51 protein-coding genes and 1 riboswitch (1 of these 52 cut by a window edge) are annotated in these 55,657 nt (G+C 72.4%); of the genes, 30 read left to right on the forward strand and 21 right to left on the reverse strand.

Annotated features, from left to right (window positions below; genetic code table 11):
* The first annotated feature begins 167 nt into the window (after positions 1-167).
* From ACFV18_RS26115 to ACFV18_RS26165, 11 genes are all read left to right on the forward strand, one after another.
* The gene (locus ACFV18_RS26115; protein WP_380487152.1) at positions 168-779 is read left to right on the forward strand and encodes a CDP-alcohol phosphatidyltransferase family protein; all 612 of its coding nucleotides are present in this window, start codon (positions 168-170) and stop codon (positions 777-779) included.
* 124 nt (positions 780-903) lie between these two features.
* Entirely contained in the window at positions 904-3,399 is a 2,496-nt protein-coding gene (locus ACFV18_RS26120) for a sugar phosphate nucleotidyltransferase (protein WP_380487154.1), read from the forward strand.
* Between the two features lie 195 nt (positions 3,400-3,594).
* Complete coding sequence (locus tag ACFV18_RS26125; RefSeq protein WP_380487156.1) at positions 3,595-4,581, forward strand: DUF881 domain-containing protein; 987 nt, start codon at positions 3,595-3,597, stop codon at positions 4,579-4,581.
* On the forward strand, positions 4,578-4,910 hold the full coding sequence (locus ACFV18_RS26130) for a small basic family protein (RefSeq protein ID WP_043908904.1): 333 nt from the start codon (positions 4,578-4,580) through the stop codon (positions 4,908-4,910). The genes ACFV18_RS26125 and ACFV18_RS26130 overlap by 4 nt, the downstream gene beginning before the upstream one ends.
* A gap of 9 nt (positions 4,911-4,919) precedes the next feature.
* Positions 4,920-5,909, forward strand: a complete 990-nt coding sequence (locus ACFV18_RS26135) for a DUF881 domain-containing protein (RefSeq protein WP_380487158.1) — start codon at positions 4,920-4,922, stop codon at positions 5,907-5,909.
* A gap of 505 nt (positions 5,910-6,414) precedes the next feature.
* Complete coding sequence (locus ACFV18_RS26140) at positions 6,415-6,957, forward strand: FHA domain-containing protein (protein ID WP_380487159.1); 543 nt, start codon at positions 6,415-6,417, stop codon at positions 6,955-6,957.
* Positions 6,958-7,022: 65 nt separating this feature from the next.
* The gene (locus ACFV18_RS26145) at positions 7,023-7,763 is read left to right on the forward strand and encodes a MerR family transcriptional regulator (RefSeq protein WP_380487296.1); all 741 of its coding nucleotides are present in this window, start codon (positions 7,023-7,025) and stop codon (positions 7,761-7,763) included.
* Between the two features lie 88 nt (positions 7,764-7,851).
* Positions 7,852-8,325 (forward strand): bifunctional nuclease family protein, encoded by a 474-nt coding sequence (locus tag ACFV18_RS26150; RefSeq protein ID WP_043908895.1) that lies wholly within the window; start codon positions 7,852-7,854, stop codon positions 8,323-8,325.
* 337 nt (positions 8,326-8,662) lie between these two features.
* Positions 8,663-9,340 (forward strand): MerR family transcriptional regulator, encoded by a 678-nt coding sequence (locus ACFV18_RS26155; protein ID WP_380487161.1) that lies wholly within the window; start codon positions 8,663-8,665, stop codon positions 9,338-9,340.
* A gap of 72 nt (positions 9,341-9,412) precedes the next feature.
* A complete protein-coding gene (locus ACFV18_RS26160; RefSeq protein ID WP_380487298.1) occupies positions 9,413-10,126 on the forward strand; it encodes a vancomycin high temperature exclusion protein in 714 nt (237 codons plus the stop codon).
* A gap of 54 nt (positions 10,127-10,180) precedes the next feature.
* Complete coding sequence (locus tag ACFV18_RS26165) at positions 10,181-11,569, forward strand: DNA polymerase IV (protein WP_380487163.1); 1,389 nt, start codon at positions 10,181-10,183, stop codon at positions 11,567-11,569.
* A gap of 312 nt (positions 11,570-11,881) precedes the next feature.
* Here the strand turns inward: ACFV18_RS26165 and ACFV18_RS26170 are convergent, their stop codons facing one another.
* Together ACFV18_RS26170 and ACFV18_RS26175 are read right to left on the reverse strand one after the other, a co-directional pair.
* A complete protein-coding gene (locus ACFV18_RS26170; protein ID WP_380487165.1) occupies positions 11,882-13,348 on the reverse strand; it encodes an MFS transporter in 1,467 nt (488 codons plus the stop codon).
* 157 nt (positions 13,349-13,505) lie between these two features.
* Entirely contained in the window at positions 13,506-14,564 is a 1,059-nt protein-coding gene (locus ACFV18_RS26175; RefSeq protein WP_380487166.1) for a PRC and DUF2382 domain-containing protein, read from the reverse strand.
* A 185-nt stretch (positions 14,565-14,749) separates the two neighbouring features.
* Positions 14,750-14,857: riboswitch (glycine riboswitch) on the forward strand.
* Positions 14,858-15,076: 219 nt separating this feature from the next.
* Here ACFV18_RS26175 and gcvP point away from each other — a divergent pair.
* Positions 15,077-17,947 carry an aminomethyl-transferring glycine dehydrogenase gene (gcvP, locus tag ACFV18_RS26180; RefSeq protein ID WP_380487167.1) on the forward strand — a complete coding sequence of 957 codons (2,871 nt, stop codon included), beginning with the start codon at positions 15,077-15,079 and terminating at the stop codon, positions 17,945-17,947.
* 450 nt (positions 17,948-18,397) lie between these two features.
* On the opposite strand, the gene ACFV18_RS26185 is transcribed toward gcvP, so the two are convergent.
* On the reverse strand, positions 18,398-18,772 hold the full coding sequence (locus tag ACFV18_RS26185; RefSeq protein ID WP_380487169.1) for a DUF1844 domain-containing protein: 375 nt from the start codon (positions 18,770-18,772) through the stop codon (positions 18,398-18,400).
* A 462-nt stretch (positions 18,773-19,234) separates the two neighbouring features.
* Here ACFV18_RS26185 and infC point away from each other — a divergent pair, with 462 nt between their 5' ends.
* The 7 genes from infC to pheT all read left to right on the forward strand — a co-directional run bounded on the left by infC (position 19,235) and on the right by pheT (position 26,628).
* Complete coding sequence (gene infC / locus ACFV18_RS26190; RefSeq protein ID WP_380487301.1) at positions 19,235-19,924, forward strand: translation initiation factor IF-3; 690 nt, start codon at positions 19,235-19,237, stop codon at positions 19,922-19,924.
* A gap of 133 nt (positions 19,925-20,057) precedes the next feature.
* Complete coding sequence (gene rpmI, locus ACFV18_RS26195) at positions 20,058-20,252, forward strand: 50S ribosomal protein L35 (protein WP_030268653.1); 195 nt, start codon at positions 20,058-20,060, stop codon at positions 20,250-20,252.
* Between the two features lie 104 nt (positions 20,253-20,356).
* Entirely contained in the window at positions 20,357-20,743 is a 387-nt protein-coding gene (gene rplT, locus ACFV18_RS26200) for a 50S ribosomal protein L20 (RefSeq protein WP_035860415.1), read from the forward strand.
* Positions 20,744-20,861: 118 nt separating this feature from the next.
* Positions 20,862-21,722, forward strand: a complete 861-nt coding sequence (locus ACFV18_RS26205; protein ID WP_380487171.1) for a TrmH family RNA methyltransferase — start codon at positions 20,862-20,864, stop codon at positions 21,720-21,722.
* A 50-nt stretch (positions 21,723-21,772) separates the two neighbouring features.
* Positions 21,773-22,867, forward strand: coding sequence for an ATP-binding protein (locus tag ACFV18_RS26210; protein WP_380487173.1), 1,095 nt, complete (start codon positions 21,773-21,775; stop codon positions 22,865-22,867).
* A 129-nt stretch (positions 22,868-22,996) separates the two neighbouring features.
* On the forward strand, positions 22,997-24,118 hold the full coding sequence (gene pheS, locus ACFV18_RS26215) for a phenylalanine--tRNA ligase subunit alpha (protein ID WP_100589939.1): 1,122 nt from the start codon (positions 22,997-22,999) through the stop codon (positions 24,116-24,118).
* On the forward strand, positions 24,118-26,628 hold the full coding sequence (gene pheT, locus ACFV18_RS26220) for a phenylalanine--tRNA ligase subunit beta (RefSeq protein ID WP_380487175.1): 2,511 nt from the start codon (positions 24,118-24,120) through the stop codon (positions 26,626-26,628). The genes pheS and pheT overlap by 1 nt, the downstream gene beginning before the upstream one ends.
* 80 nt (positions 26,629-26,708) lie before the next feature.
* Here pheT and ACFV18_RS26225 read toward each other — a convergent pair whose 3' ends face one another.
* Complete coding sequence (locus tag ACFV18_RS26225; RefSeq protein WP_380487177.1) at positions 26,709-27,098, reverse strand: hypothetical protein; 390 nt, start codon at positions 27,096-27,098, stop codon at positions 26,709-26,711.
* A gap of 151 nt (positions 27,099-27,249) precedes the next feature.
* Here ACFV18_RS26225 and ACFV18_RS26230 point away from each other — a divergent pair, with 151 nt between their 5' ends.
* Positions 27,250-28,491: an MFS transporter gene (locus tag ACFV18_RS26230; protein ID WP_380487179.1), complete on the forward strand. Its 1,242-nt coding sequence runs from the start codon at positions 27,250-27,252 to the stop codon at positions 28,489-28,491.
* On the opposite strand, the gene ACFV18_RS26235 is transcribed toward ACFV18_RS26230, so the two are convergent.
* Positions 28,472-28,960, reverse strand: coding sequence for a GNAT family N-acetyltransferase (locus tag ACFV18_RS26235; protein WP_380487181.1), 489 nt, complete (start codon positions 28,958-28,960; stop codon positions 28,472-28,474). The two genes, ACFV18_RS26230 and ACFV18_RS26235, sit on opposite strands and share 20 nt — an antisense overlap.
* Before the next feature lie 199 nt (positions 28,961-29,159).
* On the opposite strand from ACFV18_RS26235, the gene ACFV18_RS26240 reads away from it, so the two are divergent.
* A complete protein-coding gene (locus tag ACFV18_RS26240; protein WP_380487183.1) occupies positions 29,160-29,984 on the forward strand; it encodes a chitosanase in 825 nt (274 codons plus the stop codon).
* Between the two features lie 232 nt (positions 29,985-30,216).
* Positions 30,217-30,603, forward strand: coding sequence for a hypothetical protein (locus ACFV18_RS26245; protein ID WP_380487184.1), 387 nt, complete (start codon positions 30,217-30,219; stop codon positions 30,601-30,603).
* 59 nt (positions 30,604-30,662) lie between these two features.
* On the opposite strand, the gene ACFV18_RS26250 is transcribed toward ACFV18_RS26245, so the two are convergent.
* The gene (locus ACFV18_RS26250) at positions 30,663-31,526 is read right to left on the reverse strand and encodes a 3-hydroxybutyryl-CoA dehydrogenase (protein WP_380487186.1); all 864 of its coding nucleotides are present in this window, start codon (positions 31,524-31,526) and stop codon (positions 30,663-30,665) included.
* 239 nt (positions 31,527-31,765) lie between these two features.
* On the opposite strand from ACFV18_RS26250, the gene ACFV18_RS26255 reads away from it, so the two are divergent.
* On the forward strand, positions 31,766-32,584 hold the full coding sequence (locus ACFV18_RS26255) for an SDR family NAD(P)-dependent oxidoreductase (RefSeq protein ID WP_380487187.1): 819 nt from the start codon (positions 31,766-31,768) through the stop codon (positions 32,582-32,584).
* Between the two features lie 49 nt (positions 32,585-32,633).
* Here the strand turns inward: ACFV18_RS26255 and ACFV18_RS26260 are convergent, their stop codons facing one another.
* The 3 genes from ACFV18_RS26260 to ACFV18_RS26270 all read right to left on the reverse strand — a co-directional run bounded on the left by ACFV18_RS26260 (position 32,634) and on the right by ACFV18_RS26270 (position 35,630).
* A complete protein-coding gene (locus tag ACFV18_RS26260) occupies positions 32,634-33,629 on the reverse strand; it encodes a ketopantoate reductase family protein (RefSeq protein ID WP_380487189.1) in 996 nt (331 codons plus the stop codon).
* Between the two features lie 67 nt (positions 33,630-33,696).
* Positions 33,697-34,527 (reverse strand): polysaccharide deacetylase family protein, encoded by an 831-nt coding sequence (locus ACFV18_RS26265; protein WP_380487191.1) that lies wholly within the window; start codon positions 34,525-34,527, stop codon positions 33,697-33,699.
* A 149-nt stretch (positions 34,528-34,676) separates the two neighbouring features.
* Positions 34,677-35,630: a DMT family transporter gene (locus ACFV18_RS26270; protein ID WP_380487193.1), complete on the reverse strand. Its 954-nt coding sequence runs from the start codon at positions 35,628-35,630 to the stop codon at positions 34,677-34,679.
* Positions 35,631-36,299: 669 nt separating this feature from the next.
* On the opposite strand from ACFV18_RS26270, the gene ACFV18_RS26275 reads away from it, so the two are divergent.
* Positions 36,300-37,709 carry a PLP-dependent aminotransferase family protein gene (locus ACFV18_RS26275; protein ID WP_380487195.1) on the forward strand — a complete coding sequence of 470 codons (1,410 nt, stop codon included), beginning with the start codon at positions 36,300-36,302 and terminating at the stop codon, positions 37,707-37,709.
* Between the two features lie 116 nt (positions 37,710-37,825).
* Here the strand turns inward: ACFV18_RS26275 and ACFV18_RS26280 are convergent, their stop codons facing one another.
* Positions 37,826-38,770: a rhomboid family intramembrane serine protease gene (locus ACFV18_RS26280; protein WP_380487197.1), complete on the reverse strand. Its 945-nt coding sequence runs from the start codon at positions 38,768-38,770 to the stop codon at positions 37,826-37,828.
* Positions 38,771-38,907: 137 nt separating this feature from the next.
* Here ACFV18_RS26280 and ACFV18_RS26285 point away from each other — a divergent pair, with 137 nt between their 5' ends.
* Positions 38,908-39,141 (forward strand): hypothetical protein, encoded by a 234-nt coding sequence (locus ACFV18_RS26285; protein ID WP_380487199.1) that lies wholly within the window; start codon positions 38,908-38,910, stop codon positions 39,139-39,141.
* Here ACFV18_RS26285 and ACFV18_RS26290 read toward each other — a convergent pair.
* On the reverse strand, positions 39,122-40,291 hold the full coding sequence (locus tag ACFV18_RS26290) for a methyltransferase (protein ID WP_380487201.1): 1,170 nt from the start codon (positions 40,289-40,291) through the stop codon (positions 39,122-39,124). The two genes, ACFV18_RS26285 and ACFV18_RS26290, sit on opposite strands and share 20 nt — an antisense overlap.
* A gap of 64 nt (positions 40,292-40,355) precedes the next feature.
* Here ACFV18_RS26290 and ACFV18_RS26295 point away from each other — a divergent pair, with 64 nt between their 5' ends.
* Positions 40,356-41,330 (forward strand): ADP-ribosylglycohydrolase family protein, encoded by a 975-nt coding sequence (locus ACFV18_RS26295; protein ID WP_380487203.1) that lies wholly within the window; start codon positions 40,356-40,358, stop codon positions 41,328-41,330.
* Positions 41,331-41,337: 7 nt separating this feature from the next.
* Here the strand turns inward: ACFV18_RS26295 and ACFV18_RS26300 are convergent, their stop codons facing one another.
* Positions 41,338-42,561, reverse strand: a complete 1,224-nt coding sequence (locus ACFV18_RS26300; protein WP_380487303.1) for a beta-ketoacyl-[acyl-carrier-protein] synthase family protein — start codon at positions 42,559-42,561, stop codon at positions 41,338-41,340.
* Positions 42,562-43,344: 783 nt separating this feature from the next.
* Positions 43,345-44,052, reverse strand: a complete 708-nt coding sequence (locus ACFV18_RS26305) for a MerR family transcriptional regulator (protein WP_380487205.1) — start codon at positions 44,050-44,052, stop codon at positions 43,345-43,347.
* Positions 44,053-44,130: 78 nt separating this feature from the next.
* Between ACFV18_RS26305 and ACFV18_RS26310 the strand changes: the two genes are divergently transcribed.
* The 3 genes from ACFV18_RS26310 to ACFV18_RS26320 all read left to right on the forward strand — a co-directional run bounded on the left by ACFV18_RS26310 (position 44,131) and on the right by ACFV18_RS26320 (position 48,140).
* On the forward strand, positions 44,131-45,366 hold the full coding sequence (locus ACFV18_RS26310) for an erythromycin esterase family protein (protein ID WP_380487206.1): 1,236 nt from the start codon (positions 44,131-44,133) through the stop codon (positions 45,364-45,366).
* Between the two features lie 463 nt (positions 45,367-45,829).
* On the forward strand, positions 45,830-47,341 hold the full coding sequence (locus ACFV18_RS26315) for a hypothetical protein (protein ID WP_380487208.1): 1,512 nt from the start codon (positions 45,830-45,832) through the stop codon (positions 47,339-47,341).
* Between the two features lie 268 nt (positions 47,342-47,609).
* Positions 47,610-48,140 carry an SMI1/KNR4 family protein gene (locus tag ACFV18_RS26320; protein WP_380487210.1) on the forward strand — a complete coding sequence of 177 codons (531 nt, stop codon included), beginning with the start codon at positions 47,610-47,612 and terminating at the stop codon, positions 48,138-48,140.
* Positions 48,141-48,161: 21 nt separating this feature from the next.
* On the opposite strand, the gene ACFV18_RS26325 is transcribed toward ACFV18_RS26320, so the two are convergent.
* The 4 genes from ACFV18_RS26325 to ACFV18_RS26340 all read right to left on the reverse strand — a co-directional run bounded on the left by ACFV18_RS26325 (position 48,162) and on the right by ACFV18_RS26340 (position 52,184).
* Complete coding sequence (locus ACFV18_RS26325) at positions 48,162-48,758, reverse strand: hypothetical protein (RefSeq protein ID WP_380487212.1); 597 nt, start codon at positions 48,756-48,758, stop codon at positions 48,162-48,164.
* Positions 48,759-48,785: 27 nt separating this feature from the next.
* Positions 48,786-50,051, reverse strand: coding sequence for a hypothetical protein (locus ACFV18_RS26330; RefSeq protein ID WP_380487213.1), 1,266 nt, complete (start codon positions 50,049-50,051; stop codon positions 48,786-48,788).
* 132 nt (positions 50,052-50,183) lie between these two features.
* Complete coding sequence (locus tag ACFV18_RS26335; RefSeq protein ID WP_380487215.1) at positions 50,184-50,684, reverse strand: GNAT family N-acetyltransferase; 501 nt, start codon at positions 50,682-50,684, stop codon at positions 50,184-50,186.
* 42 nt (positions 50,685-50,726) lie between these two features.
* Positions 50,727-52,184 (reverse strand): hypothetical protein, encoded by a 1,458-nt coding sequence (locus ACFV18_RS26340; protein WP_380487217.1) that lies wholly within the window; start codon positions 52,182-52,184, stop codon positions 50,727-50,729.
* Between the two features lie 110 nt (positions 52,185-52,294).
* Between ACFV18_RS26340 and ACFV18_RS26345 the strand changes: the two genes are divergently transcribed.
* The gene (locus ACFV18_RS26345; RefSeq protein ID WP_380487219.1) at positions 52,295-53,458 is read left to right on the forward strand and encodes a serine hydrolase domain-containing protein; all 1,164 of its coding nucleotides are present in this window, start codon (positions 52,295-52,297) and stop codon (positions 53,456-53,458) included.
* A 61-nt stretch (positions 53,459-53,519) separates the two neighbouring features.
* On the opposite strand, the gene ACFV18_RS26350 is transcribed toward ACFV18_RS26345, so the two are convergent.
* The 4 genes from ACFV18_RS26350 to ACFV18_RS26365 form a co-directional block, all read right to left on the reverse strand.
* Positions 53,520-54,200, reverse strand: a complete 681-nt coding sequence (locus ACFV18_RS26350; RefSeq protein ID WP_380487221.1) for a nicotinamide riboside transporter PnuC — start codon at positions 54,198-54,200, stop codon at positions 53,520-53,522.
* Positions 54,201-54,431: 231 nt separating this feature from the next.
* Complete coding sequence (locus ACFV18_RS26355) at positions 54,432-54,860, reverse strand: riboflavin kinase (protein ID WP_380487223.1); 429 nt, start codon at positions 54,858-54,860, stop codon at positions 54,432-54,434.
* On the reverse strand, positions 54,853-55,404 hold the full coding sequence (locus tag ACFV18_RS26360) for a flavin reductase family protein (protein ID WP_380487225.1): 552 nt from the start codon (positions 55,402-55,404) through the stop codon (positions 54,853-54,855). Before ACFV18_RS26360 ends, ACFV18_RS26355 begins: the two co-directional genes overlap by 8 nt.
* Positions 55,405-55,499: 95 nt before the next feature.
* Positions 55,500-55,657, reverse strand: partial view of an NtaA/DmoA family FMN-dependent monooxygenase gene (locus tag ACFV18_RS26365; protein WP_380487227.1) — the end only. It continues 1,189 nt past the right edge of the window; only the last 158 of its 1,347 coding nucleotides appear in the window; its start codon lies beyond the right edge, outside the window; its stop codon occupies positions 55,500-55,502.

Genomic DNA, 55,657 nt, shown 5'->3' on the forward strand with positions numbered 1-55,657 from the left:
GCTAAGCCTCACAGCGCCGATGGTACTGCAGGGGGGACCCTGTGGGAGAGTAGGACGCCGCCGAACAATTCTTCTGGAGAAGCCCCCTGACGGGATGTCAGGGGGCTTTTCTGTTGTAAGGTCGATTCCGCACACTTTGTCGTTGGTACCACAGGAGGCTCCGCACAGTGGAGGTCCAGGAGACGCGCGTCCAGACCGACCGGGTCCTTACGATCCCCAATCTGCTGAGCATGGCTCGGCTGGTGGGCGTGCCGATCTTTTTGTGGTTGGTGTTGTGGCCGGTCTTCGGGGGGCCGAAGAATGACGGGTGGGCGATTGTCGTTCTGATGCTGAGTGGGGTCAGCGACTACCTGGACGGGAAGCTGGCTCGGCGGTGGGGGCAGATCAGCCGGCTGGGGCAGTTGCTGGATCCGGCGGCGGACCGGTTGTACATCCTGTCGACGCTGGTGGGGCTGACGTGGCGGGAGATCCTGCCGTGGTGGCTGACGGCTCTGCTGGTGGCCCGGGAGGCGTTTGTCGGGGTGGTGCTGTTGCGGCTCAACCGGGCGGGTTACGGGCCGTTGAACGTGAGTTTTCTGGGGAAGGCCGCCACGTTCAATCTGATGTACGCGTTTCCGCTTCTGCTGCTGGGGGTCGGTGACGGGTGGGTGCACCAGGTTGCGGAAGTGGTGAGTTGGGCGTTCATCTGGTGGGGGACGACGCTGTACTGGTTGGCCGGCGCGTTGTATGCCGTGCAGGCTCGGCAGATCTTGCAGGCGGAGCGTACGGCTGCTGTTTGAGATCAGCCTGAGACGATTCACACGGCCTCCACGGTGAGTCGGATCATTTCTTCCGGGTAGACATGCGTCGGACCGGTTTGATGGACCCGCAGGGGTTCACCACCGCGAAGGAGGACGCACCCGTATGAAAGCCGTTGTGATGGCGGGCGGGGAGGGCACTCGACTCCGCCCCATGACCTCCAGCATGCCCAAGCCGCTGCTGCCGGTCGCCAATCGGCCGATCATGGAGCATGTGCTGCGGTTGCTGAAGCGGCACGGCCTCCCTGACACCGTGGTGACTGTGCAGTTCCTGGCGTCGCTGGTGAAGAACTACTTCGGTGACGGTGAGGAACTGGGGATGCACCTCACCTATGCCAACGAAGAAACGCCGCTGGGGACGGCCGGCAGTGTCAAGAACGCCGAGGACGCGCTGCGGGACGATTCGTTTTTGGTGATCTCCGGTGATGCGCTGACGGATTTTGATCTTTCCGAGCTGATTGCCTTTCACCGGGAGAAGGGCGCGCTGGTGACGGTGTGCCTGACCCGGGTGCCGAACCCGTTGGAATTCGGTATCACCATCACGGACGACGAGGGCAAGGTCGAGCGGTTCCTGGAGAAGCCGACCTGGGGGCAAGTGTTCTCGGACACCGTGAACACCGGCATCTACGTGATGGAGCCGGAGGTCTTCGACTATGTGGCGGCGGGGGAGCCGGTCGACTGGTCGAGCGATGTGTTTCCGCGGTTGCTCAAGGAGGGCAAGCCGGTGTTCGGCTATGTCGCCGAGGGCTACTGGGAGGACGTGGGCACCCACGAGAGCTACCTGAAGGCCCAGGCGGACGTGCTGGAGGGGAAGGTCCACGTCGAGCTGGACGGGTTCGAGATCTCGCCGGGCGTGTGGGTGGCCGAGGGGGCGGAGGTGGACCCGGAGGCGGTGCTGCGCGGGCCGCTGTACATCGGTGACTACGCCAAGGTCGAGGCCGGCGTGGAGCTGCGTGAGCACACCGTGCTGGGTTCCAACGTGGTGGTGAAGCGCGGGGCGTTCCTGCACAAGGCGGTGGTGCACGACAACGTGTACGTGGGGCCGCAGTCGAATCTGCGCGGGTGTGTGGTCGGGAAGAACACCGACGTGATGCAGGCGGCGCGGATCGACGAGGGGGCGGTGATCGGTGACGAGTGTCTGATCGGCGAGGAGTCGATCATCGCGGGCAACGTCCGGGTGTACCCGTTCAAGACGATCGAGGCCGGCGCGTTCGTCAACACCTCGGTGATCTGGGAGTCCCGCGGCCAGGAGCACCTGTTCGGGGTGCGCGGGGTGTCGGGGATCCTGAACGTGGAGATCACGCCGGAGCTGGCGGTGCGGCTGGCGGGGGCGTATGCGACGACGCTGAAGAAGGGCGCCACCGTCACCATCGCGCGTGACCACTCGCGGGGTGCGCGGGCGTTGAAGCGGGCGATGATCTCGGCGCTGCAGACCAGTGCGATCGACGTCCGGGACTTGGAGAACGTGCCGATGCCGGTGGCCCGGCAGGCGACGGCGCGGGGGAGTGCGGGCGGGATCTTCCTGCGGACCACGCCGGGGGTGCCGGACTCGCTGGACATCCTGTTCTTCGACGAGCGCGGCGCGGATCTGTCGCAGGCCGGGCAGCGGAAGCTGGACCGGGTGTACGCGCGGCAGGAGTTCCGGCGGGCGTTCCCGGGCGAGATCGGCGACCTGTTGCACCCGGCGAGCGTGTTCGACTCGTATGCGACGAACCTGCTGCGGTCGGTGGACACCACCGGGGTGCGGGAGGCCGGGCTGAAGGTGGTGGTGGATGCCGCGCACGGCAGTGCGGGGCTGGTGCTGCCGAGCATCCTGGGCCGGCTCGGGGTGGAGACGCTGACGGTGGCCGGCGGCCTGGACGAGGCGCGGCCGACCGAGGGCGCGGACGAGCGGCGGGCGGCGCTGGCCAGACTGGGTGAGCTGGTGGCGTCCTCGCGGGCCGCGTTCGGGGTGCGGTTCGACCCGGTCGGTGAGCGGGTGTCCTTCGTGGACGAGCAGGGCCGGGTGATCGAGGACGACCGGGCGCTGCTGGTGCTGCTGGACCTGGTCGCGGCGGAGCGCCGCGCCGGGCAGGTGGCGCTGCCGGTGACGACGACCCGGATCGCCGAGCAGGTGGCGGCGTACCACGGCACCCAGGTGATCTGGACCACGACCTCGCCGGACGACCTGGCGAAGGCCGCGGCGGCGGACGGCACGATTTTCGGTGGCGACGGGCGCGGCGGTTTCGTGGTGCCGGAGTTCTCCGGGGTGCTGGACGGCGCGGCGGCGTTCGTGCGGCTGGTGGGCCTGGTGGCACGGACGCAGCTGACGCTGAGCCAGATCGACGCGCGGATCCCGCAGGCGCACATCCAGAAGCGGGACATCGCGACGCCGTGGGCCGCGAAGGGCATGGTGATGCGCTCGGTGGTGGAGGCGGCGGGCAATCGCAAGCTGGACACCACGGACGGGGTGCGGGTGGTCGAGGCGGACGGCCGGTGGACGCTGGTGCTGCCGGACCCGGCGGAGGCCGTGACGCACCTGTGGGCGGAGGGCCCGGACGACGAGGCGACGGCGCGGCTGCTGGACGAGTGGGCGACGGTCGTGGACGGCGCCGGGAGGTAGTGCGGAGATGTTCTGGTGGGGACGGGCCTGCGGGTCCGTCCCCACCGGGCGTTTGTCACGATCGTGTGCCGATACCGTCCTGCGGGCCCGGGGGCTGGTCGTGGGCCGCGTCAGGGTCGTGAAACGATGTGGCGCATGCCAGCAACGTCGACGCCGAATGACCCGGACGGGCGATTCCGCCGTCCGGACGCATCGATGTCCCTGCTGACCACGGTGATGGACCACTCGCTGGACGACGGGTACGCGGAGGCGGCCCGGGCGCGCGGGGCGGAGGGCCGGTCGCGGCTGCCGGCGACGGCGAAGGGGCGGCTGGTGCTGGCCCTGGGGCTGGCGCTGGCGGCGACGGTGGTGACGGTCGGGGCGGTGAACACGCAGGAGGCGGCGCCGGTCCTGGCGAAGGAGCGGGACGCCCTGGTGAGCCGGGTGAACGACGCCAACAAGGCGGCGGACGCGTTGCAGCGGCAGGTCGAGGAGGACCGCGACAAGGTCGAGGACGCGCAGGCGCAGGCCTTGCAGTCCGGGGACGACGGCGGGTTGGCGCGGCTGGCGGCGCAGGCCGGGACCGGGGAGATCACCGGTCCGGGTGTGAAGCTGGTGATCGAGGAAGCGCCCGGCGTCGGTGGTGGCGGCAATGTGAGCGATCCGCGGAACGCGGAGGGTTTCGGCAACAAGGGCCGGGTGCAGGACCACGACCTGCAGTACGCGGTGAACGGACTGTGGCTGGCGGGCGCGGAGGCGGTGTCCGTGAACGGGCAGCGGCTGACCGCGCTGTCGGCGATTCGGGCGGCCGGTGACGCGATTCTGGTGGACAACAGGCCGCTGGTGCCGCCGTACACGCTGCTGGCGATCGGGGACGGGCCGCGGCTGGCGCAGGCGTTCCAGGACAACGAGGGCGGCCACTACCTGAAGGTCATTCAGGACAGTTACGGGATCCGCTCGACGGTGTCCGCGCAGAAGTCGTTGACGCTGCCGGCCGCGTTGGGCGTGACCTTGCGGGTGGCCGGGAAGCAGTCGCCGTCGCCGTCGTCCGCGCCGTCCCAGTCGTCCGTACCGCAGTCGTCGTCGCAGGCGCCGTCGTCGCCGACCGCGAAGCCGAAGTCGCCGACCTCGTCGGGGCCGTCGAAGTCCCCGGGTTCGACCGTGAAGTCCACTCCCTCCGGAACAGGAGCAGCTACACCGTGATTGCCGTACTGGGTCTCGTGATCGGCGTGGTCGTCGGCGTGTTCGTGCAGCCGGAGGTGCCGAACGCGGTGGTGCCGTATCTGCCGATCGCGGTGGTGGCGGCGCTGGACGCGGTGTTCGGCGGCGTGCGGGCGATGCTGGACGGGATCTTCGACGACAAGGTTTTCGTGGTGTCGTTCCTGTCGAACGTGGTGGTGGCGGCGCTGATCGTGTTCCTGGGCGACCAGTTGGGCGTGGGCTCGCAGCTGTCCACCGGCGTGGTGGTGGTGCTGGGCATCCGGATCTTCTCGAACGCGGCGGCGATCCGTCGGCACGTGTTCAGGGCCTAGGGAGCGGTTGTGAGCGAGGAGAAGGAGCCGAAGGGCCCGGAGCAGCCGGAGCAGCCGGTTGCGGTGGAGGAACCGAAGGAGCCGGTCGAGAAGCCGGAGCCCGTTTCGGAACCCGAGGCTGAGCCGGAGCCGGAGCCGGAGCCGGTCGTGGAGCCGGAGCCGGTCGTGGAGCTGGAGCCGGTGGTGGAGCTGGAGCCGGTGGTGGAGAAGCCGGTGGTGGAGAAGCCGGTGGTGGCGCGTGAGGCGGCCGCTCCGGTGCCGGTGGCGTTGCCCTCGGACGGGCGGACGCGGTTGAAGGCGGCGCTGTGGCCGCCCCGGGTGTCGCGCGGTCAGTTCGTGGTGGCGCTGTTGCTGTTCGCGCTGGGTCTGGCGCTGGCGATCCAGGTGCGGTCGACGAACGACCACAGCCAGCTGCGCGGGGCGCGGCAGGAGGACCTGGTGCGGATCCTGGACGAACTGGACGGCCGTCAGCAGCGTCTCCAGTTCGAGAAGACGCAGCTGGAGCAGTCCTTGGCGCAGTTGGAGAACTCGTCCAACCAGGCCAAGGAGGCGCAGGAGCAGACCAGGAAGAAGGCGGCCGAGCTCGGGGTGCTGGCGGGGACGGAGAAGGCGACCGGTCCGGGGATCGTGCTGACGATCGATGATCCCCAAGGGCAGGTGAAGGCGGATATGCTGCTGGACACCCTGCAGGAACTCCGAGCGGCGGGGGCGGAGGCGATTCAGATCAACGACGTGCGCGTGGTGGCCGGGACGCATTTCACCGACAACGCGTCGGGTGGCGGTGTGCGGATCGACGGGAAGAACGTGTCGCAGCCGTTCCGCTTCACCGTCGTGGGCAACCCGCAGGATCTGACTCCGGCGCTGAACATTCCCGGTGGTGTGGTGCGCAGCTTGGAGAAGCAGCAGGCGCGGGCGACCATCGTCCAGCAGCAGAAGGTGGTGGTGGACATGTTGGCCACCCCGCGGCCGTTGCAGTACGGCAAGCCGGCGGCGAAGTGACGGGGCGCGCTCCGTACGGTTCGTCAGCTGCGGGTCGCCCCCGGTGGTGGGTGCCCGCAGGGGGTCGGCGACACTGGGTCTTGTCGATCGTCAGTTTCCGGCCGGATGCCGGGCTTACCGCCACACCGAGCCCTGAACCCTGCCCCGCGGGCGGTTCTGTCACACGCAAGGGGATTCGCCCGTGAGTTTTTTCTCGAAGCTTTTCGGCCGTAACAAGCAGGCGGCGGCGGAGGCGCCGACCGCCCGGTACCGGCAGGAGGACGGCGGGGTGCCGCCGGCCCGTCCGGCGCCGGACGGGCAGCGTCCGCTGTACCGGGAGGACGTGACCCAGGGGGCCGGCGTGCCGACCGGGCAGTTCGATGCGGGTTACGGCGCGTCGGTTGATTCGTCGGGCGGGCCGCGCATAGGTTTCCCGACAGGACCCTCAACCTCCGGTGGAGGGTTTGCCCCGGACACCTACGCCGGGCACCCCACGTCGGGTGTGCCGCGCCAGGAGGCTGTGAACATGGCTGGCACCAGCCCGTGCCCGCGGTGCGGGAACCAGAACCCGGCGCAGGCCCGGTTCTGCTCGAACTGCGGTACTCAGCTGCGTGGCGGCGGTTTCCCGGAGGGCGCGGTGGAGACCACGTCGACCATTTCGATCTCCGGTCTCGAGTCGTACGACCCGACCGCGACGTCGACGGGTGCCACTCCGGCGCTGTCGGCCGAGGTGATGGCGGCGATTGACGCGCTGCCGCCGGGTTCGGCGCTGCTGATCGTGCAGCGCGGCCCGAACTCGGGGAGCCGGTTCCTGCTGGACTCGGACGTGACCACGGCGGGTCGCCACCCGCAGGGGGACATCTTCCTGGACGACGTGACGGTGTCGCGTCGGCACGTGGAGTTCCGCCGGCAGCCCGACGGTGGCTTCTCGGTCGCGGACGTGGGCAGCCTGAACGGCACCTACGTGAACCGGGAGCGGATCGACGAGGTGCTGCTGAGCAACGGCGACGAGGTGCAGATCGGTAAGTACCGGCTGGTGTTCTTCGCCAGTCACCACCGGGGGTACTGACCACTTCTCCGTTTGGAGCCCGAGTGACCCCACAGATTCCGACCCCGTCCCTCGGGGCCTCGCCCGTGCCGGCTTCGCGCCGCGCGGGCGAGGCGCGCCGGCGGGGTGACGAACTGCTGTCCATCGGCGCGGTGCTGGCCTTCCTGCGGGACGACTTCCCGGAGGTGACGATCTCGAAGATCCGCTTTCTGGAGGCGGAGGGCCTGGTCGAGCCGCAGCGCACCCCGTCCGGCTACCGGAAGTTCTCGGCGGCGGACGTGGAGCGGCTGGCGTACGTGCTGCGGATGCAGCGCGACCACTATCTGCCGTTGCGGGTGATCCGCGAGCACCTGGACGCGATCGAGCGCGGTGAGCAGCCGCCGGCGCTGCCGGCGGCGGAGGCGCGTCCGGGGCCGCTGGAGGAGGCGGACCGGGAGCTGGCGGGGTCGTCCTCGGCGGGCGGGGTGCGGCTGGGCCGGGCCGAGCTGATCGCGGCGGCGGAGGCGCAGGAGCGGGAGCTCGTGGAGTGGGAGTCGTACGGGCTGGTGCAGCCGGGGCCGGACGGCGGGTACGACGGGGAGGCCCTGCAGATCGCGCGGCTGGTGGCGGAGCTGGGCCGGTTCGGTCTGGAGCCGCGGCACCTGCGGGCGATGAAGGCGGCGGCGGACCGTGAGGTTTCGCTGGTGGAGCAGGTGGTGGCGCCGTTGCGGCGGCACCGCAATCCGCAGACCCGCGCGCACGCGGAGGCGACGGCCCGGGAGTTGGCGACCTTGTCGGTGCGGTTGCACGCGGCGATGGTTCAGGCCGGGCTGCGGGCCCGGTCCTGAGCGGGCGGCCGGTGGGCGGCGTCCGGATCATGGTGGCCGCTGCCTGCTGCGCTTTCCTATCGGGGGCGCGCGCCATAGGGTTGCTGGTGTGAATGAGCTCGACGTCGTGGGTGTCCGGGTGGAGATGCCCTCCAACCAGCCGATCGTGCTGCTGCGGGAGGTCGGCGGGGACCGCTACCTGCCGATCTGGATCGGGCCGGGGGAAGCCACCGCGATCGCTTTTGCCCAGCAGGGCATGACTCCGGTGCGGCCGTTGACGCACGACCTGTTCAAGGACGTGCTGGAAGCGCTCGGTCAGCAGCTGACCGAGGTGCGGATCAACGACCTGCGGGACGGGGTGTTCTACGCGGACCTGGTGTTCTCCGGGGGCGCCGAGGTGAGTGCGCGCCCCTCCGACGCGATAGCGCTGGCGCTGCGCACCGGCACGCCGATCTTCGGGAGCGAGGAGGTGCTGGCGGAGGCCGGTATCTCGATTCCGGACGAGCAGGAGGACGAGGTCGAGAAGTTCCGGGAGTTCCTGGACCAGGTCTCGCCGGAGGATTTCGGCGGTGGGCCGCAGTAGGTCCGCGCCGCAGTGGGCCGTAGTGGTCGGCGGTCGGTGGCGGGCGATGGCATCCGGTGGCGTTCGGTCACCCGGGGTGGACGCTCTGCTAGCGGGGCGGGCCGTCGGTCGCAACTCGGCTGTGGTAGAAATCCATTTCGCTACCCGCGCTTGGGGCACGAATAACCACTCGATGGGGTGAAGTTTGTGCGAGGCCCCGGCGTGGCGATCGTTGACGGTGCTTGGGCGACTGCCTACCGTCAGGTGACGGCCCGCCGGACGGGCCGCCCGCAGCCTGGGCCCGTCGGGTCCGTGCGGGGCCACAGGGGCCTTGAAGCGGAATGGACGGAGGTTGGCGATGAGCGGCACCGGCGACGAGACGCGTTCCGGAGCCCTGTGCGCGGTGCACGTGCCGCGCGCCGGCCGCGGTCCGATCGGGCGGCCCCGGTGGCCCGAACCGGACGGTGACGAGCTGCCCCGAGTCGGCCGCTTCCCGGCCGTCCAGCCCGGGCAGCCGGCGATCGAACGGCTCACCCCGACCTCCGCACTGGTCGGCTACCGCGGCCCCACGGCCTGCGCGGCCGCCGGCATCACCTACCGCCAGCTCGACTACTGGGCGCGCACCGGGCTGCTGGAGCCCTCGGTGCGCTCCACCTACCCGGCCGGCGCGCAGCGGCTGTACAGCTTCCGGGACATCCTCCTGCTGAAGATCGTCAAGCGGCTGCTGGACGCCGGTGTCTCGCTGCAGAACATCCGGGTCGCCGTCACGCACCTGCAGTCCGCCGACCAGGCCGGCCTGACCGGGCTGACGCTGATGTGCGACGGCGCGACGGTCTACGAATGCACCTCGCCGCAGCAGGTCGTCGATCTGCTGAACGGCGGCCAGGGCGTGTTCGGCATCGCGGTCGGCGCGGTCTGGCAGGAGCTGGAGGCCACGCTCGGGCGGCTGCACGGCGAGCGCACCGACACCGGTGAGACGCTGCTCGGCCACGACCCGGCGGACGAGTTGGCGCAGCGGCGCAACCGCGCGGTCTGACGGCGCGGCGGCGAGTCCCTCCTGGGGAACCGGTCGGGCCGGTGGTTCGTCCACTCCCGTGTGCGAATGATCATGCGGGGGCTCGGGCGGCGCTGGCGGTGGCTGCTGACGCGGCGGCCGCCCGGCTGGGGCAGCAGGCGTGGGCAGCGGCGCTGGTTCCAGGCGCTGGTGGCGTGCTCGGTGCTGATGCTGACCCCGAACGCATGGCTGTTCGTGACGCAGTCCCACAAGATCGGCACCGTGCAGAGCGTGCCGGCCGCGCCGGTGGCGATGGTGTTCGGCGCAGGTCTGATGAACGGCAAGCCCTCTCCGTACCTGGCGCACCGGCTGGACGCCGCGCTCGAGCTGTACCGGGCGCACAAGGTGCAGGCGATTCTGGTGACCGGCGACAACGGCACCGTCGAGTACGACGAGACCGACGCGATGCGGGCCTACTTGATCGAACGCGGCGTGCCGGAGATTCGGGTGGTCGGCGATTACGCGGGCTTCGACACCTGGGACTCCTGCACCCGCGCGCACCGGATCTTCGGCGTCGACAAGGCGGTGCTGATCAGCCAGACCTTCCACGTACGGCGGGCATTGGCGCTGTGCCGGGCCGCCGGGATCGAGTCGTCCGGGGTCGGCGTGGAGGAGTGGCACGACACCACCTGGCACTACGGCGAGGTACGGGAGATCGGCAGCGCGGCGAAGGCGTTCCTGAACGTGCTGGTGCGGCCCGACCCCGCGCTGCTCGGGAAGCACGAGGACGGGGTGGCCCGGGCGCTGGCCGACGCGGCGCGAGGCTGAGCGGCGCGGCCGCCCCCGCAGGGGATTGTCGGTGGGGCGCGGGATGATCGAGCCGTGCGGTCCGTCCCGAGCATCATTCATCTCGACATGGACGCCTTCTTCGCGGCCGTGGAGCAGGCGTCCAAACCGAGCCTGCGCGGGAAGCCCGTCATCGTCGGCGGTCTCGGCGGGCGCGGGGTGGTCTCCACCGCTTCCTACGAGGCCCGGAAGTTCGGCGTGCACTCGGCGATGCCGATGGCGCAGGCGCGCCGGCTGTGCCCGAACGCGGCGTTCCTGACCGGCCGGTTCGAGGCGTACCGGGCCAACAGCGAGATCGTCATGGGCCTGCTGCGGGAGCGCTCCCCGCTGGTCGAACCGCTCAGCCTGGACGAGGCGTTCGTCGACCTGGAGGCCGGGCCGTACGGGCCGGCACTGGCCGCCGCGACGCCCGCCGAGGGAGCACAGCTGGTGCTGGCGCTGGCCGAGGACCTGCGGGCGGACATCGTGGAGCGCACCGGGCTGACCGCTTCGGTGGGCGCAGCAGCGTCCAAGCTGATGGCGAAGATCGGCTCCGAGCAGGCCAAGCCGGACGGGCTGGTGCTGATCGAACCCGGTTCGGAGCAGGCCGTGCTGGCACCGATGCCGGTGCGGGCGCTGCCTGGCATCGGGCCCGCGACGGAGCAGGCACTGCGGCGGGCCGGGCTGACCAGCGTGGCGGATCTCGCGGAGGCCGGGTTCGAGGAGTTGGTCGGGCTGCTCGGGAAGGCGCACGGCGCGGGCGTGTTCCAGATGGCGCTGGGCTGGGACGAGCGGCCGGTGGTGCCGGACCGGGACGCCAAGTCGGTCTCGGTGGAGGACACGTTCGAGGTCGATCTGGCCGATCGGGAGCGCATTCTGCGCGAGATCGACCAGCTGGCCGCGCGGTGCGTGCGGCGGTTGCGGGCGGCCGGGCGCTCCGGGCGGACGGTGGTGTTGAAGGTGCGGCGGTTCGATTTCTCGACGCTGACCCGCTCGGAGACCTTGGGTGGGCCGACGGACGATCCGGCGGTGATCGCGGCGACGGCGCGGCGCCTGGCCGGGCAGGTGGACACCACGGGGGGCGTGCGGCTGCTGGGGGTGGGCGTTGCTCAGCTCGCGGACTATACGCAGGAAGACTTGTTCGCGCAGGCGGAGCGGGAGGAGAAGGCGGAGCGGGAGGAAGAGGAGTTGGGGGAGGAGGGGGAGGAGGCCGATGAGGCCGAGGTGTCCGTCGAGCCTGCGGTTCGCCGGTGGTGGCCGGGGCAGGACGTGACGCACCGGGAGTTCGGGCCCGGGTGGGTGCAGGGGAGCGGGGTCGGGCGGGTCACGGTGCGGTTCGAGACGCCGTATTCGGAGCCGGGGCGGGTGCGGACGTTTGCGGTGGACGACGAGGGGTTGTCGGCTTCGGGGGCGCTCCCGCTCAGGCCTCCGGCGGTTCAGGGGTAGGCCGCTCAGGCCTCCGGCGGTTCAGGGGTAGGCCGCCTGCTGGGGGCGCGGACGAGGGTTCGGGGGTGGGGTGGGGAGGCGAGTGGGGGTTTGGGGTGGCTGGGCGCGCAGTTCCTCGCGCCCCTGGCTGGGTGCCCGGTTCGGGTTGGGCGCGATCGTGCGGTGGGTGTCTTCCGTCTCGCGCAGTTCCTCGCGCCCCTGGCCTCTTGGCCTCGCGCTCTGTGGCTGAATGGCGGACACCCCCCGCCGATGCCCGTGGCGGGGGGTGTCCGAGGTGACTCGCGTGTGTCCAGTACGCGAGGGGGGACGCCGTCAGGCGTCGGTCTTGGTGAGGGCCGGCTGGGGGGCGGGCTGCTCGGTGGGGGGCTTGGTGGCGCGGATGGCGAAGGGGACGACGGCGGCGACCAGGCACATGGCTCCGGCGACCCAGAAGGCGTGCTGGTAGGCGTTCAGGGTGGGGAGGTGGACCGGGATCGGGAGCTTGAGGGTGTCGCCGGTGAGGATCGCGCCCATCACGGCGGTGCCGACGGCGCCGCCGACGGTGCGCAGGACGGCGTTCATGCCGTTGGCGATGCCCGACTGCTCGGCGGGGACGGCGCCGTTGATGTAGGCGGGCATAGCCGCGTAGGCCAGGCCGACGCCGAGGCCGAAGACGGCGGAGGCGAAGTAGATGTCGAACTCGGCGTCGTGGCGCAGCGCCAGGTAGACCATGGCGACGGCGCCGAGCAGGCCGCCGAGGACCAACGGGAGGCGCGGGCCGCGGCGGGCGATCAGGAGGGCGCCGAGCGGGGCGGCGACCATGGAGCCGATGGCGGAGGGCAGCAGCATGATGCCGGCGTGCAGCACGGTGGCGGTGAAGCCGTAGTGGGTGAGCTTCTCCGGGGTCTGCGCGAAGTTGCTGATCACCAGGAACGAGCCGTACATGCCGAAGCCGATCAGCAGGCCGGAGATGTTGGTGAAGGCGACGGCCGGGCGGGCCATCATCTTCAGATCGACCAGCGGGTGGGAGACCTTGGACTCGACCAGCAGCCAGAGCAGGGCGACGACCGCGGCGACGGCGAACAGGCCGAGCGTGCGGGTGGAGGTCCAGCCCCACTCGTTGCCGCGGCTGACGGCGATCAGCAGGGCGGACAGCCAGCCGGCCAGGGTGAGCGCGCCGAGCGGGTCGGCGCCGCCGTTCTTGTCGACGACCGGGTCGGTGGGCACCCGCAGGATCACCAGCAGGACGGCGAGCAGGCCGAAGATCAGGCCCATCCAGAAGATCGACTTGTAGTTCCAGTGCTCCAGCAGCAGACCGGTGGCGACCAGGCCGAGGCCGGAGCCGACGCCCATCGAGGCGGAGATGGCGGCGACGCCGGCGGTGACCTTTCGCCGGGGCAGTTCGTCGCGCACGATGCTGATCGCCAGCGGCAGCACGCCACCGCCCGCGCCCTGGAGCACCCGGGCGACGACCAGCAGGCCGAAGGAGTGGGTGCAGACCGCGAGGCCGGAGCCGAGCACCAGGCCGGCCAGCGAGACCAGCAGCATGGGCTTGCGTCCGCGCAGGTCGCCGAAGCGGCCGAGCAGCGGGGTGAGGACCGCGGCGGAGAGCAGGTTGGCGGTCATCAGCCAGGTGATGTCGGAGCCCGAAACCTTCAGTTCCACGGCCAGCCCCGGAAGGATCGGGACGACCGCGGTCTGCACCACGCTGAACGCCAGCATGGCGAGGATCAGCGCGGGCAGGACCCTGGCGCTGGTGGGCTTGGCGGCCGCGGCAGTGGGCTGTGGTGCCTCACTCACGGGAATCCTCCGGGTTGCTTCAAACGGGCGATAGTGCAGGAACTGAAGCAACGATGTCGAAAGATGCTTCACTCTGTCAAATATCTAATGGTGAAACTTTGGCAAAGCCGAGGCCCCGGCCCGCCGAGGCGGACCGGGGCCGGGAGTTGGTGAACCGTCAGACCGCAGAGGCCTCCGGGGCCTGCGGATGAGAGTTCCACGGCTGCCGCTGCGAGGCCTCGCCGTCCGCGTCGGTGGTCGCGCCGTGCACCTCCACCTGCTCGCGGCGCAGCTCCTCGCGGATCACCTGCTCCTCGGTGTACTGCTCCACCACCAGCCGCACCCGCTCCACCGGTACCAGGTACTTGCGGATCACCGGGCGCTCCTCGCGCAGCGTGACCTCCTCCACCGCCTCGGCGATCTCCTGGTCGCTCAGCGCCGCCCGCTCCGCCTCCGACACCGGGATCCGCTCCACCCGCACGCGCTCGCGCACCACTGGCACCCGCCGCACGACCGCCTCGGTGGTCACGTACTTGCGCAGCCGGGTGGTGCCGGTGTTGTGCCACTGGGTGGTGATGTCCAGGCGCTCCTCGCGGCAGGTGATCTCCACCGGCTTCTGCCGCTCCGCCCGCTCCGCCCGGTCCGCCCGGTCCGCCCGGTCCGCCCGGTCCGCCCGGTCCGCCCGGTCCGCCCGGGCGGTCGGTGGCTCGGCGGGGCGGGCCGGTGTCTCGGGGGTGGCCTGCGGGGCGGTGAAGCCGGGGGGCGCGGGGGCCGGGCCGTGGACGGGGCCCGGGGAGGGAGCGGCGGTGCCGAACTCGCGGTCGGCGGCCGGCTCGGGCGCAGGCGCAGGTGCAGGCGCGGGCGCGGACTCGGGTGGGCGCGTGGGCGTGGGTGCGGCGGTGAATCGGACGGGTTCCTCGGGGCCCGCGGTGTCGAGGCCGTAGTAGCGGTACAGCTCGAGTTCTTGTTCCGGGGAGAGGTGCTGGCCCACGCCGAAGTCCGGGGACTCCTTGATCAGCGACTTGTCGTACGGGACGTGCAGCTCGTCGCCGGAGAATTCGCTGGTGGTCAGCGGGACGAAGGCGTCCCGGCCGAAAATTCCGGTCCGGACGGCCGCCCACTCGGGTACGCCGGTGGTGTCGTCCAGGTACACCTCGTCGACCGTGCCGATCTTGTCACCGTTCCGGTCGACCGCCTTGTGTCCGATCAGGTCGCGCGGATCGATATCGGTCTGCACGCTGTCCTCCAGCTGCTGCTCCTGAGGGGCCGTCGGGGAGCGACCGGAGGAGCGTGCCGGGCCGCTATTTCACACCAAAAGGCACGTACCGGACGGTGTCACTCCGGAAGCCGCCTTCCGGGGCGGATCGGAGGGCCGCACCGGTGATCGTCCTGGCCTGCGCTGGTACCCTGGGCGGCGACCGCCGAGCCCGCTCGGGAGAGTCCCGGACCCGTGAAAGAAGCGGGGTTGCGGGACGCCGAAGGAGCAACCCCTCCCCGGAATCTCTCAGGCATCCGTACCGAGTGGGATCAGGTCACTCTGGAAAGCAGGGCAGGACCGTCGGCACCGAAGCCGCCGGCCGCTGCACTCGCCGACGGTGCAAGCCGACCGGGGCACCACCCCGGGCGCGCGAAGCTCTCAGGTACCGATGACAGAGGGGGAGGCTGACGGGTTCGTACGCCCGGACGCTCCCACAGCGGCCGGCCGGCGTGCGTACCACCGCCGGTCCGCGACCAGGAGGCCCGACCCCCATGAACGCCCAGCCGACGCTCAGCGACCTTGAGCAGGCCAGCCCCTTCGAGCACCGCCACATCGGCCCCGACAGCGAAGCCCAGCAGAAGATGCTGGCCCAGGTCGGCTACACCTCGCTGGACGAACTGTCCGACGCGGCTGTGCCCGACGCCATCCGCAGCCTCACCGCGCTCGGCCTGCCCGCCGGCCGCAGCGAGGCCCAGGTGCTCGCCGAACTGCGCGAGCTCGCCGGCCGCAACCAGGTCCTCACCTCGATGATCGGCCTCGGCTACTACGGCACCTTCACCCCGCCGGTCATCCTGCGCAACGTCCTCGAGAACCCCGCCTGGTACACCGCGTACACCCCGTACCAGCCGGAGATCTCCCAGGGCCGCCTGGAGGCCCTGCTCAACTTCCAGACCATGGTCGCCGACCTGACCGGCCTGGCCACCTCCGGCTCCTCGCTGCTCGACGAGGGCACCGCCGCCGCCGAGGCGATGGCCCTGGCCCGGCGCGTCACCAAGGTCAAGGGCGGCGTCTTCCTGGTCGATGCCGACACCCTGCCGCAGACCCTCGCCGTGATCCAGACCCGCGCCGAACCGACCGGCGTCGAGGTCGTCACCGCGGACCTGTCGAACGGCATCCCCGCGGAGATCGCCGAGCGCGGCGTCTTCGGCGTGCTGATCCAGTACCCCGGCGCGTCCGGCGCGGTGCGGGAGATCAAGCCCGTCATCGAGCAGGCCCACCAGCTCGGCGCGATCGTCGCCGTCGCCGCCGACCTGCTCGCCCTCACCCTGCTGCGCTCGCCCGGCGAGCTCGGCGCCGACATCGCCTGCGGCACCTCGCAGCGCTTCGGCGTCCCGATGGGCTTCGGCGGCCCGCACGCCGGCTACCTGGCCGTCCGCGCCGAGTACGCCCGCAACCTGCCCGGCCGCCTGGTCGGCGTCTCCGTCGATGCCGACGGCAACCGCGCCTACCGGCTCGCCCTGCAGACCCGCGAGCAGCACATCCGCCGCGAGAAGGCCACCTCCAACATCTGCACCGCGCAGGTGCTGCTGGCCGTGATGGCCTCCATGTACGCCGTCTACCACGGCCCCGACGGCCTCGCCGACATCGCCCGCCGCACCCACCGCTACGCCGCCGCGCTCGCCGCCGGCCTGCGCGCGGGCGGCGTCGAGCTCGCCCACGAGGCGTTCTTCGACACCGTGACGGCCGTTGTGCCGGGCAAGGCCGACGAGGTTGTCGCCGCGGCGCTGGCCGGTGGCGTGAACGTGTACAAGGTCGATGGCGACCGGGTCTCGGTCTCGTGCGACGAGACGACGACCCGTGAGCACCTGGCGGCCGTGTTCGCCGCGTTCGGTGTCGAGAACGTGGTCGCCGAGGACGCGGAGGCGCTCCCCGCCGCGCTGCTGCGCGAGGACGACTACCTCACCCACCCGGTGTTCCACAGCCACCGCTCCGAGACGGCGATGCTGCGCTACCTGCGCCGCCTCTCGGACCGCGACTACGCGCTCGACCGCGGCATGATCCCGCTGGGCTCCTGCACCATGAAGCTCAACGCGACCACCGAGATGGAGCCGATCACCTGGCCCGAGTTCGGCCAGCTGCACCCGTTCGCGCCGGTCGACCAGGCCGAGGGCTTCCTGACGCTGATCCGCGGGCTGGAGCAGCAGCTGGTGGAGGTCACCGGCTACGACGCCGTGTCGATCCAGCCGAACGCGGGCTCGCAGGGCGAGCTGTCCGGTCTGCTGGCCGTCCGGGCGTACCACCGGGCGAACGGCGACACCCAGCGCGACGTCTGCCTCATCCCGTCGTCCGCGCACGGCACCAACGCGGCCTCGGCGGCGATGGCCGGGATGCGGGTCGTGGTCGTCAAGACGCTGGCCGACGGTGACGTGGACGTCGAGGACCTCAAGGCCAAGATCGAGCAGCACCGCGAGCAGCTGGCCGTGCTGATGGTCACCTACCCGTCCACCCACGGCGTGTTCGAGACCCAGATCACCGACATCTGCGCGCTCGTCCACGAGGCCGGCGGCCAGGTGTACGTGGACGGCGCCAACCTGAACGCGCTGGTCGGCCTCGCCAAGCCCGGCAAGTTCGGCGCGGACGTCTCGCACCTGAACCTGCACAAGACCTTCTGCATCCCGCACGGCGGCGGCGGCCCCGGCGTCGGCCCGGTCGCGGTGCGCGCGCACCTCGCGCCGTACCTGCCCAACCACCCGCTGCAGGCCGAGGCCGGCCCCGCGACCGGCGTCGGACCGATCTCGGCCGCGCCGTGGGGCTCCGCGGCGATCCTGCCGATCTCCTGGTCGTACGTCCGCCTGATGGGCGGCGAGGGCCTCAAGCGCGCCACCCAGGTGGCCGTGCTGAACGCCAACTACATCGCCAAGCGGCTCGCCCCGCACTTCCCAGTGCTCTACACCGGGCCCGGCGGGCTGGTCGCGCACGAGTGCATCATCGACCTGCGGCCGCTCAGCAAGGAGACGGGCGTCAGCGTAGACGACATCGCCAAGCGACTGATCGACTACGGCTTCCACGCCCCGACCATGTCGTTCCCGGTCGCCGGCACGCTGATGATCGAGCCGACGGAGTCCGAGGACCTGCACGAGATCGACCGCTTCTGCGAGGCGATGATCGCTATCCGCCGGGAGATCGAGAAGGTCGGCTCGGGCGAATGGGCGGCGGACGACAACCCGCTGCGCAACGCGCCGCACACGGCGGCGATGCTGGCCGGGGAGTGGGCGCACGCCTACACCCGCGAAGAGGCGGTCTTTCCGGCGGGCGTCAACCCGGCGGACAAGTACTGGCCGGCGGTGCGACGCATCGACGGGGCGTACGGGGACCGGAACCTGGTCTGCTCGTGCCCGCCGCTCGATGAGTACGACGCCTGATCGGTGACCGCGTAGAGCTGGAGCCGCCCGCCGAGGGATCTTTCTTCGGCGGGCGGCTTCGGCTTTGGGGTCTTCCGCTGCGCGCAGTTCCTCGCGCCCCTGGCGGGGCGGGGAGGGGCGCCTGCGGTGGGCTTCGGCGGAGCTGAGCGGGAAGCCGCCCGGTGGGAGGGGTGCTCCCGGCGGGCGGTTTTGGCTTTGGGGTCTTCCGCTGCGCGCAGTTCCTCGCGCCCGTGGCGGGGTGCGGGGAGGGGCGCCTGCGGTGGGCTTCGGCGGAGCTGAGCGGGAAGCCGCCCGGTGGGAGGGGTGCTCCCGGCGGGCGGTTTTGGCTTTGGGGTCTTCCGCTGCGCGCAGTTCCTCGCGCCCCTGGCGGGGTGCGGGGCGGGGCGGGGGCGGGGAAAGGCGAAGGCGCCTCCGGCAGGGGGGTGCGGGAGGCGCCTTGGGTGGGGTGGGTCAGGAGTAGACCGGGCCCGTGAACTTTTCGCCGGGGCCGGAGCCGGGGGCGTCCGGGATGAGGGAGGCTTCGCGGAAGGCGAGCTGGAGGGAGCGGAGGCCGTCGCGGAGGGGGGCGGCGTGGAAGTTGGAGATTTCGGGGGCTCCGGCGGTGACCAGGCCGGCCAGGGCGGTGATCAGCTTGCGGGCCTCGTCGAGGTCCTTGTCGGCCTCGCCGCCCTCGGCCAGGCCGCACTTGACGGCGGCGGCGCTCATCAGGTGGACGGCGACGGTGGTGATCACCTCGACGGCGGGGACCTCGGCGATGTCGCGGGTCAGGTCGTCGAAGCCGAGGGCCTGGTCGGACTCGGGCGAGTGGTCGGGCTGGCTGGTCACGGTGTCACTCCGGGGTGCTGGTGCGAAAGCGCAGTACAAAGGGAGGGTACAAGGCGGGCGGAGGCGGACCGGAATACCGGTCGGCCCCGGAACGCTGGTATGCTTCGAGACTGACCGGCCAGGAACCCGATTGGGGTGCCAGGCCAGCAAGTGGAGGCTCCACTTCAGGAGGCCCGAGAGGGCAACCGCGACAGTCTCCCACCCGAGCGGCCGAAGGGCCGACGGGTCCGGTCCGTGGCGAGCGCCGCAAGGATTGCTTGCTGCCAGTGGTGTCCGTCAGGACATCCCGGAACGTGTGGAGCCCCGCCTGTACCGTGCGGGGCTTTTTTCGTGCGTTCGGTGCTTCTGCCAGGCGGCAGAGGGGCAGCGGAGCATGAATGAAGCCCCGCCCAGTGGTCGAAACCACTACGTGCGACCGCCGTCCGACGGCCGCATCGAAGAAGGTGCAACCGAGGAGGCCCCATCAGCACCGAGCCCCGCATCAACGACCGGATTCGCGTCCCCGAGGTGCGACTCGTCGGTCCCAGCGGCGAGCAGGTCGGCATCGTCCCGCTCGCGAAGGCGCTGGAGCTTGCCCAGGAGTACGACCTGGACCTGGTCGAGGTCGCCGCCACGGCGCGCCCGCCGGTGTGCAAGCTCATGGACTACGGCAAGTTCAAGTACGAGTCGGCCATGAAGGCCCGTGAGGCGCGCAAGAACCAGGCGCACACGGTCATCAAGGAGATGAAGCTCCGGCCGAAGATCGACCCGCACGACTATGACACCAAGAAGGGTCACGTCGTCCGGTTCCTCAAGCAGGGCGACAAGGTCAAGATCACGATCATGTTCCGCGGTCGTGAGCAGTCCCGCCCCGAGCTGGGCTTCCGACTGCTGCAGCGGCTCGCGGAGGATGTCCAGGAGCTCGGCTTCGTGGAGTCCGCGGCCAAGCAGGACGGCCGAAACATGATCATGGTTCTCGGCCCGCACAAGAAGAAGACCGAGGCGATGGCCGAGGCCCGCGCCGCCGCCGACGCCCGCAAGGCGGAGCGGCTCGGTCGCGGCCCGGCCGCGGAGCAGTCGGACGAGGCGGAGCCGGTCGAGGAGACCGAGACCGAGACCGCCGAGCCGGCCGCCGAGGTCGAGCAGCCCGCCGAGACCGCCCAGGACGCCTGAGCCTTCGGGCTCGGATTCCGGACGGGATCGGCACCGGACCCGGGGCATCCGCCCCGGCGACGAGATCCATCCAGTTCCGGCCCGCACCCACCGGGTGCGGGCCGCGAACGGACCGACGAGGAGATACGGCGACATGCCGAAGCAGAAGACGCACAGCGGCGCCAGCAAGCGCTTCAAGATCACTGGCTCCGGGAAGGTGCTGCGCGAGCGTGCCGGCCGTCGCCACCTGCTTGAGCACAAGCCCTCGACGCTGACCCGCAAGCTGGCCGGCAACGCCGAGATGGCCCCCGGCGACGCCAAGAAGATCAAGAAGCTTCTCGGCAAGTGATCGCCCGCCCGCGGCCGCGCCGCGGGCACAGCTGATCCTTACCGACCGAATCGAATAACGGACCGGCGGCACGAACCCGGGGTCCGGAACCAAGGAGTAATGAAGTGGCACGCGTCAAGCGGGCAGTGAACGCCCACAAGAAGCGCCGGGTCATCCTGGAGCGCGCCTCCGGCTACCGCGGCCAGCGCTCGCGCCTGTACCGCAAGGCCAAGGAGCAGGTCACCCACTCGCTGGTCTACAACTTCAACGACCGCAAGAAGCGCAAGGGCGACTTCCGTCAGCTGTGGATCCAGCGCATCAACGCCGCTGCCCGCGCCAACGGCATGACCTACAACCGCTTCGTGCAGGGCCTGAAGGCCGCCGGCGTCGAGATCGACCGCAAGATGCTCGCCGAGCTCGCGGTCAACGACACCGTCGCGTTCCACGCGCTGGTCGAGGTCGCCCAGAAGGCGCTGCCGGAGGACGTCAACGCCCCCAAGGTCGCCGCCTGATCCAGGCCGTGCCCTGATTGCTTTTCCCGGACCCGCAGGCCGCCCGGCCTGCGGGTCCGTGCGTTACAGCGCCCCTGCCCTCTTGTCCGCCCGCCCCTTCGTGACGAAGAACGTGAGCATGAGCACCGAGACCCCCCTGCTGACCTCCCTGCGCTCCCCGCGCGTCGTCGCCGCCCGCCGGCTGGCCAAGCGCAACCAGCGGAGCAAGGAGCGGCGTTTCCTGGCCGAGGGCCCGCAGGCCGTGCGCGAGGCGGTGGCGTTCGGGCGGCTGCCCGGCGGGGAGCACACCGTGGTGGAGGTGTACCTGACCCGCGAGGCCGCCGAGCGGCACGCCGAGATCGTGGCCACCGCACACGCCGAGGGCCTGCCGGTGCTGACCGCCACCGAGGAAGTGATCGCGGAGATCTGCGACACCGTCACCCCGCAGGGCATCGTCGCGCTGTGCCGGTTCATCGACACCCCGTTCGAGCAGGTGCTGGCGTCCCGGCCGAAGCTGGTCGCGGTGCTCGCGCACGTGCGCGACCCCGGGAACGCGGGCACCGTGCTGCGCACCGCGGACGCGGCGGGCGCGGACGCGGTGGTGCTGACCGACGCCTCGGTGGACCCGTACAACCCGAAGGCGGTGCGGGCGTCGGTGGGCAGCCTGTTCCACCTGCCGTTCGCGACCGGGGTGCCGGTCGAGGAAGCGGTGGCGCGGCTGCGGGAGGCCGGGGTGCGGGTGCTGGCCGCGGACGGCGCCGGGCAGCGCGACCTGGACCAGGAACTGGACGAGGGCACCCTTGAGGGCCCGTGCGCGTGGGTGTTCGGCAATGAGGCGTGGGGGCTGCCGGAGGAGACCCGGGCGCTGGCGGACGAGGTGGTGCGCGTCCCGATCCACGGGCACGCGGAGAGCTTGAATCTCGCCACGGCCGCCGCCGTGTGCCTGTACGCCTCCGCGCGCGCCCAGCGCTCCCCCGGCGGGTGTCGCGGCACGGCCTGAGCGCGCTAGGGTCGATCCCCATAGCCGGTACGGGGCGGGGGAGGACACCCATGGGCGGCGACGACGGCTTGGCGACCCTGGAACCGGACGACCTGCCGGACGGGCTGGTGGTCGCGGACGCACAGGGCCGGGTGGTGGTGTTCAACCGGGCCGCCGAACGGATCACCGGCCGCTCCGCGCACTGCGCGATCGGTGTCGCGCTGGAGCGGGCGCTGCCGCTGGAGGACCTGGACGGCCGGCGCTGGTGGCAGCTGACCGACCCGTACGGGGGCCTGGCGGTGCGCAGCGGGCAGCCGGAGCGCAACCTGCTGCTGCCCGGTGGGCGTGAGGTGCTGGTGTGCGCCCGCTACCTGCGGGAGCGGCCGGGCGGGCCGGTACGGCGGGTGGTGGTGACGCTGCGCGGCACCGAGGCGCGGCGGCGTACCGAGCGCAGCCACGCCGAGCTGATCGCGACCGTCGCGCACGAGCTGCGCTCGCCACTGACCAGCGTGAAGGGTTTCACGGCGACGCTGCTGGCGAAGTGGGAGCGCTTCAACGACGGCCAGAAGCGGGTGATGCTGGAGACCGTCGATGCGGACGCGGACCGGGTGACCCGGCTGATCGCGGAGCTGTTGGACATCTCGCGGATCGACGCGGGCCGGCTGGAGATCCGCCGTCAGCGGCTGGATCTGGCGGCGGCGGTGCGCCGGCACGTGGAGGGGAAGGTCGCGGCGGGCATCCCCGAGGAGCGGTTCGACATCCGGGTGGCGGGGCCGCTGGGCGAGCAGTGGGGCGACCCCGACAAGATCGACCAGGTGCTGGCGAACCTGCTGGAGAACGCGGTGCGGCACGGCGAGGGCACCGTGACGATCGAGCTGGGGCCGGCCAACGACGTGGTGGAGGCGGCCGGTTCGCCGCCCCGGGTGATCGAGGGCACCGCCGTCACCGTCAGCGACCAGGGCGCGGGCATCGCGGAGGAGGCGATGCCGCGGGTGTTCACCCGGTTCTGGCGGGGCTCCAAGCGCGGCGGGACGGGCCTCGGGCTGTACATCGTCAAGGGCATCGTGGAGGCGCACGGCGGAGTGATCCGGATCAGCCGGGCGGAGGGCGGCGGCGCCCGCTTCCGGTTCGTGCTGCCCGCGGGCATCCCCGACTTCATGCTCTGAGCCCTTCCGCTGCGTGGTCGCCCAACGTGGCCGGTCGCAGGCTGCGACTACACTCGACCCTTGGCGTTCTCGCGGACGCCCGGCGAGGCAGCAGACCTGATCACGAGCAGGAGCACGGGAAGCATAGAGATGTCGGCACCCAACAAGTCGTACGACCCGGTCGAGGTCGAGGCCCTCAAGCCCGAGGTGGTGGAACAGGCCCGGGACGAGGCGATCGCCGCCTTCGCCGCCGCCGCCGACCTCGACGAGCTCAAGCAGGCGAAGGTCGCGCACACCGGCGACCGTTCCCCGCTCTCGCTCGCCAACCGTGAGATCGGCGCGCTGCCCCCGCAGGCCAAGGCCGCCGCGGGCAAGCTGATCGGCCAGGCCCGCGGAGCGGTGAACCAGGCCCTCGCCAAGCGGCAGACCGAGCTGGAGGCGGAGCGCGACGCCCGGGTGCTGGTCGAGGAGGCGGTGGACGTCACGCTGCCCTACGGCCGCGTCCCGCGCGGTGCCCGGCACCCGCTGACCACGCTCGCCGAGCGCATCGAGGACACCTTCGTCGCGATGGGCTACCAGGTGGCGTCCGGCCCCGAGGTCGAGGCGGAGTGGCTGAACTTCGACGCCCTGAACCTGCACGCCGACCACCCGGCCCGTTCGATGCAGGACACCTTCTTCGTCGAGGCCCCCGACGGCACCGCCGACTCCGGCATGGTGCTGCGCACCCAGACCTCGCCGGTGCAGATCCGCGCGATGCTGGCCGGCGAGCCGCCGCTGTACGCGGTCAGCCCGGGCCGGGTGTACCGGACCGACGAGCTGGACGCCACGCACACCCCGGTGTTCCGCCAGGTCGAGGCGATCGCGGTGGACGAGGGCCTGACCTTCGGCCACCTGAAGGGCACCATCGAGGTGCTGGTGGAGAAGCTGATCGGCGGCGGCCTGGAGCTGCGCTGGCGGCCCTCGTACTTCCCGTTCACCGAGCCCAGCGCCGAGATCGACCTGCAGTGCTTCGTGTGCCGCGGCGCCTCGGTGGGCAACCCCGACCGTCCGTGCCGGACCTGCTCCTCGGAGGGCTGGATCGAGCTGGGCGGCTGCGGCGTGGTCAACCCCCGCGTGCTGGTCGCCGCGGGCATCGACCCGAACCGCTACAGCGGATTCGCGTTCGGTCTGGGCCTGGAGCGGATCCTGATGAACCGTCACAACGTCGCCGACATGCGCGACATGGTCGAGGGTGACGTCCGCTTCACCCTCCCGTTCGGGATGGAGATCTGATGCGCGTCCCGCTTTCCTGGCTGCGCGAGTACGTCGACCTGCCGGCGGGCGAGACCGGACGCGACGTCGCGGCCCGGCTGGTCCGCGCGGGTCTCGAGGTCGAGACGGTCGAGCAGCTCGGCACCGACATCAAGGGCCCGCTGGTGGTCGGCGAGGTGCTGTCGATCGAGGAGCTGTCGGGCTTCAAGAAGCCGATCCGGCACTGCTTCGTCAACGTCGGCAGCGCCAACGGCACCGGCGAACCGCAGGAGATCGTCTGCGGCGCGACCAACTTCCAGGTCGGCGACAAGGTCGTGGTGATCCTGCCCGGCGGCGTGCTGCCCGGGCCGTTCCCGATCTCCGCCCGGCAGACCTACGGCCACACCTCGGCCGGCATGATCTGCTCCGCCCGCGAGCTGGGCATGGGCGACGACCACAACGGCATCATCGTGCTGCCGCCGGAGTACGAGGCCGGCACCGACGCCATCGAGCTGCTGCAGCTGGCCGACGAGGTGCTCGACATCGCCGTCACCCCGGACCGCGGCTACTGCCTGTCGATGCGCGGCGTGGCCCGTGAGGCCGCCGCCGCGTACGGCCTGCCGCTGGCCGACCCGGCGCTGCTGGACGTGCCGCCGGCGAACTCCTACGGCTACCTGGTGAAGGTCGCCGACCCGGTCGGCTGCGACCGCTTCGTGGCGCGCACCGTCACCGGCGTGAACCCGGCCGCGCAGTCGCCGATCTGGCTGCAGCGCCGCCTGCAGAAGTCCGGGATCCGGCCGATCTCGCTGGCCGTGGACATCACCAACTACGTGATGCTGGAGGTCGGCCAGCCGCTGCACGCGTACGACCGCGAGCGGGTGGACGGGCCGATCCAGGTCCGCCGCGCCACCGAGGGCGAGACGCTGACCACGCTGGACGGCGTCAAGCGCAAGCTGTCCGCCGAGGACCTGCTGATCTGCGACAACTCCGGTCCGATCGGCCTGGCCGGTGTGATGGGCGGGGCGACCACCGAGATCCTGGAGCCGGTCTGCGACCCGGAGACCGGCGCCGTCACCGGCAGCACCGAGATCATCATCGAGGCCGCGCACTTCGAGCCGGTCGCGATCGCCCGCGCCGCCAAGCGCCACAAGCTGCCCTCCGAGGCGTCCAAGCGCTTCGAGCGCGGCGTGGACCCGGAGGCCGCCCGGGCCGCCGCGCAGCGCGCCGTGGACCTGCTGGTGCTGATCGCCGGCGGCACCGCCGAGGCCGGGGTCACCGACATCGCCGCCCCGCGCCCGGTGCGCACCATCACCATCGACGCCGACCTGCCCGACCGGGTGGCCGGTGCCGAGTACGGCCGCGAGAGCGTCACCCGCCGCCTGCAGGAGGTCGGCTGCGCGGTGTCCGGCGCGGACGTCCTGGAGGTCACCCCGCCGTCCTGGCGGCCCGACCTGACCGACCCGTACGACCTGGTCGAGGAGGTCGTCCGGCTGGAGGGCTACGACAACGTCCCCGCCCGGATGCCGGTCGTGCCGCCGGGCCGCGGCCTGAGCGAGGCGCAGCGCTTCCACCGCCGGGTCGGCGTGGCGCTGGCCGGCGCCGGCTACGTGGAGATCAACGCGTACCCGTTCCTCGGCGAGGCCGCGTTCGAGGGCCTCGGCCTGGACGCGGACGACGCGCGGCGGCGCACCGTGAAGCTGGTCAACCCGCTGAACGACGCCGAGCCGGCGCTGCGCACCACGCTGCTGCCGGGCCTGCTGGGCGCGCTGCGCCGCAATGTGGGCCGCGGCAACACCGACCTGGCGCTGTTCGAGACGGGCACGGTGTTCCTGCCGAAGGCCGAGCCGAAGGTCGCGCCGCGGCTGCCGGTGGACCGCCGCCCGACCGACGAGCAGCTCGCCGAGCTGAACGCGGCGCTGCCGGACCAGCCGCGCCGGGTCGCCGTCGCGCTGGCCGGTGAGCGGCTGCCTTCGGGCTGGTGGGGCAAGGGCGCGCCGTCCGGCTGGGCGGACGCGATCGAGGCGGCCCGCACGGTCGCCGCGGCGGCCGGTGTGGAGCTGACGGTCCGCCAGGCGCAGTACGCGCCGTGGCACCCGGGCCGCTGCGCCGAGCTGCTGGTCGGCGAGGAGGTCGTCGGTCACGCCGGTGAGCTGCACCCGCGGGTCATCAAGGCGCTGCACCTGCCGGAGCGCACCAGCGCGATGGAGCTCGACCTGGACCTGGTGTTCGAGGACGGCCGCCGGGTGTCCGGCCCGCCGGTCTCGGCGTACCCGGTGGCGACCCAGGACGTGGCGCTGATCGTGGACGCGGGCGTGCACGCGGCGGACGTGGAGGCGGCGCTGCGCGAGGGCGCGGGTGAACTGCTGGAGTCGCTGCGGCTGTTCGACGTGTTCACGGGCGAGCAGGCCGGGGTGGGCAAGAAGTCGCTGGCGTACACGCTGCGCTTCCGTGCCGCTGACCGGACGCTGACCGCTGACGAGGCGTCGGCGGCCCGCGAGTCGGCGGTCGCGGTGGCCGCGGAGCGCACCGGCGCGGTGCTGCGCGGGGCCTGACGGCGGGACGGGAGCCCCGCCGGGCCGGGATCTTCGGGTCCTGGCGCGGCGGGGCTCCGTCGTGTCCGCGTGCGGGTGCGCTACTTGCAGGTGGTGTCCTTCAGGACGGCGACGATCTTGTCGCCGTCGGCGGGGGTGAGGCCCTTGGCGTCGGGGAACTTGCTCACGGCGAGCTGTCCGAGGCTCGCGCTGTCGGCGGAGGGCTTCTTGATCTCCTTGCAGAGGTCGGCGGCGGCGTCGATCGCCTTCTGCTGGTCGTCGATCAGGTCCGCGTTGATGCCCTTCAGGCCGTTGAGCATGTTGAGTTCGGCGTCGATGGCCTGGTCCCAGTTGTCGTCCGAGGGCTCTGCGGCGGCGGGCGTCTTGGCCTTGCTCTTGGAGCCGGTGCCCGGGAAGTCGCACGAGGTGAGGGTGAGGGCGACGCCGAGGGCCAGGCAGCCAAGGGCGGTTCGGGTGATGACGGATCGCATGGGGGACACTGTGCCAGACCGGCGGTGCGGGGCGGGGCCGGTCCCGAAAAGGTGTGCGGGACAACACGGTTGGTGCATCGGTGGGCCGTGCTGCTATGGTCCCCGGGTCAGCCTTCGAACGCGCCCCGCGGCAGCGTCGGAGGCTTTTTTCATGGCTTCTGACACGGTGTTGGGTGCGGGGAGCACCGAATCTCCCCGTCCGGTCGGGTACTTGGCGCTGTTGCGGCAGCGCGAGTTCGCCGGGCTGTACGCGAGTTTCTCACTGACGGCGGCGGCGACGACGCTGTCGGGTTTCGCGCTGGGATCGCTGGTGCAGACGCGGACCGGGTCGCCGCTGCTGACGGCGCTGAGCATGTTCGGGTCGTCGTTCGCGGCGGTGGCGGGCGCGTTGACGCTGATGTCCGTCGCGGACGGCGGCCGGCCGCGGCGGACGCTGGTGGCGCTGCACGGCCTGTCGCTGGTGGCGGTGGCGGCGCAGGCCCTGCCGGGGCTGCCACTGCCGGCCCGGTTCGGGCTGCTGCTGGTGCTGGGGTTCTTCCAGTCGCTGGGCACGGGCGCGCGGATGGGCCTGCTCGCGGAAATCGTGCCGGCCTCCGGCTACGCGCCGGCCCGGTCGCTGATGAACATCACGGCGGGCGGCGCCTCGGTGCTCGGGTTCGCGCTCGGCGGGGCGCTGCTTTCGGTGCTGAGCCCGTATCAAGTGTTCGGCCTGGCCGGGGTGTTGGCGGCGATGGCGACGGTGACGGTGGCAGCGACGGTGCGGGAGCGCTCGGTGCGCCTGGTGCGGCGGCCGGGCCTGCGGGAGACCTGGCGCGGCAACGTGGCGTTGTTGGGCCGACCCGGGCGGCGGGCGCTGCTGCTGAACCTGTGGGTGCCCAACGGGCTGGTGGTGGGCTGCGAGGCGCTGTTCCTGCCGTACGCGCCGGGCTCGGCGGGCGTGTTGCTGGCGGCGGTCGCGGCGGGGATGCTGCTGGGCGACCTGCTGGTGGGCCGCCTGCTGGACGGGGCCGGACGGGCGCGGTGGGCGTTCGGGCTGCGGCTGCTGCTGGCGGGGCCGTTCCTGCTGCTGGCGCTGCGCCCGCCGGTGGCGGTGGCGGCGTTGCTGGTGGGCGTGGCCGGGGTGGGGTTCGCGGCGACACTGCCGTTGCAGGAGCGGCTGTTGGCGTTGACGCCGGACGCGGAGCGCGGCCAGGTGCAGGGCGCGGAGTCGGCAGGGCGGATCACCTGGCAGGGCGTCGGCGCGGCCGTCGCGGGGGCGCTCGCGCAGGTGCTGGAGCCGGGGTGGACGATCGCGCTGCTGGCCGGGCTCTCGCTGGTGGTGACGGCGGCCTCCCGCCGGGCGGTGCGGCGGGAGGCCGCGGGCTGCCACGGCGTTACAGCGGGCGGTGCATGATGAGCAGCCCGACGAAGCCGAGGGTGGGATGGCGGAAGCCTTCGGGGACGGTGCCGAGGACGGTGAACCCGAGTGACTCGTACAGGCGTACGGCGGGTGCGTTGGTGGCGACCACGGCGTTGAACTGCATGGCGCGGTAGCCCTGTTGGCGGGCCCAGTCGAGGGTGTGCTCGCACAGGGCGCGGCCGATGCCGCGGCCCGCGTGGTCGGGATCGACCATGAAGCTGGCGCCGGCGATGTGGGCGCCGTTGCCCCACTGGTTGTTGTTCATCTTGGCGGTGCCGAGGACCGTGCCGTCGTCGTCCACGGCGACGACGGTGCGGTTCGGCGCGGCCAGCAGCCACCAGTCGCGGGCGGTCTCGGAGTTGAGGTCGGGCGGGTAGGTGAACGTCTCGCCGGCGCGGACGATGCGGCGGAAGAACGGCCAGATGGCCGACCAGTCCCCGGGGTTGGCGTCGCGGATCATCATCCGGCCCAGCATGACGGTGTTCGTTGACGGCGGCCAGCGGTTTTCCGCCGTGTTCTTTGGCGAGTACCCGTCAGATGTGGTCGGACGTCTTGCGGGGTCGTGCCGCGGACGCTTCAATCCCTGTTAGGAAACTTTCCTAACCCTCTCCTGCGGGTCCACCGGGTCCTCCCATGCCCGCAGCCGACCGACGGAGCCTCAGATGCAGACCAAGCACCGCACCGCCCGTACCACCCGCGCCGCCCTCGCCGTCCTGTTCGCCGCCATCCCGCTCACCCTGGCCACCGCCGGGGCGGGCACCGCCGCCGCGGCGTCCGTGGGGCTGGACGACGCGCACAAGAAGGAGATCGCCATGGAGCTGGTCTCCTCGGCGGAGAACTCCTCGCTCGACTGGAAGGCCCAGTACAAGTACATCGAGGACATCGGCGACGGCCGCGGCTACACCGCCGGGATCATCGGCTTCTGCTCCGGCACCGGCGACATGCTGGAACTGGTGCAGCACTACACCGACCTGAAGGCCGGCAACGTGCTGGCGAAGTACCTGCCCGCGCTGAAGAAGGTCAACGGCAGCGACTCGCACTCCGGCCTCGGCAACGCCTTCGTCAACGACTGGAAGACCGCCGCCAAGGACACCGTCTTCCAGACCGCGCAGAACGACGAGCGCGACCGGGTGTACTTCAACCCCTCGGTGAAGCAGGCCAAGTCCGACGGGCTGCGGGCGCTCGGCCAGTTCATCTACTACGACGCGATCGTCATGCACGGCCCCGGCAACAGCTCCGACTCCTTCGGCGGCATCCGCGCCGCCGCCATGAAGAAGGCCAAGACGCCCGCCCAGGGCGGCGACGAGGCGACCTACCTGAACGCCTTCCTGGACGCCCGCAAGGTGATCATGAAGCAGGAGGAGGCGCACGCCGACACCAGCCGGGTGGACACCGAGCAGCGGGTGTTCCTGAACGCCAAGAACTTCGACCTCAACCCGCCGCTGAAGTGGAAGGTGTACGGCGACCCGTACCAGATCAACAGCTGACCGGGTCGTAGCGCGGCTGTGTGTGGCCCGGCCTCCGTGCTGCGCGGGGGTCGGGTCGGCGCGCTGTGCGCGGGCCGGGCCGGAGCTGTGCGGGGTCGGGTGCTGGCATTGTCGATGGTTCGTCAACACACTTGGTGCGCACCGTTATTACAACTCGGACACATTCGGGACGCCGTGCCCCGGCCGGTCGGTAGCGTCGGCCTCGACCCGCGCCCGTTTCCGAGGGGGAGCCATGCGCATCCGAGCGACCGTCACCGCCGCCTGCCTGGCCGTCGTTCTCACGGCGAGCGGCTGCGCACCGGCCGGCGGTGGACCGGCACTGGCGTACGAGATCGACCGGGGAAGCGGCGACGTCGAACTGACCGCCTGCGCCGTGGACGAGGAACTGCACTGGCCCGCCGCCACCGTCCGGATCACCAACCACACTGCCACCACCAGCAATTACGTGGTGCAGATCGCCTTCCTCGACGGCGCCGGCCGCCAGGTCACCGAGGGCGTGGCCGCCGCCAGCTCCGTCGCCCCCGCGCAGGACGCCCTCGAACAGGCCCAGGGCACCGCCGACCCGAAAGGCCCGGTCAGCTGCCGGGTCGTGGACATCGCCCGCTACGCCACGCCCTGAAAAGCCTTCGGCCGCCCACTCGTTCTGCAGGGAGGGGCGGCCGAAGGGAGTGGTCGGACCTACGCGGTGTAGTCGTAGAAGCCGCGGCCGGACTTGCGGCCCAGCAGTCCCGCGTCCACCATCCGCGACAGCAGCGGCGGGGCCGCGTACAGCGGTTCCTTGTACTCCTCGTACATCGACTCGGCGATCGAGACGATGGTGTCCAGGCCGATCAGGTCGCACAGCCGCAGCGGGCCCATCGGGTGGGCGCAGCCGGCCTCCATGCCCTTGTCGATGTCCGCGGCCGTCGCCACGCCGGACTCGAACATCCGCACCGCCGACAGCAGGTACGGCACCAGCAGCGCGTTGACCACGAAACCGGCCCGGTCGCGGGCGCGGATCGGCTCCTTGCCGAGCACCTCGACGGCGAACTGCTCGGCCCGGGTGGTGGTCTCCGCCGAGGTGGTCAGCGTCGGGATGACCTCGACCAGCTTCTGCACCGGCGCCGGGTTGAAGAAGTGCAGACCGATCACCTGCTCGGCGCGGCTGGTCGCCGCCGCCAGCTTCACGATCGGGATGGAGGAGGTGTTCGACGCCAGGATCGCGTCCCGGCGGGTCACCACCTGGTCCAGCGTCTGGAAGATCTTGACCTTGATGTCCTCGCGCTCCGCGACCGCCTCGACCACCAGGTCCCGGTCGTGGAAGTCCGCCAGCTCGGTGGTGAACGCCAGCCGCGCCAGCGCCTCGTCGCGCTGCTCCTCGGTCAGCTTGCCGCGCCGAACCGCGGTCTCCAGGGAGTTGGTCAGCCGGGTCCGGCCCAGCTCCAGCGCCTCGCCACTGGCCTCCGAGACCAGCACGTCCAGGCCCGAACGGGCGAAGACCTCGGCGATGCCCGACCCCATGAGGCCGCAGCCGACTACTCCGACACGCGCGATGTCACTCACTCAGATGCCCTTCACGTGGAGCTGGGGGTCACCCAGCCGGTGGTGTCACGGCCACCGCGCCCCGGTCGGGGCCCGGCAAGTCCGCCCGGACGACGGTACTACCTGCCTTAACGCTCGTTCACCCCGGACCGGTCCCCGGCTTCGCTCTTCCGAACGGGTGAACATCGGCGGTGCGCCCGTTCCCGTTTCACGGCCGGGGACCAGAATGCGAGCGTTCAGCCGGAGGAAGGAGCAGGCGGATGGGAACCGGATCACTCGCCGGGCAGGTCGGACTGGTCACCGGCGCCGGGCGCGGCATCGGGCGGGAGATCGCCATCGGCCTCGCCGCCGAAGGAATGGCCGTCGGCTTGATCGGCCGCACCCAGGAGACGCTGATCGACACGCTGAAGGAGTGCGTCCGGCACGGATCGCGCGGCGTCTCCGTCACCGCCGATGTCAGCCACCCCGGCGCCGTCCGCGAAGCCGTCCGCGCCGTCGAACGCGACCTCGGCCCCCTCGACCTGCTGGTCAACAACGCCGGGCAGGTCGACCGCGACGAAGTCCCGATCTGGGAGACCGACCCCGCCCAGTGGTGGCAGGTCGTCGAAACCAACCTGCGCGGCCCCTACAACCTGCTGCGCCACGTCCTGCCCGGCATGGTGGAACGGGGCCGCGGCCGCGTCGTCAACCTCAACAGCGGATTCGCGCTGCGCCCCGACGGCAACTACACCGCGTACGCCACCTCCAAGGGCGCGCTGCTGCAACTGAGCGACAACATCGCCGACTCGGTCGGACAGCACGGCATCGTGGTGCTCGACATCAGCCCCGGCGCCGTCCGGACCGACATGACCGCCGGCATGCCGATGTTCCGCGACCGCGAGAAGTGGGACTCCATTCCCTACATGGTCGCCGTCACCGTGGACGCCGCGCGCGGGCGCTTCGACGCGCTGCACGGCCGCTTCCTGCACGCCGGGCGGGACGACCTGGAGACGCTGGTCTCGTCGGCCGCCGCGATCCGTGACGCCGATGCGCGGACGCTTCGACTGCGGCCGTACGGGCCCGGTGATCCGATGGCGTGACTTTCTTCGCTGTTGGGGGTTTTAGGGGTGGTTAGGGGTTGCTGGGGGTTCAGAGGTCGAGGAGGGCGGCGAGGTCGGCTTCGGGGAGCGATCCGGCCGGGCGGCCCTCGCGGGCGAAGGTGCCGGCCAGGCGCTGGAGGGCCGCGTTGATCGGGGTCGCGACGTTGTACAGGCGGCCGAGCAGGACGATCTCGCCGTTCAGCCAGTCCGCCTCGATGTCACCGGTGCCGCGCACCAGGCTCTGCCAGGACGAGCCGCCGGCGCGCTGCTCGCCGTCCAGCGGCACCAGCGTCACGCGGTCGCCACGGGTGGCGTGCTGTTCGTCCACGGACGGGTGGGTGATCCCGGCGGCCGCGAGTACCGCTTCTCCTTCCGCCTGCACCCGCTGCCAGACCTGCGAGCGCAGTTCGCCGTCGATCGGGCCGGCCACCGCCTCCAGGGCGTTGGCGAGGTTGCCCAGCAGCTTCGCGTACTTCCAGTCCATCACCCGGTCGGTCACCGGCGAGTCGAAGAAGGACGCGGCGAGGTCGGCGGAGATCCGGTGTGCGAGGTTGTCGGTTCCCTGCGGGTAGCGGCCCAGGTGCAGCATGCCCGAGCGCGGCGAGCCCGCCGCCGAGACCCGGCCCGGCTCCAGGTGCGTGGACGGCAGCCACACGCACATCCCGTACACCCGGGCGAAGCGGCGCAGCGCGAGACGCTCGTTCTCCACCCCGTTCTGCGCGCACACCAGCGGCAGGCGCTCGGCCGCCGTGCCGCCGCCCGCGACCGGGCGGGGCGCCCACTGGTCGAGCAGCTCGGCCGAGTGCTGGGTCTTCACCGCCAGCACCAGTACGTCGTCCGGCGTCAGCTCGATCTCCTCCGGCCCGCCGATCGCCGGGACGGGCAGCTGGTGGGTGCCGTCCGGGGTGGTCAGCCGCAGGCCGTCCTTGCGCAGGGCGGTGAGGTGCGGGCCGCGGGCGACCAGGACCACGTCGTGGCCGCTCTGGTGCAGACGTCCGCCGATGGTGCCGCCGACCGCGCCGGCGCCGAGGAAGAGATAGCGCATGGGGTGAGCATCGCACGGGCGGGGAGCGGGAGTTGAGGGTGGGGGACCGGTTTCTTCCGGGGTGCCGCTACGAGCAGAGTTCGGAGGCTGTCACCGCGTGCAGGCCCTTGGCGTCGAGTCCGTCGAGGATGGCCGGGAGGGCCGTCACCGTGCCCTGGTGGCCCATGTGCAGGGCGACCACGGAACCGGCCGCCGCCGACTTCAGGACGCGACTGGTGACGGTGTCCGCGCCCGGGTCGGTGTAGTCCAGCGGGTCGATGTCGAAGGACAGTATGTGCTGGTAGCCGACCTGCTGGGCCTGGTCCTTCACCATCTGCGTCGCGTACTGCGCCGCGGACGGCCGGAACCAGCGGCCTATCGACCCCGTCAGGCGCTGCAGCCGCTCCGCGCACTGGGCTATCTCCTCGCGGGCCTGGTCCGGGCGCATCGCGGATATGTCCAGGTGGTTCTGGGTGTGGTTGCCCAGCTCGTGACCGCCGTCGAGGATCCGCTGCGCCATCTGCGGCTGCTCGTCCAGCCAGCTGCCCACCACGAGAACGGTGAGCCGCGCCCCGCGCTGTTCGGCGGCCGTCAGCAGCGCCGTTGCGACCGCCGGGTCGCCCTGCCCGTGGAACGTCAGGGCGAGCTGGGGGCGGCTGTGCGGCCCGGTGACCACTTCCTGGGGGGTGTCCGGGGCGAGCGGGGGGAGGGTGGGGGACGTGTGCTCGGGTTCGGGGGCGGAAGGGGACGGGGACGGGTTCTCCGCGAGGTGGGTGGGCTGTGGGCGGGCCGCTACGGAGGCGGCTCCCTTGCGGCTTCCGTGGGTGGTGGCGCTGCACGTGGCGGTGAGACCGACGGTGGCGGTGAAGGCGGCCAGCCGGGCGGAGTTACGCAGAACACTGCGGCGGTCGAGTGTCATCGCGGCCCACCCTATGGCGGGATGGGCGCGGTGTGACAGCGGCTGCCGTCCGGACGAGTGGGGTTCCGGTTTCGGGTGGCGGGTCAGGTGGTGGGGTGCTGGGTGGTGGTGGGCTGGTGCTGGGTGGTGGGGTGCTGGGCGGTGGCGGGTCAGGTGGTGGGGTGCTGGGTGGTGGCGGGCTGGTGCTGGGTGGGGCGGTTCCTGGTGGGGCGGGGTGGGCCGAGGAGGAGGGCGGCGGTGACCAGGGTGGCGCCGAGGAGTTGGAGCGGGGTCGGGGCGGTGGCGGTGAGGACGGCGCCGGACAGGGTGGCGGTGAGGGGGATCAGGCCGCCGAACAGGCCGGCGTGCTCAGGGGTGAGGCGGGTCAGGGCCGAGTACCAGAGCAGGAAGGCGACGCAGGTCATCACCAGCGCCAGGTAGAGGAGGGCGAGGAGTTCGGTTCCGGTCGGGGGACGGAGGACGGCCGGGGAGAGAGCGGCCGTCGCGGCGAACAGCGGAACTGCGAGGGCGGTGGTGTACGCCGAGACGCGGACCGGTCCGAGACGGGGCAGCAACGGGACGGCGAGGAGTGAGAATGCGGCCTCGCAGAGCAAGGTGCCTGCGGCGCACAGCAGTCCGGCGGTGTCGCCGGAGCCGAAACCCTGGGTGAGTGCTGCACCGACCACGACGAGGCCGGCTGCCGCAAGCAGTCGGGCTGCGGGGCGGCGGCGGGCGAGGAGGGGGCCGAGGACGCCCAGCAGGAGGGGGGTGCAGCCGACGATGCTGCCGACGACTGCCGGGTCGGTGTGGCGCAGGGCGGTGACCATCAGGAGGTTGAAGGCGAAGAGGCCGGTGGCAGCGAGAGCGAGGAGGAGCGTCAGTTCGCGTGCCGTCAGGCGGCCGGCCGGGCGCCCCTGGCGGCGGGCGAGGGGGAGGAGTACGGCGGCGGCGAGGGCGTAGCGGAGGGCCTGGCCGGCGGCGACCGGGTAGGAGGAGAAAGCGGCGGTGACGCCGGTGGAACAGCCGAGCATGGTCATGGCGGCGGCGGCCTGGAGGGAACCGGCAGCAGCACGCGCGGAGGTGGGGGCGGGTGGCGCGGTTGGGGCAGGGACGGTGGTGGGCATGGGCGCCAGGTTAGGAGGGGATTGGTCTTGGTCCCAGGGCCATTGGCGGGCTCGTTGAGAGGACCAATTGAGGGTGGTTCTTCAGGGGGTGTCGGGGGCCTTCTGGCTTGCTGGGGCTGGGGCTGGGGCTGGGGCGGGTCGGGTGGCGGTGGTGGTCGTGGCTGCTGCGGGTCAGAGACGGGGACCAGAAGCGGCGGGGCCTGTTCGCGCCCTGCTGGTCCTCCGCAGACTTGGCCCCGCCGTTCCCCGGGCCCCTGAACGGCTTCGCCGTTCCCGGGGCCCTGAAGGGGTCTTTTGGGGTGGTCTTTTGGCTTGCTGGGGCTGGGGCTGGGGCTGGGGCTGGGGGAGGGCGGTGGGGTGGGGTTGTGGGTGGGTGAGTGGGTGGGTGGAGCGAGTGGCTGTTGCGGGTCGGAGATGGGGACCAGAAGCGGCGGGGCCTGTTCGCGCCCTGCTGGTCCTCCGCAGAGTTGGCCCCGCCGTTCCCCGGGCCCCTGAACGGCTTCGCCGTTCTCGGGGGCCCGTGTGATGGGCTTCGCCGTTTCCCGGGGCCCGTGTGAAGGGCTTCGCTGTTCCCTGGGTGACTGAAGGGGCCTTCGGGTTCCATTCCTTCGGGTGCCGGGATGGCTTTGCCGGTTCGGGGAGGTTTGCGGGGTTGTCATGATGGCGGGCATGGCTTCTTTGGTTGGGGCGGCGGGGGCGTCGGGTGGGGTGCGGGAGTTGTTGGTCGAGTGGGGGGAGGGGGAGGGGGATCTTGCGGGGCGGTTGACGCGGGGGTTGCGGGCGGCGGTGCGGGACGGGCGGTTGGGGGCGGGGGAGCGGTTGCCGGCGAGTCGGGTGCTGGCGGCGGAGTTGGGGGTGTCGCGGGGTGTGGTGGTGGAGGCGTACGAGCAACTCGCGGCGGAGGGTTACCTGGTGGGGCGTCGCGGCTCGGGGACGCGCGTCGCGGCGGGAGTGGTGGCGGACGGGCCCGGGCGGGTGGAGCGGGCGGCGCCGGCCGAGGTGCGGTACGACCTGAAGCCCGGTACGCCGGATCTCGGGGTGTTTCCGCGGGCGGCGTGGGCGGCGGCGGTGCGGCGGGCGTTGCTGGGGGCGGCGAACAGTGAGCTGGGCTACCCGGATCCGGCCGGACTTCCGCAGCTGCGTGGGGAGTTGGCGGCGTACCTGGGCCGGGTGCGGGCGGTGGTGGCGCGGCCGGAGCGGGTGGCGGTGGTGAGCGGGGTGGGGCAGGGGCTGGCGCTGCTGTTGCAGGTGCTGGCCGCCGGTGGGCGGCGGCGGATCGCGGTGGAGGATCCCGGTTCGCCGGGCACGCTGGAGCTGCTGCGGGCGCACGGGGCGCGGCCGGTGGGTGTCCGGGTGGACGAAGAGGGTTTGGTGGTGGGGGAGTTGGCGTCCAGTGGGGCGGACGCGGTGCTGGTCACTCCGGCGCACCAGTACCCGACCGGGGTGGTGCTGTCGGCGCGTCGGCGGAGCGAACTCGCCGCGTGGGCGCGGGCCGGCGGGCTGGTGATCGAGGACGACTACGACGCGGAGTTCCGTTACGACCGTGAACCGCTGGGCGCCGTCCAGGGATTGGCGCCGGAGCGGACGGTGTACCTGGGCTCGCTCAGCAAGACGCTGGCGCCCGGGCTGCGGCTCGGCTGGTCGGTGCTGCCGGAGCACCTGGTGGAGGAGTTCGCGCACGCCAAGCGGTACGCCGATCTCGGCACCGGCGCGATCGACCAACTCGCCTTCGCCGCCCTGCTGGAGAGCGGTGGCTACGACCGTCACCTGCGCTCCGTCCGCCCCCGCTACCGGTCCCGCCGCGACGCCTTGGCGGCTGCGTTGCGTCGGCACCTGCCGCAGGCCGAACTGCGGGGCGTTGCCGCCGGGTTGCACCTGTACGCGGATCTGCCGGACGGCGTGGACGAGGGTGCGGTGGTGGATGCCGCGTTGCGGCGTGGGGTGCGGGTGGCGGCGGTCGGGCCGGGGCGGCTCGGGGCCGGTCGGTCGGCAATTGCGTTGGGGTATGCGGGAGTTGCGGAGCAGCGGTTGTGGGAGGCGGCGGTGTTGCTCGGGGAGGCGGTGCGGGAGGTGGGGTGATCGGGCGGGTTGTTCGGTGTGGCCCAACTGCCGGTGTTTGCTGAGGGGTTGTGCCTCGGTGGGGATCTGCCGGGCCGAGGCGGCGGTTGTGGGGTGCGGCGGCCCGGCTGGTGGCGTCAACTCGTGAGCGGGTGGCCGGTGTTGATGAAGGCGATCAGGGTGAGGGCGAGCAGGACGGTGGCCAGGAGGATCAGCTGGACCGGGCCGCGGTGTCGGCGTGGGGCGTAGGCGATGGCGGCGCCGGAGGCGAGGCCGGTGAGGAGGCCGCCGAGGTGGCCCTGCCAGGAGGTGAAGCTTGCGGAGATGACCATCCAGAGCACCATGGTGATCAGCATCTGATTGCCGCCGAGGGGGTCGTAGCCCTGGCGGCGGCTGAGGATCCAGTAGCCGCCGGCCAGGCCGAAGATCGCGCCGGAGGCGCCGACGGTGAGGCTGTGGGGGGCGATCAGGTAGACCAGCACGTCGCCGCCGAGGGCGGACAGCAGGTAGAGGGCGGTGAAGCGGAGTGCACCGAGGCGGTTCTCGATGACCTGGCCGAGCGTCCACAGCCAGTACATGTTGAAGACGATGTGGGTGATCGCGATCGGGCCGAGGGAGGTGTTTGCGGTGGGGGACAGGTGCAGGAAGGTGCCGGTGAGGAGCCGGTACCACTCGCCGTGGGCCACGCCGGCCAGGTAGAACGCCGATATGTCGGTGGGTTCCTCGCCAGGGTTGCGCAGCATCAGCGCCGAGCCGAGCATGCCGAAGCGCCCGATGGTCTCCGGGCGGACCAGTTCGAGGACGTACGCGGCGAGGTTCAGCGCGATCAGGACGATGGTGGCGTAGGGCCGGGAGGTGATCCGGCCGCCGAACGCGGTGCGGGCCGGGCGGCCGTCCTGGTGGCCGGACTTGACGCATTCCACGCACTGGTAGCCGACCGCGGCGTCGCGTCGGCAGTCCGGGCAGACGTTGCGGTCGCAGCGGGTGCAGCGGATGTAGGACTCGCGGTCGGCGTGCCGGAAGCAGGTCGGTGACGGCACCTCGGGAGCGGAGGCTCCCGGGGCGGGTTCTGCGGCGTCCATGAACGGGCCTCCCCTGGGCGGTGGTGCTCGGCCGCGGGGGCGTCCACGGCGATGATCCACGGCGAAACGGCGCTCACCCTAGGGCACGGCTCGGACGGGCGGTAGGTCAGCCCCGCCCGGTCTCCCGGCGGGTGCGGGTGGGGCGGTCCGGCGGGTCGATCGGCCTGGCCGTGCTGGCCACCGCCGCCGGCGCCAGGACCGAAGTGGCGGGCGGGAGTTCACCCGCCGGGTACACCGCCGGCTACCACCTGGTGTTCCTGGCGGCGGCCTGCCTCGGGCCCGTTCTCGCCGTGGCCGGGGTGCTGCTCACCCGGCACGGGCGTGGAGACGGGGACGGCGGTCGCCGGGACGTCAGCGACGGGTGGCGCTGAGGACGGTGAACTTCGGACTGCCCGCCACCGTACGGCAGTTGCCGAAGAGCTTGCGGAGCTTGACGTGGTAGCCCAGGTGGCGGTTGCCGACCACGCGCAGCTCGCCGCCCGGGCGCAGCACCCGGCGGGCGCCGGTGAACATCCGCCAGGCGATGGCGTCCGTGGTGGCCTGGTGGGAGTGGAATGGTGGGTTCAGCAGGACGAGGTCCACCGAGGCGTCCGGGACGTCCGCGAGGGCGTCGCCGACCAGGAACTCGGCGCGGGCGTCCGGGCCGAGGGCGGTGCGGAAGGTCTCCTCGGCGGACGCCACCGCCTGGAACGACTCGTCCACGAAGAGGAGTTCGGCGTGCGGGGCGGTCAGTGCGGCGGCGGTGCCGACGATGCCGTTGCCGCAGCCGAGGTCGACCACCCGGCGGACGCCGTGCAGGTCGGGCAGGTGCTGGAGGAAGAAGCGGGTGCCGATGTCGAGGCGGTCCGCGCAGAACACGCCTGCCTGGTTGGCGACTTGGCGGCCCGAGAGCACACCGATGCCGTCCGGGAGCCGGTAGCGCAGCGGCCACGGGTTGGCCGGGCGGTCGAGCGCCGGCTGCGGGGTGGTGTGGATCAGGCGGGCCTTGCGGACCGCCAGCGAGGTGCGGGTCGGGCCGAGGATCCGTTCGAACAGCTGGAGGGTGGAGGTGTGGATCTCGGTCACCATCCCGGTGCCGACCACCACGGTGCCCTCGTGCAGGGCGGGCGCCAGGCGGTGCAGCTGGTCCTCCAGCAGGGCGAGGCTCTTGGGCACCCGCACCAGCAGGACGTCGATCCGGGACGGTGGTGCGTCCTGGGTGGTGCGGACGTCCACCAGCGCCGGGTCCAGGCCGTTGCGGGCCAGGTTCGCCGCGACCGACCGGGCGGACAGGTACGAGTCGGTGATCGCTGTCAGCGTTCCGGCGGCCTGCGCGAGTGCCGTGGAGACGGCGCCCCAGCGGTCGCCCAGCACCACCACCGCGCCGTCCAGCGGCACCGGGCCGCCGCTGTCCGGCCCCTCCTTCAGGTACCGCAGCAGGTACTCGTCGGCGGCATCCCAGGCGCGCAGCTGCTCACGCGGGTTCTCCGGGAATCGGGCCAGCTCGAAGGTGCCCCAGGCGGTGGTGAAAGAGTTGTTCATTGTGCCCCCCAGGCTATCGGAGGCGCGAAGGGTCACCGGACGGTGACGGCGGGGGAGGGGCGGCGTGAGGCGACGGGACAGGGTGGTCGGGGCGGTACTCGGGTCGGCGGTCGGTGACGCACTGGGAGCGCCGTTCGAGTTCGGGCCGGCAGAGGCGCTTGGAAAACGCTTTCCGGAGGCGGCGGGAAAGCGTTTTCCGGTTGCTGCGTGGATGTGCGGAGGCGGTGGCTGGGACCCGGGCGAGGCGACCGACGACACGCAGATGGCCGTCCACCTCGGCGAATCGCTGCTTGACGCGGGCGGCCTCGACCTGCCGGAACTGTTCGAGCGGTTCCGGGCGTGGGCCGCCGCCGAACCCAAGGACATCGGCATCCTCACCGAATGCGTCCTCGGCAGCGGCCTGCCCTGGGACCTCGCCGCGCAGATCCACTTCCAGACCGAGGGCCGGGCCGCCGGCAACGGCGCCCTGATGCGCGCCGTCACCGCCGCCGTCCGGTTCGCCCCGCTGGGCCGCGAGGCCACCATGGACGCCGCCCGCCGGATCACCGCCCTCACCCACGGCGACGGCGCCGCCTGGGAAGGCACCGCAATCCTGCACGAGCTGCTGCGCCGCGCCCTCGACGGCGAAGACCCGCTTGCCGCACTGCCGTTGACGCTGGCCGCCGTCCGGGCCGAGCACCGCGAACGCTGGGCGGCGGTCCTCGCGGAGGACTGGCACCCCGGCCTCGCCACCGAGAGCAACGGCGCGGTCTGGCCCTGCCTGGGGTCGGCCGTCTGGGCGCTGCGCACCACCACCGGCTTCCCTGCCGCGCTGCGCGCCGTCATCGACCTCGGCGGCGACACCGACACCACCGCCGCCGTCACCGGGGCCCTCGCCGGTGCGGTGTACGGCGCGGACGCGATCCCCGAGGGGTGGCTGGCGCCGCTGCACGTCCCGCTTCCGCCGACCGAACGGGTGCTGCGGGCAGGCGAGTTGACGTCACTGGCGGAAGCGCTGGACGCGGCGGGGCGGGCGGAGGCGGGCGGAGTGGCGTCCTGACGGCTCGTCAGGCGGTGGTGAAGACCAGGCTCGCATTGTGGCCGCCGAAGCCGAAGGCGTTGGTGAGGGCGGCGGTGGTGGTGACGGGGCGGGCGGTGGTGGTGACCAGGTCGAGGTCGGCGGCGGGGTCGGGGGTGACCAAGTTGCGGATCGGGGGGACGAGTTGGGCGTGGAGGGAGTGGGCGGTGGCGAGGGCGGCGAGGGCGCCGGCGGCGCCGAAAAGGTGGCCGGTCATGGACTTGGTGGCGGTGATGGCCGGGCGGTGCGGGCCGAAGACGCGGGCAAGGGTTTCGGCCTCGGTGAGGTCGCCCTTCGGGGTGGAGGTGGCGTGGGCATGCACCACGCCGATCTGCTCCGGGGTGAGGTGGGCATCGGCGAGGGCGCGGCGGATGGCGCGGGCCTGGCCGTCCGGGTGGCCGGCGGTGATGTGGTGGGCGTCCGAGGTGACGGCGGCGCCCGCGAGGGTGGCGTAGGCGCGTCGGCCCGGGCGCAGGGAAGCGCGTTCCAGGATGAGTACGGCCGCGCCCTCGCCGATCACGAAGCCGTCGCGGTCGAGGTCGAAGGGGCGGGAGGCGTGCGCCGGGTCGTCGTTGCGCAGGGAGTGCGCGCGGGCCTGGGCGAAGCCGGCCAGCGGGAGGGGGTGCAGGCAGGCCTCGGTGCCGCCGGCGATCACCACGTCGGCGCGGCCGAGGCGGATCAGGTCCAGGCCGAGTGCGACCGCCTCCGCGCCGGACGCACAGGCGCTGACCGGGGTGTGCGCGCCGGCCTTGGCACCGAGGTCGATGGACACCCAGGCGGCCGGGCCGTTCGCCATCAGCATCGGCACGGTGTGTGGCGAAACCTTGCGGACGCCGGAGCGCTCCAGCACGTCGTCCTGCTCCAGCATGGTGACCGCTCCGCCGGTGCCGGTGCCGATCACCACCGCCAGCCGCTCCCCGTCCACCTCGGGCCGGCCCGCGTCCGCCCAGGCCTCGCGGGCCGCGATCAGCGCCAACTGCTCGCTGCGGTCGAGGCGCCGGGCCTCGATGCGGTCGAGTACCTCGGACGGTTCGACGGCGAGCTGCCCGGCGATCCGGATCGGCATCTCGGTCATCCACTCCCGATCGATGGCCCGGATGCCGTTCCGGCCCTCCAGCATGGCCTGCCAGGTGGCCGGGGCGGTGCCGCCGAGCGGGGTGGTGGCACCCAGGCCGGTGACCAGAACGCGGTCGGTGACGCTTTCGGATTCCATGCGCACGGTGGAGCTCCCTTTGTAGTGAGGGCACAACGAATGCCGCCTCGGCGGTCGACCGGGGCGGCCGGTGATAGCCACTCTGCCAAGGGGGGATGGGGAGTTGGGGTGCGGGACGGGACTGATTCGCGTTCGGCGATTTTGGATGGATTGGACAGATTGAGCTGACGGTCCGTCGGGAAAGACCTGGCGCCCGGGTGGGGAGGGGAGGCGAGTGCGGGCCCGGGCGGCCAGGGGGGAGGGCGTGGGCCCGGGCGGGGAGGGCGGCGGGGGTCAGTTCGAGGGCGGTGTCGGTGCGGGAGGGGGCGGCGGCGAGCGCGGCGGCGAGTGGCGGGGTGTCGGCGTCGGTGTCTCGGCCGTCGCGGGCGCGGCCAGGTCGAGCGCCGGGCCCGGCGCCAGGCTCTCCACGGCGGTCGGCAGCGGGATGGCGCGCGGGCGCGGAGGGTGGCGGGGGCCGCTTCGAGGGCGGTGTCGGTGCGGGAGGGGGCGGGGGCGTCCAGGGCGGCGGCGAGCGCGGCGGCGAGTGGCGGGGTGTCGGCGTCGGTGTCTCGGCCGTCGCGGGCGCGGCCAGGTCGAGCGCCGAGCCCGGCGCCAGGCTCTCCACGGCGGTCTGCAGCGGTATCACCGCGGGCAGCGGGAAGTCGGATTCGCGGAGCACGGCGAGAGAGGGCTGACTGGTCGTCAGCAGTGGGGGTGGCGTGCGGGCGGCCGCGAACGTGGCCCGGTGGGAGCGTGTCGGGGTCGCGTTTGCTGCCCGCCGCGCCAGGTACAGGTGACGGAACGTCAGAGCTGCTCGTCGGTGCGGTGGTTGAGGTAGGCGTGAAGGGCCGCCGCGCCCGAGAGCAGGGCGCGGCCGCGGGCGGTGAGGCGGTCCTGCCAGGCGGCCAGGGTGGGGCGGAGGGCGTCCGGGTGGCCTGCCGTGCGCAGGCGGTGCAGGATCTCGGCGGTGCGGGCCAACCCGTGGCCGCCGCGCCGGAGTTGCTCGGCGACCAGCAGCTCGCGGACCTGGTTCGGCGTGTAGGTCCGGTAGCCCGTGCGGGTGTCGCGGGAGGGGGTGATCAGCCCCGCGCGTTCCCACGCGCGCAGCGTGGCCGGGCGCAGGCCGAGGCGGTGGGCGAGCGGACCGATGTGGATGAACTCGGGGTTGGTGGCTGCGGATTGGGCCGGTGGCAGGTGAGCGAGCGCGGTGCGCACCGCGTCCAGGGTATGGCGGTCCTCGGCGAGGCGGGCGTGGCTCTCGTCGATCAGCCGCAGCGCCTCGTCCGGCTGCCCGGTGTTGACGGCGCACAGGATGGCGGTGGCCGCGCGGTGGCCGTGCCCCGGCAGCAGCGCCATGAACGCGCGGAGTGCGACGGCGTGCCGCTCCCCGTACTGCCGGTACCCGTGCGGGGAGCGGTCGGCGGGCGGCAGGACGCCCGCCTCCTCGTAGTTGCGCACTGCCTGGGTGGACAGGCCGTGCTCCCGGGCCAGATCGATCGGCCGCAGTGCCATGGTTGAGACTTTTCTGCTCGATTCTCGGGTGGAGAGCGGAAAAGTTTACACCGTCACTTCAGCGATACGGTGGAAGTCATGACTGTCTCGCCTTCGCTCCGGGACGCCGCCCGTCCCTTCTCGCCGTCCGCCGTCACCGACCTGCTCCCGCCCGGCACCCGGGTGCTGGCGCTGGGTGAACCCACTCACGGTGTCGAGGCGTTCCTCGACATCCGCAACGAGTTGTTTCGGTACCTGGTCGCCGAGCACGGCTACCGGTCGATCGCGGTGGAGAGCGACTGCCTGGCGGCGCTCGCTGTGGACGCCCATGTGGGTGGCGCGGCGGACGGCGGGATCGAGGCCGTGGTGCGGGAGGGGTTCAGCCACGGCTTCGGTGAGTTCGCGGGGAACCGTGAACTGGTGCGGTGGATGCGGGAGTTCAATGAAAGGCTGGGGGAGGGGCAGGAACGGCTGCGGTTCTACGGCGCGGACGGGCCACTGGAGATGACGGGAGCGGCGGCGCCCGGGCCCTCGCTGGTCAGGCTGCGCGAATTCCTGGCCGCGCGCCTTCCGGCTGAACTCGTCGTGCCGAAAGGGGAGTTGCTGCGACTGTGCGGGCCCGAGGAACGGTGGACCGAGCCGGCGGCGGCGTTCGAGCCCGAGCGGTCGGTCGGGCGGTCCGCGGAGGCCGATCAACTGCGGCTGATCGCCGACGAGTTGGCGACGCTGCTCGCGGCGCACGAGCCGCAGTTCGCGGCCGAGGCGGACCCCGAGGCGCACTGGCGGGCCCAGGTGGACGCGAGGACCGCAGTCGGGTTGCTGCGCTACCACGCGGCGATGGCGGACACCGGACCGGACCGGTTCAACTCGCTGATGCGCCAACGGAGTCTGATGATGGCCGACAACCTCGAAGCGATCACGCGCCGCGAGGCGCGGCGCGGCCCGACGCTGGTGTTCGCCCACAACCTCCACCTTCAGCGCGAGGCCGCGCGCATCCCGCTCGGCACGGAGGAGCTCCGGTCGTGGAGCGCCGGCTCGCTGCTTGCCGGCCGCCTCGGCGAGAGCTACGCCTTTGTGGCCTCCACGTTCGGCCACCGGGCCCCCGATGACCACCCCGCTCCCGAGTCCCTCGAAGGCCGGCTCGCCACCCTGCCCGAGGCCCGATCGGTCGTGGACCCCCGGCTGCTGGCCGCTGCGACGGCTGGTCGGGTGCGGCGGCGGGTGCCGGCGGATCACACGTACTTCGGGCTCGATCCGGAGGGGTTGGGGTTGGTGGACGGGGTGGTGTTCGTGCGGGAGATTGCGCGGCAGGCGGGGGTTTTCGGGGGCGGGTGAGGTGGTCGATTCGCCTGGCGGCGGGCGGAGAGGGGTGGTCGGTCGTTGCGACGGCTGGTGGGGGAGGTGGCGGGTGTCGGCGGGGTCGGGGTTGGCGTTGGAGGCTACCGGCCCAACTCACCCGGACATTGCGTCCGTCCTCGGGTCGGCCGGGCCGGACCTGGCGTCCGGGAGGGTGGCGATCACGTGCGGCGCCTGCGTCGGCGCCAGCGCCTGCGCGAATGCGTTGACGCGGAACGTGCTCAGGGGCTGGTAAGGCTCAACAGGCGCTTGGCCACCCAGTAGGCGTTCGAGCCCTCGGAGCTTTGCAGGACGGGAAGGGCGTTGAAGCTGCTCGCGCCGGAGGGGGTCTTCCGGGCGGTGCCGTGCGTGGCCACCCGAGGTTCTGCCTCGAAGGCCTGGTCAGGTGCGGTGCGGGAGCTAATTCGCGGCGGGGCCGGGGCGATTCGGGGAGGATGCCGGGATGCATCGTCATGTGTGGGCCGGACTGGCCGAGAATCCTGCGCTGCCGGTCGAGGCAGTGGACCGGCTGATGGCCCTGGACGAGCCGGATCTGTCGATGGAGCTCGCGGGGCGCAGTGAGTTGACGGAACGTCAGATCGCGATACTGGCCGAGCGCGGTGTCGTGGAGGCGGGGATCCTCGTCGAGGGCGGGCAGCTGGCGGCGGAGCGGATCGATCCGGTGCGGCAGCCGGTCGCCGCGCTCGCCCTGCTGCGGGCCGGGCCGGCGCCCGTGGCGTGGGCGCCGATTCTGCTCGAACGGGCCGAGCTGCGGGCGGAGTTGGCCGGCTGCCGGACGCTTCCGCGTGAGGTGGCCCGGCGGCTGGCGGACGAGCCCGATCTCGCCGTCCCTGTCGCGCTCGCCGAGGCGACGGCCGACCCGGAGATCGCCGCCCTGCTGGCCGCACACCCGTCGCAGCACGTCCGGGCGGAGCTCGCCCTCAACCGGGACGTGCCGCCCGCCGTCCTCGCCGACCTGATCAACGACCGTCCGGCGCTGGTCAGTTGTGAAGTCTGTGTGCGCCATGAGGTCCCGTGGGTCCACCCGCCGGACTGCCCGGACCCGCAGTGCACCCTGCCCGGTGGGGCGGCCTGCGACGGCAGTCACCAGTTCGCCCGGCACACCGTTCTGCGCCCTGCGCTCGGCAACCCGGCCGCGCCGGTCGGCGACGTCCTCCGGTACCTGGAGGACCCGTCGCCGTTCCTGCGCGAGCAACTCGCCTCGCGCACCGACCTCCCCGCGTCCGCGTACCGCGCGCTCGCCGCCGACCCGGAGATCTGGGTGCGGGAGCCGCTGGCGAGCAACCCCGCGATCGGGGAAGAGCTGCTCCGGCAGCTGGCCGAGGACCCGTCCCTGGAGGTGCGGCGCAGCGCGGCCCAGCATCCGCTGCTCCCGCTGGACGTGCTGGACCGGCTGTGCGCCACCGACTGGCTAGGGCCGCTGCTGCTGCCCCGGATCGCCGCAGCCACCCCCGCCGAACTGGACGCGCTCGCCAACTCCGCCAGCCCCACAGTGCGCCGCCTCACCGCACTGCGCCGCGACCTTCCCGTCCCCGTCCGCGACCGGCTCGCCGACGACTCCGTGGCCAAGGTCGCCGCCGCCGTCGCACCCCATCCCGGCCTGGACGACGGGCAGTTGAGAGCCATGCACCGGCGCCACGGCCGCGCGGTCGGAGCCGGAATCGCCGCCAACCCGGATGCGGGTACGGCGCTGCTCGCCGAACTCGTCCGCGCCGAGCACAACGTCGCCACCCTGCGCGCCCTCGCCCACCACCCCGCCGCCGACGGCGCCACCCTCACCGCCTGCCTGCGAGACCGCCGCGCCCGCCGCACGGCTGCTGCCCACCCGGCGCTGCCGCTCGCCCAACTCCGCTCCCTGCTGGACGATCCGGATCCCGTGACCGCCCAGGTCGCCGCCGCGAATCCGGCGCTGCCGGTGCCCGAGATGCTGCGGCTGATGCCACCGGGGCCTTGACGCCCATGCCCGTACGCACAGGATCGGCGGGGGCCTGGCGGGAAGGAGTGCGGCACGCGTACGCGCCGACCCGGGGACGAGATCGGCAACGGCGACTGCCCGGTGTGCGCGGAGGCGCGCCGCCAGGCGGAGGCGCCCGGCCGTGACGTCGCGATGGCGGACGGCAGCGTGCCGGTGGCCGACCGCGCCGCGCAGTCGGCCGACCGATTCGGGTTGAGCCGGGCCGGCGAGGCCCCGGCTGACAGCGGTGAGTACTGGCTTCGTCCCCGTGAACGACACCGCTGATCGGCAGTTCCCGGCCGTGCTCGCCGCCGCGTTGGCGTGCCCGATCCACTGCGACGGCGGGGGCGGGATCGACTTCGAGCCCTTCCAGGCATTCGCGTCCGCCGACGACACCATCTCCTGGCTCCGGGCCTGGACCGGGAACGGCGAGCTGGACGGCGATGAGTTCCGGGTGTTCGGGCAGGACGGCACCGGCGGGTATGCGGCGTTCTGGCTGGTCCGGCCGGGTCGTCCGCTCGCCGATCAGCCTGTCGTCTTTCTCGGTTCGGAGGGCGAAACCGCCGTGGTCGCCCGCGAATTGGGCGCTTTCCTGTGGCTGCTGGCCGGCGGCTACGGCCCGAGCGAGGCCGCCGACCCGTGGCGGTGCCGGGGCTGGACGGCCCGGCCCCGCCCGGAACTGCTCGCCCTCGCCGAGCAGTTCGCCGGTGGGCGGCGGCAGTCGCCCGCCGAAGTGATCGAGGAAGCGGCGCTGGAGTTCCCCGAGTTCGATGACACCGTTGGCGCGCTCTGCCGGTAATGCGGCGTTGGGCCGGGGCGGTCAGCGGTTGTGGCGGTGGAGCGGCGGGTTGAGCAGGCGGGTTGCCAACTGGCGGGCGTCGGAAGGGTCGTGGACCGGGCGGGGGAAGGGGATGCGCGGGCCCCGGAGGCGCTTGTCGGGGATGGAACGGCCGAGGGCTCTCGTCCAATCGGGGTGGTCCAGGACGACCACGTGGGCCTCGTGGTGGGCGGCATCGTCGTTGTCGTCGTCGTGCGGGGCAACCTGCAGGCGCAGCCGGGTGCCGTCCAGCCACTCGGCGGCGATGACCTGGCGGCCCAGGGACTCGGCGAACATCGACCGCTTGGCGTTGTTGTCGAGCCCGACCAGCAGCAGTTGGCCCTCGAAGAAGTAGCCGCCGTCGTAGTTGCCGAGGCCCACCGCGAGCAGCGGGCTGCTCGGGTGGAACGCCAGCGTGTTGATGTGGTGCCCGCAGGTGGTCCGCCGCAGCAGCCGTGGCCGGTCGCCCGTCTCGAACAGGCCGAGCTTCGCGGCCACGCCGTACTTGTCGGCGCACGCCACGGCGAGCAGCCGGCGGGCGGGGTCGGCGACGGCGAGGACGGGCTCGCCGAGGGCGGCGAGTTCGGCGAGGACGGTCATGCGGGTGAACTCCGTTGGCGGGGTGGGTCAGTGGGGCGGCGCGCCGGTCCAGATGACGTCCTTGCGCTCCATCCGGGTGCCGTGGGTGAACTGGAGGCTGAACGGGTTGGCCGAGGCGTTCGGCAGTCCGTACGTCTCCAGCGCGGTCGCCTCCTGGCCGGGGCCGAGGGTCTGCGGGAGAGCGGTGTACTGGCCGCCGCCGAACATCGGGTGGAGCAGGGTGCCCCGGGAGTCCTTGACGATCAGCAGGCCCGAACCGTACAGCGACAGTTCGGCGGAGGTGGTGTTGACGACGGTGACCCGGACCTGCACGAACGTCGCGTCCTGCGGGAGCTGGGCGCCGCCGCTCCGGCTCGGCGTGGCGGGGGTCGGCTCGGCCATGGTGACCTTCAGGCCGTCGGGGTACGTGTAGGAACCGCCGAACGACAGGCGGCGGGCCCGCTCGTCCGCGGCCTTCGCCTCCTGCTCGGCGGCGTGCTGCTTCGCCCGGTCCTCCGCGAGGCGCTGCCGCTCGGCGTTGTCGCGCTGCTGCTGCTTCACCGTACGGTTGTTCACGCGGACGTCGGACCGCACCGCGGCGACGGCGAGGACGCCGATGCAGACGGAAGCCACCAGGCCCACGAGGCCGAGAACGGTGCCGGTGAGCGCCATCGCCCGGTTGGTGGCGAGGCCCTTGCGGGCCAGGCTCAGGCCGATGCTGCCGAAGATCACCGCGAGCAGGGCCGGCAGCCAGGAGAGCCAGAACAGGATCAGCGGCAAGCAGAGCACGAGCCCGACGATTCCGAGCACCAGGGCCGTGATCCCCATGCCGTTGCGCGGCGGCGCGGCCGGGACCGCGTACGGCGGCCAGTACATGCCCTCGGCGCCGGGGACCGGGACCGGGCCGGGGGCCGGGGCCGGGAACGGGCCGGGGGCCGGGAACGGGGCCTGCGTCGGGAACGGAGCCTGCGGGGCTGCGTTCGGGTCCGGAGCGGCCCACGGGTTGGCGGGCGGCGGGGTGTCCGCGGACTTGGCCCAGGGCGCGGCGGTCGGCTCGGGCGTGCCCTCGGGCGCAGGGATCGGCTCGGGCTTGGCCTCGGGCACGGCGGTCGGCTCGGGCGTGCCCTCGGAGGCAGAGATCGCCTCGGGCTTGGCCCCGGGATCGGACGCGGCCTCGGGCTTGGCCTCGGGCACGGCGACCGGCTCGGCCTCGGACGCGGCTTCGGGCGCAGGCGCAGCCGCAAACGCGGACTCGGGCGCCGGCCCGGGCGCGGCTTCGGTCTCGGGGCGGTCGGGCGGGGTGGGAACGGTCATGCGGCACCTTGGGCTTCGGGACGGCGGTGATCGGCGCGCGGAGTGCGACCAGGCAGTTTCCCGTGAGTCACAGTCCGAAGGCGAACCGATTTTCGTATCGTCCCACGAGTGGCAGGAGCTGCTGAGAGAGGGTCAGGCCGGGCCGAGGTAGGTGTGAACCACGGCGGGCTGCCCGGTGGGCGCGAGCCAGTTCGCCGTGGCGGTGGTGACGAGCTGCCAGCCGGCCCGCTCGTACAGCGCGATCGCCCCCTCGGCACCGGACTCCACCTCCAGCACCGGCCGGCGCCCGCCCTCTCTCGCCGCCTGCGCCGCCCGGTCCAGCAGCGCACCGGCCAGACCCCGACGCCGCGCCGACACGCCGACGAACAACCGTGCCACGGCGGCGAGTTGATCGCCCGGGAGGCCGACCGCCGCCGCGATGACGGACCCGGCGCGGGCAAGGGCCACGTGGCCGAGCACCTCCGGCCCGGCGACGGCGACCCACGCGCCGAGCAACTCCGGTGGTGCCAGCCAGCGTTCCGGTTCGGAGGGCCAGTACGCCGGATACCGGTCCGCCTGGTACGCGGTGGCCAACGCCCGTACGCAGGAGGGCAGATCGTCGTCACGTCGCGGGCGGATCACCGGTTGGGCCATGGCCCGATCATGGCATGGGCCGGCGTGGCGGAAAGGCCCGCGTCAGGTGGCGCAGGAGAGCAGGCGACCGTCGTCGGTGCCGACCAGCAGGCGCCCGGGGCCGGGGACGGTGAGTGCCGTCGCGACCACCACGACCCGGCCGACGGTGAGCGGGGTGCGCCGCAGGACGGTGCCGTCGGTGGCCGAGAGGGTCACCAACTCGGCGTCGTCGTAGGCGACATGGACGAGGTCGCGGTCGAAGTCGGCGTCCAGCGCGGTGGCCGGTCGGTCGGTGCGGAAGACCCAGCGCGGCGTGCCGTCGGACGGGTCGCGGCGGACCACGAAGGATCCGCCCGGTTGCAGGCCCTGGCCGTGGTGGACTGTGCCCGCGTGGAGCAGGTCGCCGCCGTGGAGTTCGACGCCCGGGCCGGGTAGGTGGGACTCGGCCCGGTCCCAGGACAGCGGGAAGCGCCGCTGGTACCCGCCGACCGTGCGGACGGACCGGTCGGCGGCGGGCAGGCGCGACGGGTCGGCCGTCGCCACCCACGGTCGTCCGGGCCGGGGCGGGTTCGTCGCGAGGTACACCAGGCGGCTGTGCCGGATGCGCAGATCGCGATGCACCTGCGGGGCGAGCGCCGGGAGGCCGTCCGCGCAGGCCAACAGCGCGACGTGGCGCCGACGTTGATGCTGAGCGAGCCGGGAACCGTCCACCAGGGACAGTTCGGTGACCGACCGCTGTTCGCCGCTGCGGACGAAGACCGACTGCCGCTCGGCGGCGACCACGAACTCGCCTGCCCCGTCCGCCCGTTCCGCCGACCAGGCGACGGCGTCCGACGGTGTGCGGCACTCCAGCGCCCCGGGCAGCGCCGCCAGCAGCCGCCCGTCCGGGAGTTCCCCGACGGCGCTGATCGGGCCGCGCGGCGCCCATCCGCCGTGCAAGCCGCCCAGCAGACGGCGGGCCGCCTCGGCGCCGTCCGGGCGGGGGACGGGAAGGCGCGGGCCGGCCAGTTCCTGCGGTGCGACCGACCGGGCGGGGAGGGCGCGCCAGTCGGCCCGGTGCAGGACGGCGCGGTGGCCGTCCTGCCATGCGGCGCGGTCCTGCCAGTCGTCCGGCGGGGCGAGCAGCAGCCGCAGCGACTGCCCGTCCAGCCACTTCAGGCCGAGTACCTCGCGGCCCGACCGGCGTTCGAACAGCGAGAGGTGGCTGCCGGTTTCGAGATCCAGCAGGAGCAGCTCACCGTTGAAGGAGTGCCCGCCGTCGTAGCAGCCGGTGCCGATCGCGAGCAGTGGCAGCTCGGGGTGGAACGCCAGCGCGTGCACGGGGTAGTGGGAGCGCAGCAGGGCCACGCAGGCCAGGTCGGTGGTGCGGTACACCGCCACCGGCGCCGGCCGCCCGCAGCGGGCCAGGCCCGCCACCGCGAGCAGGGCGCGGCCTTCGTCCGTCGCCGCCACCGAGGGGTCGCGGGCCTCGGCGAACGGCCGGTCGGCGAAGCGGCGTTCGATGCGAAAAGGGCTGGTCACAGGGGTGATCCTAAAAGATCGTCCAGGCCGGGAATCTTCGTGGGGGAGCGGCAGTTGGGCACTCCCTGGCCGAAGGACGGCCGGAAGATCGAATGAACGGGGGAGCGGCCATGGCGTACCAGGCCGGTGCGGTGCAGGGCACGGTTGCGGCGGGCTTCGAGGGCGTGCGGGACGAATTCGCCGCCGTGCTGGGCGAGATGAACGACTCGCCGGAGGCGCAGCTGGTGGTGCAGGTGGACGGGCGGCGGGTGGTCGACCTGTGGGCCGGCGAGGCGACGGACGCGGACACGCTGATGAGCGTGTTCTCGATCTCGAAGGGCGCCGCGCACCTGGTCGTGGCCCTGCTGGTGCAGGACGGCGTGCTCGACCTGGACCGTGAAGTGTCCTCGTACTGGCCGGAGTTCGGCGCGCACGGCAAGGACCGGCTGACGCTGCGCGAGCTGCTCGCGCAGCGCTCGGGCGTCATCGGGGTGGACGGCGGTTTCACCGACGAGGAACTGGCCGACGACCGGGTGATCGCGGCCCGGCTGGCGGCCCAACGGCCGTTCTGGGAGCCGGGATCGGCGTACGGCTACCACGCGTTCGTGATCGGCGCGCTGACCGGCGAGGTGGTGCGCCGGGTGACCGGCCGTTCGATCCAGGAGATCTTCGAGGAGCGGATCCGCGCCCCGTACGGGCTGGACTTCTATCTCGGCCTGCCCGAGGAGTTGGAGGCGCGCCGGGCCGAGGCGCTGCCGCTGCGGCCGACGCCGGAGGAGGCCGAGCGGCTCGCGGCCGGTTCCATCGACCCGGAGAGTGCCCTCGGCATCGCCTTCAACCTGAACGCGCCCGTGCCGACGGACCTGGTGGTCTTCGCCAACTCCCGTGCCGTGCGGGCCCTCGGGCAGAGCTCGTCCGCCGGTGTCGGCACCGCCCGCGGCGTGGCGGGCATGTACGCGGCGGCGATCGCGGGGCTGGACGGCCGCGCTCCGCTGCTGAAGCCGGAGACCATCACCGAGTTCGCCCGCCCGCAGTTCCACGGCACCGACCTGGTCACCGGCAACGAGGACGTCTTCGGCCTCGGCTTCGAGGAACTCAGCGGCCTCTTCCGCCCGCTCGGCCCCGACGCCTTCGGCCACAGCGGTGCCGCCGGTTCCCTCGGCTTCGCCGACCCGGCCCCCGGCCTCGCCTACGCCTACACCCGCCGCCGCTTCGGCTTCCCGTCCCCCTACGGCGCGGGCCCGGAGAACCACCAGCTGATCGCGGCCGTCTACCGGGCGCTCCAGGCGGGCTGACGCGGCGCCGGCAGGCAACAGCCCGGCCCCTCCCGTGGGGGAGCGGCCGGGCGGGGGAGTGTCAGGCGCGGCTCTCGACCTGGACGGCGGGCTCCAGCGGGGAGGCGATGTCCTGGGGCTTGCTGCGGGCGGCCCAGTCGCGGATGCCCAGCACGACCATGACGAAGAAGATGCCGTAGACGATGCCGGAGAAGTACAGCTCCGAGTGGATCGCCAGCGGCACGCCGACCAGGTCCACGGCCAGCCAGACGAACCAGAACTCGATGTAGCGGCGGGCCTGGCTGAACATGGCGAGAATGGAGCCGACGAAGATCCAGGCGTCGGCGAGGACCATCCACCACGGGGCACCCGGGTAGAACGAGGCGTCGTTCCACTTGAGCAGCGCGCCGAACGCGGCGGTGCCGAACACCATCGCGCCTGTCAGCAGGGCGCGTTCGGTCCAGGACGCCCAGCGGACGTTGATGGTGCCTTCCTGCTCGCGGCTGCGCTTCCAAGTGGCCCAGCCCCAGGCCGCCGACAGGATGATCACGACCTGCCGGGCGGCGTTGCCGCCGAGGTTCACGTTCAGGCTGGCGATCAGCAGGAAGACCGAGCCGAGGATCTGCACCGGCCAGGCCACCAGCGAACGGCGCAGCGCCAGCCAGACGGTGGCGAGCGCCAGGATGTTGCCCAGGAAGTCGGACCAGTAGACGGGGAGTCCGAAGAAGCTGAACTGCTCGTTCAGCCAGTGGAATGCGCTCATTACTCACACCTTTGTTCGTACGGAGCGAGGAAGGGGGAAGAGAGCGGCCGGCCCCGCGACAGGGAAAGCGGGGAGCGGGACCGGCCGGGCACGCGGGCGTTGGGCGCGGACGTGGGTGTGGGGCGGGGGTGCGTGCCGTGCAGCGGGAAGCGAGGGGGACGGTCGGCCCCGCTACTGGGGAAGCGGGTGCGGGGCCGACCGGGCTTGTGGGGTACGGGAGTTGACGCTGTATCAGACCGTCGCTGCGGCTCGCACCCGACGGCCGTGCGCCGAGTCCAGCAGCGCCTCCGAGTGACGGACGTCCGCCTTCGCGGCGAGCAGCAGCTCGTCCACCGAGGCGAACCTGACGGTGTCCCGGATCCGGGCGACGAACCAGAGGGCGACGTGCTCGCCGTACAGGTCGTCGGAGGTGTCGTGGCAGTACACCTCGGTGTGGATCCGCGGGCCGTCCTCGAAGGTGGGGTTGGTGCCGATGCTGATCGTCGCGCGGTGCACGCCGCCGGTGGCCGGGCGGGCCAGCCAGCCGCTGTAGATGGCCGGCGGCGGGACGTCCGCGCCGGGGTCGGGGGAGATGTTGGCGGTGGGGAAGCCCAGTCCCCGGCCCCGCCCGGCACCGTGAACGACGGTGCCGGACAGGCAGGTTGGCGAGGTGTCAGGCATGGGGGGACAGCTCGCGGAACTGGCTGGTGTGGAACACCAGCGGCTCCACGCCGGGGAACAGTTCGGCGGTGAGCAGCTCCATCAGGACGATCTCGTGGTCGCCGCCGTCGTACACCGCGCCGACCCGGGCGGTCAGCCACAGCGCGGCGCCGTCGATCAGCACCGCGCCGTCCGGCGTCGCCTGCCAGTCGGCGCCCTCGAAGCGGTCGCCCGACCGGGAGGCGAGGCGGCGGCAGAGCGCGCCCTGGCCGTGGCTGAGCACGCTCAGCCCCAGCACCGGCAGGTCGGCCAGGCGCGGCCAGGTGGTCGAGGTGCGGGCCACGCTGACCGCGATCATCGGCGGCTCCAGCGAGATCGACACGAACGAGCTCGCCGCGAACCCGTCCGGCGCGCCGCCGCGCAGCGCGCCGATCGCGACCACACCGGTGGGGTACGCCCCGAAGGCCTGGCGCAGCGCGGCCGCGCTCAGGTCACCGGCGGTGCTCGGCAGCGTGGCCGTGCTCAAGTCACCGGCTGTCGTGGGGTGGTGGACAGGAGTGGCCATGGCCGTCGTCGTCCTCTCGTCGCGAATGGCGCGAATGACGTGGGTGGTGCGGGTGGGGTGGGAGACGTGGGGTGGGTGACGTGGGGTGGGGTGGGTCAGTGGCGGTACCGGGCGGCCGGGTGGCTGGCCGGCAGGGCGCGGTCGGTGGCACCGGTGAGGCGCTCGCGCAGCGACTCGCCGTCCGTGTACTCGCCGCGGAACACGCCGCGCTTGCGCAGGATCGGCAGCACCGACTCGACGAACTCGACGGTGG

The sequence above is a fragment of the Kitasatospora sp. NPDC059673 genome, from assembly GCF_042734215.1.
Lineage (GTDB): Bacteria > Actinomycetota > Actinomycetes > Streptomycetales > Streptomycetaceae > Kitasatospora.

Excerpts from the sequence above, each read along its gene's own strand:
- ACFV18_RS26120 (WP_380487154.1), top strand. The coding sequence starts at position 904 with ATGAAAGCCGTTGTGATGGCGGGCGGGGAGGGCACTCGACTCCGCCCC.
- ACFV18_RS26125 (WP_380487156.1), top strand. The coding sequence starts at position 3,595 with ATGTCCCTGCTGACCACGGTGATGGACCACTCGCTGGACGACGGGTAC.
- ACFV18_RS26140 (WP_380487159.1), top strand. The coding sequence starts at position 6,415 with ATGGCTGGCACCAGCCCGTGCCCGCGGTGCGGGAACCAGAACCCGGCG.
- ACFV18_RS26155 (WP_380487161.1), top strand. The coding sequence starts at position 8,663 with ATGAGCGGCACCGGCGACGAGACGCGTTCCGGAGCCCTGTGCGCGGTG.
- ACFV18_RS26160 (WP_380487298.1), top strand. The coding sequence starts at position 9,413 with ATGCGGGGGCTCGGGCGGCGCTGGCGGTGGCTGCTGACGCGGCGGCCG.
- gcvP (WP_380487167.1), top strand. The coding sequence starts at position 15,077 with ATGAACGCCCAGCCGACGCTCAGCGACCTTGAGCAGGCCAGCCCCTTC.
- rpmI (WP_030268653.1), top strand. The coding sequence starts at position 20,058 with ATGCCGAAGCAGAAGACGCACAGCGGCGCCAGCAAGCGCTTCAAGATC.
- ACFV18_RS26205 (WP_380487171.1), top strand. The coding sequence starts at position 20,862 with ATGAGCACCGAGACCCCCCTGCTGACCTCCCTGCGCTCCCCGCGCGTC.
- ACFV18_RS26210 (WP_380487173.1), top strand. The coding sequence starts at position 21,773 with ATGGGCGGCGACGACGGCTTGGCGACCCTGGAACCGGACGACCTGCCG.
- pheS (WP_100589939.1), top strand. The coding sequence starts at position 22,997 with ATGTCGGCACCCAACAAGTCGTACGACCCGGTCGAGGTCGAGGCCCTC.
- pheT (WP_380487175.1), top strand. The coding sequence starts at position 24,118 with ATGCGCGTCCCGCTTTCCTGGCTGCGCGAGTACGTCGACCTGCCGGCG.
- ACFV18_RS26225 (WP_380487177.1), bottom strand. The coding sequence starts at position 27,098 with ATGCGATCCGTCATCACCCGAACCGCCCTTGGCTGCCTGGCCCTCGGC.
- ACFV18_RS26230 (WP_380487179.1), top strand. The coding sequence starts at position 27,250 with ATGGCTTCTGACACGGTGTTGGGTGCGGGGAGCACCGAATCTCCCCGT.
- ACFV18_RS26235 (WP_380487181.1), bottom strand. The coding sequence starts at position 28,960 with ATGATGATCCGCGACGCCAACCCCGGGGACTGGTCGGCCATCTGGCCG.
- ACFV18_RS26240 (WP_380487183.1), top strand. The coding sequence starts at position 29,160 with ATGCAGACCAAGCACCGCACCGCCCGTACCACCCGCGCCGCCCTCGCC.
- ACFV18_RS26245 (WP_380487184.1), top strand. The coding sequence starts at position 30,217 with ATGCGCATCCGAGCGACCGTCACCGCCGCCTGCCTGGCCGTCGTTCTC.
- ACFV18_RS26255 (WP_380487187.1), top strand. The coding sequence starts at position 31,766 with ATGGGAACCGGATCACTCGCCGGGCAGGTCGGACTGGTCACCGGCGCC.
- ACFV18_RS26260 (WP_380487189.1), bottom strand. The coding sequence starts at position 33,629 with ATGCGCTATCTCTTCCTCGGCGCCGGCGCGGTCGGCGGCACCATCGGC.
- ACFV18_RS26265 (WP_380487191.1), bottom strand. The coding sequence starts at position 34,527 with ATGACACTCGACCGCCGCAGTGTTCTGCGTAACTCCGCCCGGCTGGCC.
- ACFV18_RS26270 (WP_380487193.1), bottom strand. The coding sequence starts at position 35,630 with ATGCCCACCACCGTCCCTGCCCCAACCGCGCCACCCGCCCCCACCTCC.
- ACFV18_RS26275 (WP_380487195.1), top strand. The coding sequence starts at position 36,300 with ATGGCTTCTTTGGTTGGGGCGGCGGGGGCGTCGGGTGGGGTGCGGGAG.
- ACFV18_RS26280 (WP_380487197.1), bottom strand. The coding sequence starts at position 38,770 with ATGGACGCCGCAGAACCCGCCCCGGGAGCCTCCGCTCCCGAGGTGCCG.
- ACFV18_RS26290 (WP_380487201.1), bottom strand. The coding sequence starts at position 40,291 with ATGAACAACTCTTTCACCACCGCCTGGGGCACCTTCGAGCTGGCCCGA.
- ACFV18_RS26300 (WP_380487303.1), bottom strand. The coding sequence starts at position 42,561 with ATGGAATCCGAAAGCGTCACCGACCGCGTTCTGGTCACCGGCCTGGGT.
- ACFV18_RS26305 (WP_380487205.1), bottom strand. The coding sequence starts at position 44,052 with ATGGCACTGCGGCCGATCGATCTGGCCCGGGAGCACGGCCTGTCCACC.
- ACFV18_RS26310 (WP_380487206.1), top strand. The coding sequence starts at position 44,131 with ATGACTGTCTCGCCTTCGCTCCGGGACGCCGCCCGTCCCTTCTCGCCG.
- ACFV18_RS26315 (WP_380487208.1), top strand. The coding sequence starts at position 45,830 with ATGCATCGTCATGTGTGGGCCGGACTGGCCGAGAATCCTGCGCTGCCG.
- ACFV18_RS26325 (WP_380487212.1), bottom strand. The coding sequence starts at position 48,758 with ATGACCGTCCTCGCCGAACTCGCCGCCCTCGGCGAGCCCGTCCTCGCC.
- ACFV18_RS26330 (WP_380487213.1), bottom strand. The coding sequence starts at position 50,051 with ATGACCGTTCCCACCCCGCCCGACCGCCCCGAGACCGAAGCCGCGCCC.
- ACFV18_RS26335 (WP_380487215.1), bottom strand. The coding sequence starts at position 50,684 with ATGGCCCAACCGGTGATCCGCCCGCGACGTGACGACGATCTGCCCTCC.
- ACFV18_RS26345 (WP_380487219.1), top strand. The coding sequence starts at position 52,295 with ATGGCGTACCAGGCCGGTGCGGTGCAGGGCACGGTTGCGGCGGGCTTC.
- ACFV18_RS26350 (WP_380487221.1), bottom strand. The coding sequence starts at position 54,200 with ATGAGCGCATTCCACTGGCTGAACGAGCAGTTCAGCTTCTTCGGACTC.
- ACFV18_RS26355 (WP_380487223.1), bottom strand. The coding sequence starts at position 54,860 with ATGCCTGACACCTCGCCAACCTGCCTGTCCGGCACCGTCGTTCACGGT.
- ACFV18_RS26360 (WP_380487225.1), bottom strand. The coding sequence starts at position 55,404 with ATGGCCACTCCTGTCCACCACCCCACGACAGCCGGTGACTTGAGCACG.